The sequence below is a fragment of the Collinsella sp. LCP19S3_B6 genome, assembly GCF_052121815.1.
Lineage (GTDB): Bacteria > Actinomycetota > Coriobacteriia > Coriobacteriales > Coriobacteriaceae > Collinsella.
Genome location: NZ_JBQKDN010000013.1, coordinates 1 through 54901 on the forward strand (window position 1 = coordinate 1; position 54901 = coordinate 54901).

The 54901-nt window shown below is 53.0% G+C and carries 33 protein-coding genes, 3 tRNA genes and 2 pseudogenes; 23 read left to right on the forward strand and 15 right to left on the reverse strand.

Translation table 11 applies throughout. The features are described from left to right. Positions 1–195: 195 nt before the first annotated feature. Positions 196–1086, reverse strand: coding sequence for an ROK family protein (locus tag ACTQWD_RS05990; protein ID WP_441559514.1), 891 nt, complete (start codon positions 1084–1086; stop codon positions 196–198). 140 nt (positions 1087–1226) lie between these two features. Continuing rightward, positions 1227–2408, reverse strand: coding sequence for a pyridoxal phosphate-dependent aminotransferase (locus tag ACTQWD_RS05995; protein ID WP_441559515.1), 1182 nt, complete (start codon positions 2406–2408; stop codon positions 1227–1229). 165 nt (positions 2409–2573) lie between these two features. Here ACTQWD_RS05995 and ACTQWD_RS06000 point away from each other — a divergent pair. The 3 genes from ACTQWD_RS06000 (at position 2574) to ACTQWD_RS06010 (ending at position 2867) form a co-directional block, all read left to right on the forward strand. Further along, positions 2574–2650: transfer RNA gene (locus ACTQWD_RS06000), tRNA-His, on the forward strand. A 22-nt stretch (positions 2651–2672) separates the two neighbouring features. Continuing rightward, positions 2673–2748 (forward strand) — tRNA-Lys (locus ACTQWD_RS06005). 43 nt (positions 2749–2791) lie between these two features. Beyond that, a tRNA-Lys gene (locus ACTQWD_RS06010) sits at positions 2792–2867 on the forward strand. A gap of 391 nt (positions 2868–3258) precedes the next feature. Here the strand turns inward: ACTQWD_RS06010 and ACTQWD_RS06015 are convergent. The 3 genes from ACTQWD_RS06015 to ACTQWD_RS06025 all read right to left on the reverse strand — a co-directional run bounded on the left by ACTQWD_RS06015 (position 3259) and on the right by ACTQWD_RS06025 (position 7034). Further along, complete coding sequence (locus ACTQWD_RS06015; RefSeq protein WP_441559516.1) at positions 3259–4785, reverse strand: FAD-dependent oxidoreductase; 1527 nt, start codon at positions 4783–4785, stop codon at positions 3259–3261. Positions 4786–5276: 491 nt separating this feature from the next. Further along, positions 5277–6281: a GGGtGRT protein gene (locus ACTQWD_RS06020; protein ID WP_154518278.1), complete on the reverse strand. Its 1005-nt coding sequence runs from the start codon at positions 6279–6281 to the stop codon at positions 5277–5279. Positions 6282–6299: 18 nt separating this feature from the next. Further along, positions 6300–7034, reverse strand: coding sequence for an iron-sulfur cluster assembly scaffold protein (locus tag ACTQWD_RS06025; RefSeq protein WP_006235554.1), 735 nt, complete (start codon positions 7032–7034; stop codon positions 6300–6302). A gap of 403 nt (positions 7035–7437) precedes the next feature. On the opposite strand from ACTQWD_RS06025, the gene ACTQWD_RS06030 reads away from it, so the two are divergent. Beyond that, positions 7438–8250, forward strand: coding sequence for a transposase (locus ACTQWD_RS06030; protein WP_441559517.1), 813 nt, complete (start codon positions 7438–7440; stop codon positions 8248–8250). A gap of 633 nt (positions 8251–8883) precedes the next feature. Here the strand turns inward: ACTQWD_RS06030 and sufU are convergent. The 5 genes from sufU to sufC are packed head-to-tail and all read right to left on the reverse strand — an operon-like array spanning position 8884 to position 14237. Further along, positions 8884–9318 carry a Fe-S cluster assembly sulfur transfer protein SufU gene (gene sufU / locus ACTQWD_RS06035; protein ID WP_427718807.1) on the reverse strand — a complete coding sequence of 145 codons (435 nt, stop codon included), beginning with the start codon at positions 9316–9318 and terminating at the stop codon, positions 8884–8886. Next, positions 9311–10636 carry an aminotransferase class V-fold PLP-dependent enzyme gene (locus ACTQWD_RS06040; protein WP_441559518.1) on the reverse strand — a complete coding sequence of 442 codons (1326 nt, stop codon included), beginning with the start codon at positions 10634–10636 and terminating at the stop codon, positions 9311–9313. Before ACTQWD_RS06040 ends, sufU begins: the two co-directional genes overlap by 8 nt. Continuing rightward, positions 10633–12012 carry a SufB/SufD family protein gene (locus ACTQWD_RS06045; RefSeq protein WP_441559519.1) on the reverse strand — a complete coding sequence of 460 codons (1380 nt, stop codon included), beginning with the start codon at positions 12010–12012 and terminating at the stop codon, positions 10633–10635. The genes ACTQWD_RS06040 and ACTQWD_RS06045 overlap by 4 nt, the downstream gene beginning before the upstream one ends. Continuing rightward, on the reverse strand, positions 12012–13424 hold the full coding sequence (gene sufB, locus ACTQWD_RS06050) for a Fe-S cluster assembly protein SufB (protein ID WP_427794570.1): 1413 nt from the start codon (positions 13422–13424) through the stop codon (positions 12012–12014). The genes ACTQWD_RS06045 and sufB overlap by 1 nt, the downstream gene beginning before the upstream one ends. 12 nt (positions 13425–13436) lie before the next feature. After that, on the reverse strand, positions 13437–14237 hold the full coding sequence (sufC, locus tag ACTQWD_RS06055) for a Fe-S cluster assembly ATPase SufC (RefSeq protein WP_441559520.1): 801 nt from the start codon (positions 14235–14237) through the stop codon (positions 13437–13439). A gap of 223 nt (positions 14238–14460) precedes the next feature. Between sufC and ACTQWD_RS06060 the strand changes: the two genes are divergently transcribed. The 3 genes from ACTQWD_RS06060 (at position 14461) to ACTQWD_RS06070 (ending at position 18680) form a co-directional block, all read left to right on the forward strand. Beyond that, positions 14461–14892, forward strand: coding sequence for an RrF2 family transcriptional regulator (locus ACTQWD_RS06060; RefSeq protein WP_154518293.1), 432 nt, complete (start codon positions 14461–14463; stop codon positions 14890–14892). Between the two features lie 138 nt (positions 14893–15030). Beyond that, positions 15031–16680: a hypothetical protein gene (locus ACTQWD_RS06065; protein WP_441559521.1), complete on the forward strand. Its 1650-nt coding sequence runs from the start codon at positions 15031–15033 to the stop codon at positions 16678–16680. A gap of 203 nt (positions 16681–16883) precedes the next feature. Continuing rightward, positions 16884–18680 (forward strand): AAA family ATPase, encoded by a 1797-nt coding sequence (locus ACTQWD_RS06070; RefSeq protein WP_441559522.1) that lies wholly within the window; start codon positions 16884–16886, stop codon positions 18678–18680. A gap of 11 nt (positions 18681–18691) precedes the next feature. Here ACTQWD_RS06070 and ACTQWD_RS06075 read toward each other — a convergent pair whose 3' ends face one another. The 3 genes from ACTQWD_RS06075 to ACTQWD_RS06085 form a co-directional block, all read right to left on the reverse strand. Continuing rightward, a complete protein-coding gene (locus ACTQWD_RS06075) occupies positions 18692–19711 on the reverse strand; it encodes a glycosyltransferase (RefSeq protein ID WP_441559523.1) in 1020 nt (339 codons plus the stop codon). A gap of 170 nt (positions 19712–19881) precedes the next feature. Continuing rightward, positions 19882–21012, reverse strand: coding sequence for an acyltransferase family protein (locus ACTQWD_RS06080; RefSeq protein ID WP_441559524.1), 1131 nt, complete (start codon positions 21010–21012; stop codon positions 19882–19884). 4 nt (positions 21013–21016) lie between these two features. Continuing rightward, complete coding sequence (locus ACTQWD_RS06085; protein WP_441559525.1) at positions 21017–22117, reverse strand: glycosyltransferase family 2 protein; 1101 nt, start codon at positions 22115–22117, stop codon at positions 21017–21019. A gap of 155 nt (positions 22118–22272) precedes the next feature. Here ACTQWD_RS06085 and rfbB point away from each other — a divergent pair, with 155 nt between their 5' ends. The 6 genes from rfbB (at position 22273) to ACTQWD_RS06115 (ending at position 40699) form a co-directional block, all read left to right on the forward strand. Next, positions 22273–23235, forward strand: coding sequence for a dTDP-glucose 4,6-dehydratase (rfbB, locus tag ACTQWD_RS06090; protein WP_441559540.1), 963 nt, complete (start codon positions 22273–22275; stop codon positions 23233–23235). A gap of 100 nt (positions 23236–23335) precedes the next feature. Beyond that, positions 23336–26734 carry an RICIN domain-containing protein gene (locus ACTQWD_RS06095; protein ID WP_441559526.1) on the forward strand — a complete coding sequence of 1133 codons (3399 nt, stop codon included), beginning with the start codon at positions 23336–23338 and terminating at the stop codon, positions 26732–26734. Between the two features lie 208 nt (positions 26735–26942). Beyond that, complete coding sequence (locus ACTQWD_RS06100; RefSeq protein WP_441559527.1) at positions 26943–30506, forward strand: RICIN domain-containing protein; 3564 nt, start codon at positions 26943–26945, stop codon at positions 30504–30506. 71 nt (positions 30507–30577) lie between these two features. Beyond that, complete coding sequence (locus tag ACTQWD_RS06105; protein WP_441559528.1) at positions 30578–34102, forward strand: RICIN domain-containing protein; 3525 nt, start codon at positions 30578–30580, stop codon at positions 34100–34102. Positions 34103–34132: 30 nt separating this feature from the next. Then, positions 34133–36583, forward strand: a complete 2451-nt coding sequence (locus tag ACTQWD_RS06110) for an RICIN domain-containing protein (RefSeq protein ID WP_441559529.1) — start codon at positions 34133–34135, stop codon at positions 36581–36583. A 21-nt stretch (positions 36584–36604) separates the two neighbouring features. Continuing rightward, positions 36605–40699 carry an RICIN domain-containing protein gene (locus ACTQWD_RS06115; protein WP_441559530.1) on the forward strand — a complete coding sequence of 1365 codons (4095 nt, stop codon included), beginning with the start codon at positions 36605–36607 and terminating at the stop codon, positions 40697–40699. Between the two features lie 124 nt (positions 40700–40823). On the opposite strand, the gene ACTQWD_RS06120 is transcribed toward ACTQWD_RS06115, so the two are convergent. Further along, entirely contained in the window at positions 40824–41987 is a 1164-nt protein-coding gene (locus tag ACTQWD_RS06120; protein ID WP_441559531.1) for a glycosyltransferase family 4 protein, read from the reverse strand. Positions 41988–42078: 91 nt separating this feature from the next. Here ACTQWD_RS06120 and ACTQWD_RS06125 point away from each other — a divergent pair, with 91 nt between their 5' ends. The 10 genes and pseudogenes from ACTQWD_RS06125 to ACTQWD_RS06170 all read left to right on the forward strand — a co-directional run. Beyond that, positions 42079–43233 carry a glycosyltransferase family 1 protein gene (locus ACTQWD_RS06125; protein ID WP_441559532.1) on the forward strand — a complete coding sequence of 385 codons (1155 nt, stop codon included), beginning with the start codon at positions 42079–42081 and terminating at the stop codon, positions 43231–43233. A 13-nt stretch (positions 43234–43246) separates the two neighbouring features. Beyond that, the gene (locus ACTQWD_RS06130; protein WP_441559533.1) at positions 43247–44395 is read left to right on the forward strand and encodes a glycosyltransferase; all 1149 of its coding nucleotides are present in this window, start codon (positions 43247–43249) and stop codon (positions 44393–44395) included. Then, positions 44388–45629, forward strand: coding sequence for a lipopolysaccharide biosynthesis protein (locus tag ACTQWD_RS06135; RefSeq protein WP_441559534.1), 1242 nt, complete (start codon positions 44388–44390; stop codon positions 45627–45629). The genes ACTQWD_RS06130 and ACTQWD_RS06135 overlap by 8 nt, the downstream gene beginning before the upstream one ends. A 10-nt stretch (positions 45630–45639) precedes the next feature. Then, positions 45640–46521 (forward strand): glycosyltransferase family 2 protein, encoded by an 882-nt coding sequence (locus ACTQWD_RS06140; RefSeq protein WP_441559535.1) that lies wholly within the window; start codon positions 45640–45642, stop codon positions 46519–46521. A gap of 215 nt (positions 46522–46736) precedes the next feature. After that, on the forward strand, positions 46737–47429 hold the full coding sequence (locus tag ACTQWD_RS06145; protein WP_441559536.1) for a glycosyltransferase family 2 protein: 693 nt from the start codon (positions 46737–46739) through the stop codon (positions 47427–47429). Positions 47430–47435: 6 nt separating this feature from the next. Continuing rightward, entirely contained in the window at positions 47436–47774 is a 339-nt protein-coding gene (locus ACTQWD_RS06150; RefSeq protein WP_441547794.1) for a DUF2304 family protein, read from the forward strand. 83 nt (positions 47775–47857) lie between these two features. Then, positions 47858–49993: a DUF6541 family protein gene (locus tag ACTQWD_RS06155; RefSeq protein WP_441559537.1), complete on the forward strand. Its 2136-nt coding sequence runs from the start codon at positions 47858–47860 to the stop codon at positions 49991–49993. Between the two features lie 149 nt (positions 49994–50142). Continuing rightward, a complete protein-coding gene (locus ACTQWD_RS06160) occupies positions 50143–51153 on the forward strand; it encodes a hypothetical protein (protein ID WP_441559538.1) in 1011 nt (336 codons plus the stop codon). Between the two features lie 11 nt (positions 51154–51164). Next, positions 51165–53057: a DUF4422 domain-containing protein gene (locus tag ACTQWD_RS06165; protein WP_441559539.1), complete on the forward strand. Its 1893-nt coding sequence runs from the start codon at positions 51165–51167 to the stop codon at positions 53055–53057. Between the two features lie 208 nt (positions 53058–53265). Further along, positions 53266–54360, forward strand: a pseudogene (locus tag ACTQWD_RS06170) (IS256 family transposase); the annotation flags it as partial. Between the two features lie 29 nt (positions 54361–54389). On the opposite strand, the pseudogene ACTQWD_RS06175 reads toward ACTQWD_RS06170, so the two are convergent. Then, positions 54390–54791 (reverse strand): annotated as a pseudogene (locus tag ACTQWD_RS06175) (transposase); the annotation flags it as partial. Positions 54792–54901 lie beyond the last annotated feature (110 nt).

The following is a 54901-nucleotide window of genomic DNA, read 5'->3' on the forward strand; positions in this document are numbered from 1 at the left end:
CGACAGGGCCGTGTGGGAGGACCTCCACCACAGGGACCCGTACCCGTTCTGGCTGGATTAATGGATGGAAACGGATGTTCTATCGGGACACACATTTTGTCCTATAGGCCGTGCGTTTGGGGGCCCTGCAGGGCGCGATAGCGTTGTCTGCGCGTTATACGAGCCCGGCAATACCGTGTGTCGTTGGTGCACCCTTTACTGGAGCGCCTGTGCGCCAAGGGCCAGACAGCCCATGATGCCCTGCTTACCCTCGAGGCTGTTGTTGACAATGTAGGTATCGATGTCGTTGACCTCGGGCGTGACGATATAGCCGTTGAGCATCTCGGCGCACTTTTTGCGGGCGAGCGGCACGATGGGGGTGTGGTCGGCCACGCCGCCGCTGATGATGATCTTTTGCGGCGCATAGCACAGCGTGTAGGTCATGAGCGCCTGTGCCAGGTAGCCTGCGAGCAGGTCCATGGCCTCCGGGTCATCGGCCATGTCTCCGGCGCTTTTGCCATCCCAGCGCTTTTTAATGCCGGGGCCTGCGATGAGGCCCTCGAGGCAGTTGTCGTGGAAAGGACAGCCGCTGTGCTCGCCGATGGTGTCGCGCGGATCGCGTGTGACCAGGATGTGCCCTGCCTCGGGATGCATCATGCCATGAACGAGCTGGTCGCCCGAGAGCACGCCGGCGCCCACACCGGTGCCGATGGTCAGATACATCACGTCGGTGAGGCCCTGGGCGCAACCAAAGGTGACCTCGCCCAGGCAGGCGACGTTGACGTCGGTGTCGTAGCCACAGGGAATATTGAGCTCGTTTTGGATGGTGCCCAGCAGGTCAAAGTAGCGCCATGCCGTCTTGGGCGTCTCCAAGATCTTGCCGTATTGGGGCGAGGCAGGGTTGACTGCGGTGGGGCCAAAGGCGCCGATGCCCAGCGCGGCGATGCCCTTGTTTGCAAACCATGCGTTGACGGCCTCAACGGTCTCCTGCGGGGTCGTGGTTGCGATCTGCTCACGCTCCAGAACCGTACCGTCTGCATAGCCCGTGGCACAGACCATCTTGGTGCCGCCGGCCTCGAGCGCTCCGATAAGCTGCTGCTCTGCCATAGTATTCCTCCCCCTGGGACGAGTTGCTCCGTGACTAAAGTATAGCGCTTTAAACAAATTAAGAAAGCGCTATAAAAAGAAGCCCCGCAACGCGCGTGCGGTGCGGGGCTTCTTTGGGTGCTTTAGTTGCCGGGCCGTCCTTACCCGCGCGGCTTGATTTTATCGCGTAGCGACTTGAGGTTCTCCAGTGCCGCGTTAAGCGTCTCGTCTCGCTTGGCAAAGTGGAGGCGAATCAGATGGTTGACGGGCTCCCGGAAGAAGCTCGATCCGGGCACGGCGCCCACGCCCACCTTAGACGCGAGGTCCTCGCAGAAGTCGAGGTCGCTGTCATAGCCAAACTCAGAGATGTCCATCATGACGTAGTAGGCGCCCTGCGGCACGTTATGCTCAAGACCGATGCTATCGAGCCCCTGACAGAAAAGATCGCGCTTGGCTGTGTAGAGATCGAGGACCTCCTGGTAATAGCTGTCGTCGAAGTTGAGGGCGGTGACGACGGCTTCCTGCAGGGGAGCGGCGGCACCCACGGTGAGGAAGTCGTGGACCTTCTTGATGCGCTCGCTAATCTGGGCCGGGGCGATGGTGTAACCCAGACGCCAGCCGGTGATGGAGTACGTCTTGGATAGCGAACTGCAGCTGATGGTGCGGTCGAACATGCCGGGCAGCGTGGCCATATAGACGTGCTCGTGGGGCGCGTAGACGATGTGCTCGTACACCTCGTCGGTGATGCAGTAGGCGTCGTACTTTTTGCAGAGATCGGCGATAAAGGTGAGCTCATCGCGCGTAAAGACCTTGCCGCAGGGATTGGAAGGGTTGCACAGGACGATGGCCTTGGGGTCGTTGTCGCGGAAGGCCGCCTCGAGTGTCTCGCGGTCAAAGTCGAATGTGGGCGGGTTGAGCGGCACGTAGATGGGCTCGGCACCCGAAAGGATTGTGTCGGCGCCGTAGTTCTCGTAGAACGGCGAGAAGATGACGACCTTGTCGCCGGGGTTGGTGGCCGTCATCATGGCAGCCATCATGGCCTCGGTGGAGCCGCAAGTGACCACGATGTTCTGGTTGGGGTCGATCGGTATGCCCATAAAGTGCTCCTGTTTGGCGGCAAGCGCCTCGCGCATGGCCTGGGAGCCCCAGGTGATGGAGTACTGGTGGTAGAGCGGTTTGGGATCGGTGGCGATGGTGTTCAGGCTCTTGAGCAGCTGCGCTGGGGGATCAAAGTCGGGGAAGCCCTGCGAGAGGTTGACGGCGCCGTACATATCGGAGATGCGCGTCATGCGGCGGATGACCGAATCGGTAAACGTTGCCGTGCGATTGGAGAGTTCTTTCATGCTTGTCCTTTCGAACATCGGGGTGGGGCAAGTTTACTCCTATGGAACCGGTGGGATTTGCTCGAAATGGATCCGAAAAACTCTTTTCAAAATTCTTGAAAATTGGGGCTTGCGTCGCGTGGCGTTCCTTGCAATAATAGTCGAGCGCGAAGCGCACAGGACACGGTGGGTGTAGCTCAGTTGGCTAGAGCGACGGGTTGTGGTCCCGTAGGTCGAGGGTTCGAGTCCCTTTACCCACCCCAGTTCTTGCTTCGTGTTGATATCGGGTCGTTAGCTCAGTTGGTAGAGCAGGGGACTCTTAATCCCAAGGTCCAGGGTTCGACCCCCTGACGGCCCACCACACGATATCTCCACTAAAGTCCGCTACTACGGACTTTAGCTTTGGGTCGTTAGCTCAGTTGGTAGAGCAGGGGACTCTTAATCCCAAGGTCCAGGGTTCGACCCCCTGACGGCCCACCAAAGCATGTTAAAGCGACTGGCTTAGGCTGGTCGCTTTTTTGTTAACCATACATGGGTCGAACCCGAAAGGGCGCGGAGCTGAGGAAATGCGTGAGCATTTACCAGCGCAGCGCGCAAGGCGCGAAGCGCCGCAGCGGCCGCCTGCGCAGCAGGCTGACCCCCTGACGGCCCACCAAAGCATGTTAAGACGGTCAGCGAAAGTTGGCCGTCTTTTTTGTTGACCTCGCATGGGGTCGAACCCGAAAGGGCGCGGAGCTGAGAAATCTCCATTGTGATTCCCTTAGGGAAAACACGGCTAAAGCCCCGTAAGCGTGTTCTCCTTAGGGGAATCATGCTTACGGGGCTCGATACATGTTGAGTAATTGTGATCAAGCTCAAGGTGGGAATCGAATTAGTCCGCTCGATAGTGCGATCCGAGGCTTTCGGCCCGTTTGCGCATGGCTTTGACCATTTCCTGTGCTAGTTGAATCTGCGATTGCAGGCGGGCGAGGGCTGCGATTTCGCTGTCCTGAGCTTTCTGTGTGCTCAAGGTCGTTGCCTCCGTCTTCAAGCCCTCAAGCTCGTGTAGTGCCTTGGATAAGCCCCCTTCGGTGCGGTTGATCATGCAATAGGTACTCATCGTGTGCTTAAGGCCGCGGGTCAGGCGCTCGGCGTCTGTTGTGGCAATGCCATGCTGGGGGAGGGCGACATCCGCCTTTGGGGCCACCTCAGGTGCATTCTGTGCTGCTTGGGCTGCCGAGGCGCCCGCGATGCGCCCAAACACGATGCCGTTGGCGCTTGACAGGCCACCAATGCGATCGGCCCCGTGCATGCCGCCTGTCGCCTCGCCGCAGGCATAGAGGCCCTCAACGCCCGTGTACGCGGTCTTGTCGATTTTGATGCCGCCATTGGCGGCGTGGGCATACATCGCCACACGCATCTCGTCGGTCGGCGCGATGCCGTGCTCGTCTTGTAGCCAGGTGGCAAAGGTCTGCACAAACTCGGGGACGTCCTCGCGGGGGAAGTCGTAGTGGAGCGCCAGACCTTCGGTATCCGCTTGATCGATGGCAAGATCGATGGCGCGGGAGGCCAAGCGCGAGGTGAAAGGACCATATCCGGAGCGTTGCTCAAGTAGATCGTCTAGCTTTTCGTCGGCAATATCGACCGGCTGGTCTACATGTACGTAGCGCCAGGTCTTCTCGTTAAAGACAAGGTTGCGCTTGGGCTCGATGAAGCCCGGCATCATCTGCATGAACTCTATATTAGTGAGCGTTGCGCCGTGTGCCAGCGCGATGGCCTGCGAGGAGCTGAGCACGTCAGCGGAAGTGAGGCTTCGCTCGAACAGGCCACCCGTGCCGCCCGCAGCGATGATGGTGGCCTTGGCTGCCATAGGTACGAGATGCTTGTTTGTGCGGTCGTAGAGTACGGTGCCGATAATCTTTCCGGTCGTGTCCTCAACAAGGTCGATTAGCTCGTGGCGGGGGAGTAGGCGAATGCCGAGAGACTTGATCTGGGCCGTACACGCGTCCTCAAGGGGCTTGCGGGTGAGGCCGCGCCAATTGCGTGTCTTATGGTCAAAGCAGGGGATAAATTGCTTTTGCTGGGCGCTCTCGGCGCTTTGCGGACGCTGGAGCTCAACACCTAGATCCTGCTCGAGCCATTGGATGGCCTGGGGAATGCCGTGGACGAACGTCTGGACGAGCGTAGGGTCGGCGACGCCGCCGCCTACGGTCTGGACGGTGTCGATGAGGTCCTGTTCGTCGTCTTCGTCGATGGGGCCAATAAGGCCAAGGCCCCAGGTGCCCGGGAAGAAGCTCGATCCGCTCATGGTTTTGCCGGCGCTTGCGACGGCAACGGTCGCGCCCGCGCGTGCCGCTTCTATGGCGGCACAAAGGCCCGCAATACCAGATCCTATTACCAGTACATCAGTCGATTCCATCGGATTCCTTTCTCGTCCGGCGCATTGTCGCACGGGTGATCGACTAATGCGATGCAAAGGCCGCGCTATTCGGTAAAGGGCGAATATGGCAGGTGGACGTCATACGCATTCGCTGGCTTCGTCTCCGGGCATCTCGTATTTCGCTTCAACTGATATATCGGACATCTATTTTGGAGTAGTCAATTTGAGACGGGGCTTTACGAGCTGTCCTGCGCCTCGGGTCGATCCGCTCGCCACGAAATGGGCCTATCTACTACGTTTGAGCGGTCACCCCCAACCATACCGAGAATTACAAAATTAAAACCGCAGGTAGACGGCTTATTGATTTTCAAAAAACCCGGCTATGGTCGAGCTGCGCGGGTTAAACGTAGTAGATGGGCCGTTTTCGTGGAGCAATCCAAAGCGATTGGCTGTTTTGGAATAAAAAAGAGCCGCTACCCGGGTGGATAGCGGCTCCGAAGCTCAACTATATGAGCATCGCGCGGGCGCGATTAGGCCTTGAGGGCCTCCTCGACGGCGACAGCGCAGGCGACGGTGGCACCGACCATGGGGTTGTTGCCCATGCCGATGAGACCCATCATGTCGACGTGCGCAGGCACGGAGGAAGAACCGGCGAACTGGGCGTCGGAGTGCATACGGCCCATGGTGTCGGTCATGCCGTAGGAGGCAGGGCCGGCGCCCATGTTGTCCGGGTGCAGGGTACGGCCAGTGCCGCCACCAGAGGCGACGGAGAAGTACTTCTTGCCAGCCTCGATGCGCTCCTTCTTGTAGGTGCCAGCGACGGGGTGCTGGAAGCGCGTGGGGTTGGTGGAGTTACCGGTGATCGAGATGTCGACGTTCTCGTGCCACATGATGGCAACGCCTTCACGGACGTCGTCGGAGCCGTAGCAGTTAACGGCAGCACGGGGACCATCGGAGTAGGGGATGGTCTCGACGACCTTGAGCTCGCCCGTGTAGTAGTCGAACTGGGTCTTCACGTAGGTGAAGCCGTTGATGCGGGCGATGATCTGGGCGGCGTCCTTGCCCAGACCGTTGAGGATAACGCGCAGCGGCTTCTTGCGAGCCTTGTTGGCGTTCAGAGCCAGGCCGATAGCGCCCTCAGCGGCAGCGAAGGACTCGTGGCCGGCCAGGAAGGCGAAGCACTCAGTGTCGTCGGAGAGCAGCATAGCGCCCAGGTTGCCGTGGCCCAGACCGACCTTGCGGTCCTCGGCGACGGAGCCGGGAACGGTGAAGGCCTGGATGCCCTCGCCGATGATGGCGGCAGCCTCAGAAGCGTTCTTGGCGCCACGCTTGACAGCGAGAGCGCAGCCGAGGGTGTAGGCCCACTCGGCGTTCTGGAAGGCGATGGACTGGGTGTTGTTGACGATCTCACGCGGGTTGAAGCCCTTGTCGGTGCAGATCTGCAGAGCTTCCTCGAGGGAGGCGATGCCGTTGTCGGCGAGGCACTTGTTGATCTTGTCAGCGCGGCGCTCGTAACCTTCGAACGTAACAGTCATAGTTATTTCCCTCCCTTTCTACTCGTGAACCGGGAACACGCTGGCGACGGAGTGAGTCTCCTCGTCGGTGCGCGGGTCGATGTACTTGGCAGCGTTCTCCCACTGACCATAGTGGCCCATGGCGCCAGCGATGGCCTCCTCGGGGGTCTTGCCGGCCTTGACGGCGTCGGTGAACTTGCCGAGGTTCAGGAACTCGAACGCGATGATCTCGTTCTTGTCGTTGAGAGCCATGCGGGTGACGTAGCCCTGAGCGAGCTCGAGGTAACGAGCGCCCTTGGCCTTGGTGCCGAACATGGTGCCGACCTGAGAGCGAAGGCCCTTGCCGAGGTCGTCGAGGGAGGCGCCCACGGGCAGGCCGCCCTCGGAGAACGCGGTCTGGCTGCGGCCGTAAACGATCTGCAGGAAGATCTCGCGCATAGCAACGTTGATGGCGTCGCAGACGAGGTCGGTGTTGAGGGCCTCGAGGATGGTCTTGCCGGGAAGGATCTCGGAAGCCATGGCAGCAGAGTGGGTCATGCCCGAGCAGCCGATGGTCTCAACGAGGGCCTCCTCGATGATGCCGTCCTTGACGTTCAGCGTGAGCTTGCAGGCGCCCTGCTGAGGTGCGCACCAACCCACACCGTGCGTAAGACCGGAGATGTCGGAAATCTCCTTAGCCTGGACCCACTTGCCCTCCTCGGGGATGGGTGCGGGGCCGTGGTATGCACCCTTGGCAACGGGGCACATGTTCTCCACTTCCTGTGAGTACTGCATGCCTCTCCTCTCTATCGTGTTGGCGTCCCGTCTGGAGGTCGTGGCTGGTGATTGCCGGGCGACCCTTCGAAAGGGACATGACATGCAGCCCCTATAATACCGCGAAATGCACGGAATATTCGGCGAACGGCGCAGTTTTCGTAACGAGAAGCGCGGAACTTTCAATTGAAACGATTTAACAAGCTTGGTTGCGGTTATGCGATACGTTTTAGGGGGTCAGTTCTGGTCAAGTTATTGGTTAGTTCTTGCCCCTGTTGCGGTGTCTAGCCTGTGGTTATGATGCCATTCGCCGTCGGTTTGCCGCCTTTTACCGTCGACGGGTGCCATTTTGCGTGAATGTTTTGATGGCACGTTTCAATCGTGATGTATTGGATGGTAAGCAGGTCCCGGCGAAGGGAGCGTCATGCAGCGTGTTTGGAAAACGATCACCGGTTTTTACCATGTCTGTGCCCGCGGTATGGGCAGTCAGCTGATCTTTGAGAGCGACGAGGACCGGTGGGAGTTTTTGGAGCTGATGCGCGACTGCTGCCGCGATGCCCAGGTAACGATTGTGGCGTGGTGCCTCATGGGCGACCACGTGGATCTGGTACTTTTGGATTATGAGGACAACATGAGTGCAGCCATGCAACGCCTGCTGTTGACGTATGCTCGTCGGTTCAATAAGCGTACCGGGCGATCGGGCTGCCTGTTCCGGGAACGTTTTGAGCGCCGCTCGCTCGATACCGACCGACAGGTGATGGAGGCTGTTCGCTCCGTTCACGCCGATCCGCAGGATGCGGGCATCAACCTAATTGAGCATTATCCCTGGAGCAGCTTTGCGGAGCATCTGCGCGTTTACGACGGTGACGAGGCAGATGCTACGAGGGTATTTTCCGATCCTTCTTGCGTGCTTGAGCTTTTTGGTTCTGCCAAAGCCTTTATTGCCTATTCCCTTTCGACGCCCGACGGCGGCGATTCGGCGATGCGCGATTTAGTAGAGATGGAGTTGGAGCGGCGCGTCTTTGCCGACGAGTTGGCGAAGGGATGCGGGGTTGCGCTCCAGGGGGTTAAAGCGGCGCCGCCGGCGCAGCGCAGTATCGTTATTCTTGGCTTGCACGATGCTGGTTTTACGGTGCGCCAGATTGAGCGGTATACGGGGATAAGCAAAAGTACCGTTTCTCGTATTGTGCGCGCCCGTGCTCGAACGGCGGTGCGGACTGATGACAGCCTGGGATAGGGCTGTCTGCCCACTGGGACCATCATTCTAAATGCTTGGACGTTAGCTACACTTCTAAATATGCATAGAATGATTGCCGTATTGCATAAAACAATAGCTCAGTCCGGTTTTGCCCGTGCCTACCCCCGTCCACGCCGTGCAAAAAGCGGAGTTTTCAGCATCGTAGTGCTGTCGGAACTGCTATAACCTTGCAACTTGCGGGCCCCGAGACAATTATTTGTCTGCCAATACGCCCCGAAGCACGCGTTTGCGTCCCCGTAGACCGTAATGCCTGTTCTAAAACGCAATATATACGCGCCCGAAGGCGCTAATTTATGCTCGTGATTTGTATGCACATAGCTTGGCGTGCTGAATACTCGCAAAAATGCACGCCGCACCCTATGGGACCTGTCTGCGGCAGGCAGGAGGCGAGCCGGAGCCTAGTAGGACGGTGCCTGGCGCTTTGCCCGGCGTGCCCCGTGGCCCTGTGGCAAGCCCTTGGTACTGTGAAAAACGCTTGTGCTTGCGGTTGGCCGTGCGATAAATGACAGATTGGGCGCCGGAAGCGTGGCTGCGCGTGCGCTCGTTATGAAAAAGCCGAGCCGCCCGTATCGGGCGGCTCGGCAATCAAAAACCTTGGATTCGGGGCATCCGTTACTGGTTAGCCTGACCCTCGAGCATGCCGTCGAGGGTGCGCCAGGCGAGCTCGGCGCATTTGACGCGGGCGGGCATGTGTGAGATGTCCTGGAGCTGAGCGGCCTCGTCTAGGTCTTCCAAGTCTTCCTCGGAGAGCTCCTCGCCACGGATCATGGCGAGGAAAAGCCCTGCCAGACGACGAGCCTCCTCGACCGTTTCGCCCGTGATGAGGTCGGCCATGATGTCGGCGCTGGCCTGGCTGATGGCGCAGCCGTGCCCGGTAAAGGAAGCCTCCTCGATTACATCGTTCTCGACACGCAGTTGCAGGGTGAGCTCATCGCCGCAGCTGGGGTTGATGCCGTCGTGCTCGTGCGTGGGGGCATCCATCTCGTACTTGTAGTCGGGGTGGGAGTTGTGCTCCATAAACGTGGTGGAGGTGTACAGATTACCCATTGAACGTGCTCCAAACGTGATACAGGCCGGCGATGAACTTATCGATATCGGCCTTGTCGTTGTAGAAGGCCACGCTGACGCGGCAGCAGGCAAGGTTCTCGACGCCCAGCCAGGTGAGCAGCGGCTGCGCGCAGTGGTGACCGGCACGGATGCAGACGCCGTCCATGTCCATGATGCTCGCGACGTCGTGAGGGTGGATGCCCTTGACGTTAAAGCTGACGACCCCGTGGTGGTTGTCCCAATAGATGGAGCCGATGATCTGGACAAAGTCGAGCTGCATGAGCTCGCCCATCAGGTAGTGGACGAGTGCCTGCTCTCGTGCCTGGATGTTTTCGTAGCCCACCGTATTGACCAGGTAATCAAGCGCCGCGCCCGTGGCGAAGACGCCGGCGGCGTCCTGCGTGCCGGCCTCGAACTTCTCGGGGACGGGCGCCCAGACGGCGTCCTGCTCGGTGACCGAATCGATCATCTCGCCACCGGTAAGCATGGGCGGCATGGCGTTGAGCAGATCCATCTTGCCCCACAGCACGCCGATGCCCATGGGGCCCATGGCCTTGTGCGCGCTAAAGGCAAAGAAGTCGGCTCCCAGATCGGCCACATCGACCGGCATGTGCGGCAGCGACTGCGCGCCGTCGACGACCAGATAGCCGCCGTACTTGTGCACGAGCTTGCCGAGATTCTTGACCGGGTTCTCGACGCCCAGCACGTTAGAGATCTGACCCACGGCCAAGATCTTGGTCTTGGGGCCAACCTTGGCAAGCACTTCCTCGGTCGTGAGCTGACCGGTCTTGGTGGGGTAGAGGTAGACGAGCTTGGCGCCGGTCTCGCGGCAGACCTGCTGCCACGGGATCAGGTTGGAGTGGTGCTCCATGATGGTGATGACGACCTCGTCGCCGGGCTCCAGCACCGTGGGCGCAAAGCTCTTGGCGACCAGGTTGAGCGACTCGCTCGTGTTGCGGGTGAAGACGATCTCATTAGCCTGGGAGGCGCCGATGAGGTCGGCGATCTGCTGGCGCACCTTCGCGATGGCCTCGGTGGCCTCGACGGACAGCGAGTACAGGCCGCGCAGGGGGTTGGCGTTCATACGCTGGTAGAAGTCACGCTCGGCGTCGAGCACGCAGGCGGGGCGCTGCGCGGTGGCGGCGCTATCGAGGAAGGCGATCTCGGGGTGCTGCTGGAACAGCGGGAACTGCGCCTTGTAGGGGTTGGTCTCGATGTCGACGGTAGGCCAGCCGCGCGAGGCCTCGTCGCTGGCGTCGAATTCCATGGGCTCGGGGGCAGTACAGGTATCGCATTTAACGTGCTCGGTGTCGATCATGCGAGCTCCTCCTCAAAGTTATCGATCAGGTTGTTGCCCAAGCGGACGACGGCGGCGCGGATGCGCTCGTCGGCGGCGGAAAGTGCGGCGTCCTCCAGCTTGGCGCGGATGAACAGGTCCTCGGCTGCATTTTGGTCAAGGCCGCGGCAGGCGAGGTAGAACAGCTGCTCGTCGCGGACGTGGCCGATGGTGGCGCCATGGTTGCCGGCGACGTCGTCCTCGTCGCAGAGGATGACGGGAACGGTCTTGTTGTCGACGCCCTTGTTGGCCAAGAGCACCGTCTCGCGCTCGGTGCCGACGGCACCCTTGCAGCCGTGCACGAGGTCGATGGTGCCGCGGTAGACCTTCTTGGACGTGCCGGTCAGCACGCCGTTGGTGTCGATCTCGCACTCGGTCTTGCGACCGCGGTGGCGCAGCTCGTAGTTAAAGTCGCGCACCTGCTGGCGGGCACCCAGGTAATCGGTATCGATGGTCACCTTGGCGGTATCGCCCAGCAGGTCGCCGGCAAGGCCGGTGGCGCTGGCGCCGGCACCCAGTACGGTGTGCTGCACGTTGACGCGCGCGCCCTCGTCCAGGAACAGGCCGGTGTCGTCGAGCGCGATCCAGCTGTCGTCGAGCGTCTGCGTGCAGGTCACGTTTACGGTGGCGTACTCGTGAGCACACACGCGCAGCACGGAGCCCACGACGCCCTCGCCGGTAACGGGGGAGTCCAGGGCGATCTGCAGGTCGAGCGTTGCTTGCGGACGGGCGACGACATCGATGGCGGCGATGGCAGCGGCGGCATCGACGCCGCTCACGCGCACGGTGACCGTGGCACGGCCGTATGCGGGCACGTCGATGACGATGCGCTTGGTGGCGTGGTCGGCCAGATAGGTGTAGGCGGCCTCGCCCATGCCGGTCTCGAAGGCCTCGGCGGGGGAGAGCTCCTCCTCGAGCTTGATGGCACCGGCCTGGCAGACGGAAGTGGCGGGCACGTCGAGCTCGGTCTCGGGTGTGATGCGGGCGCGGTCGGCGGCGTCGCCGGGGGCTGAGGCGCGGCGCTCGGGGAAGCGCTCGGCCATGGCGTCCATGGCGGCGTCGAAGGCGTCGGCCGCACCATGGATCTGCTCGTCCAGGCCCTCGACCTCAACGGCCTCGGCGGGAGCGGCGGCAAGTTCGTCCGAAAGCTCGAGCTTGGTTTGGTTCATCTTGAGCCAACCCCATGTGGCAGCCGGCATCGCGTTGACGCCCCCGATCTCCTGCAGCACGCCGTCTCGGGGCTCCGACCCTCCTCGCGTACCTTTAGTACGCGTCGTCGGGCTCGTCGCTCCCGATACGTCGCACTGCAGAAGCTCGGATGACGTAAATGCGTTCGGCGTGTTGGTGGTCTGTTTCATTATCCGATCGCTCCTTCCATCTCGAGCTTGATCAGGTTGTTCATCTCGACGGCGTACTCAAGCGGCAGCTCCTTGGAGACCGGGTTGGCAAAGCCGTTGACGATCATGGTGCGGGCCTCTTCCTCCGAGATGCCGCGGCTCATCAGGTAGAACACCTTGTCGTCGCCGATGCGGCCGATGGTGGCCTCGTGGCCGATGTCGACGTTCTTGGCGCGGATGTCCATGGCGGGGATGGTATCGGAGCGGCTTTGGTCGTCGAGCATCAGCGACTGGCAGCTCACGGTTGCCTTGGAGCCCTCGGCCTTAGGCGTGGCCACGATGGAGCTGCGGAAGGTCTGGATGCCACCGCTCTTGGAGATGCCCTTGGTCTCGACGGTCGCCGAGGTCTCGGGCGCGTTGAGTACGACTTTGCAGCCGGTATCGAGGTTCTGGCCGGCGCCGGCAAAGGTGATGCCGGTAAAGCTCGAGCGGGCGCGGCGGCCGTTGAGCACGCTCATGGGGTAGAGGTAGCCCACATGGCTGCCGAAGGAGCCGCTGATCCACTCGATGTCGCCGTCCTCGTCCACGCGCGCACGCTTGGTGTTGAGGTTGTACATGTTCTTGGACCAGTTCTCGATGGTCGAATAGCGCAGGTGCGCGCGCTTGCCCACAAAGAGCTCCACAGCGCCGGCGTGGAGGTTTGCCACGTTGTACTTGGGCGCGGAGCAACCCTCGATAAAGTGCAGGTCGGCGTCGTCCTCGACGATGATGAGCGTGTGCTCAAACTGGCCGGCGCCCTTGGCGTTGAGGCGGAAGTAGCTCTGCAGCGGAAAATCGAGCTTGGTGCCCTTGGGCACGTAGACAAACGAGCCGCCCGACCATACGGCGCCATGCAGGGCCGCAAACTTGTGGTCGGTGGGCGGGATGAGCGTCATAAACTTCTCGTGGATGAGCGGCTCCCACCGCGGGTCGTGCAGGGCCTCCTCGATGCCGGAGTAGACGATGCCCATTTTGGACGCCGTGTCCTGCATGTTGTGGTAGACGAGCTCGGAGTCGTACTGCGCGCCGACGCCCGCCAGGTAGCTGCGCTCGGCCTCGGGGATGCCCAGGCGCTCAAAGGTGTTCTTGATGTCGTCGGGCACCGACTCCCAGTCGTGCTTTTGGTCGGTGTTGGGCTTGACGTAGGTGACGATGTTGTCCATGTCCAGGCCCTCGATGGAGGGGCCCCACGTCGGGTCGGGAAAACGGTTGAAGATCTCGAGGGACTTGAGGCGCAGGTCGAGCATCCACTGCGGCTCGTCCTTTTTGGCGCTGATCTCGCGCACGATGTCGGGCGTGATGCCGGCATCGAGGCGCTCGAATCCCTCCTCGCCATAGGTGAAGTCGTAGAGGCTGCGGTCGATGTCCGCGACCTCGGTGCGGTTCTTGGTCATTGCGTCGCCCCTTTACGCCTGCTGCTCGGCAGCGACGGCCTCGGCCTGGGCGCGCTGCTCGGCGGCCTCGCGCTCGAAGGCCTCAAAGCCGTTCTTGTCGATCCAGGGGATCAGCGAGGCGTCGTCCTCGCGCACGATGTGGCCCTTGACCATAACGTGGACGCGGTCGACATCCAGGTGCTCCAGGATGCGCGTGTTGTGCGTGATGATGAGCATGGAACCGTTGCAGCTCTTGCGGTAGGCGTCCATGCCGTGGCTGACGGTGGACAGGGCGTCGACGTCCAGGCCGGAGTCGGTCTCGTCCAGGATGGCGAGTTTGGGCTGCAGCAGCAGAAGCTGGAGCATCTCGACCTTCTTTTTCTCGCCGCCCGAGAAGCCTACGCCCAGCTCGCGGTTGAGGTAAGCGGTATCCATGTTGAGCTCGGCCGCGAGTTCCTTGACGCGACGGCGGAATTCCTTGCCCTTCATCTCCAGGCCGGGGCGGCCGGCGATGCTGGCGCGCAAAAAGCTCGACAGCGGCACGCCCGGGATCTCGACCGGAGCCTGGAAGCTCAGGAACAGGCCGGCGCGCGAACGCTTGTCAGCGGTGAGCTCGGTGATGTCCTGGCCGTCAAAGACGATGCGGCCGTTCTGCACGGTGTAGACGGGATCGCCCATGACCAGGTGGCCGAGGGTGGACTTGCCGGCGCCGTTGGGCCCCATCAGCACATGGGTCTCGCCGGCGGCGACGTTGAGGTTGACGTTGTGGAGGATGGTCTTCTCGTCCACGGAGGCGGTCAGACCTTCGATGGAAAGCAGCGGATTTGCGCTCATGCTGTCCCTCTCTGTTTATGGTGTACTCATAGGTGTACTAAACCCTAGGAATCTTCTCGGAATAAAGTTACTATGGGTTCGGCGTTAGTCAAGGGAAAACCCGACTAATCCACTCGACTTTTCAGATGTGGGACATAATAGTCGGGATCGTCTGTCCCATACGCTTGGCATCTGGGGCAAACTCTGCTGATGATTTTGTCTCAAGCGCACCGGGAGGGTAGGTATGCTCATTTCTTCTAAGGGCCGCTATGCCCTCCGTTTGATGATTTATATCGCGGCGCTCGGTGACGCCGAGGGCAAAATCGCCCTGCGCGAGATTGCCGACCGTGAGCATATTTCGCAAAAGTATTTGGAGCAGCTGGTCCGTCCGCTTATGAAGGCGGGCCTGCTCAAGAGTGTGCGCGGCAAGGGCGGCGGCTACATGATGGCCGTGGACCCGGCCGAGGTGCGAGCCGGCGATATATTGCGTGCTGTCGAGGGCAGCACGGCGCCCGTCGCATGCGATGGCATCGATAACAACTGCACTCGCAGCGATCTGTGCTCTACTGTGAAGTTCTGGCGCGGTCTGGACGACGTGATTGAAAAGTACGTCGACGGCGTGACATTGGCCGACTTGGCGGCCGTGCCCGAGATTAACTTCGATATCAAGCTGTAACTCGAGCGCAATTCCTCAAGATTTCGCGGAGGGTGTTACCGTTTGTCGAGTTGTTGTTGTACGAGATCGGTCTTGCTGCGATACTTAAATCTATCTTTGCAAACTGCACTTTAACTACACCAATGCAAGGAGGATCTTATGCAGCCCAAGCATTCCGCGATTGTCGCGGGCCTGACGTTGGCTCTTTCGTTTGGCGCCGTTGCCGCGCCCGCGCCCGCTGCTGCGGATGAGCCCACGCCGGGCGTTGCCTCGGATGCTACCGATATCGATAAGGGCCTTTATACCCAGCAGTCTTTCTCGGGCGTGCTGAGGTCGGTCCAAGGTGTCTCGTTTGTCAATGTGACCAGCGAGATGAAGTACTTTACCAAGTATGAGAGCCACGGCAACTATAACCAGGGCTTTTCGTACGGCGATGGTTACAACGCGCTCGGTTACTACCAGTTCGATCGACGCTGGTCGCTTGTTCCGTTTATGAAGCAGGTCTATAACTACAATCCTGCCAAGTACGGCATGCTTAAGTCTGCAATTGACCGCGGGGGCGATATCTCCAACGCAAGCAACCCCATGTATTCGAACGGTCAGCTGACGGAGCTGGGCCGCATTGCACAGGAGGCCTTCCAGGGCGCCTATAACGCCGATCCGGCTGAGTTTTCGGCGCTGCAAGATTCATATGCATACAACTCCTATTACGCGGTGACCGAGGCCTGGCTCAAGAGCGCGCTTGGTATTGATATCTCTGGCCGCGCCGATTGCGTCAAGGGTATGGTGTGGAGCATCACCAACATGTGTGGCACCTATGGCTGCCAGGACTTTTTCCGCTGGGCAAATCTTACAAACGATATGACCGACCGTGAATTTGTGACGGCGCTTTCCAGCAGCGTGGTCAATAACGTTGCCCGTAAGTACTCGAGCCAGCCGCAATATCATGAGGGCTGGAAGAACCGTTACAAGAACGAGCTTAAGGATTGCCTGGTCTATATTACCGAGGACGAGGCCGCGGCGACGCCGCCGGTCGAGCCTCAACCTGAGCCTGAGCCCGAGCCCGTGACTCCGGCGCCCAGCCAGGCGCCCGCCGCTCCCGTTGCTCCCTCTGGGCCTAGTGCCGATACCAATGGTGCTGACGAGGATACCGTCGATGCTCCTTCGAACGATGCCGGAGCAAGCGATGGAAATGGCGATGTCGGTTCGGCCGGCAGCGCGGGGTCTGCCTCGCCTTCGAATTCCGCAGATGCTGCGGCAGGGTCTGGTTCTTCCGCCGGTGGATCGACTGCCGGCTCGAGCGACTCGTCGACGAATGACAAACCCTCTGCGTGCGAACAGCTTGGCTCCATGTTTGGCTCCTCGCTGATGGTTGGCATCAACAACGGCTCGTCTTCCGAGAAGGATGGCTCCGACCAGGGCGCTACGGAAAAGACCGAGAACGCTAAGGGCGATTCGAAGGACGAGGGTTCTAAGGAGTCTGATTCCGACAGGGGCACGGAAGTCGACGGTGCGGAATCGAAGGATTCCCGCCTTGATAAGGATGGCAAGCACGCGGACGACAATGGGTCCAAGGGCCTGGCTGATGATGGCGCCGACCAGAACCAGGGTAAGACCAAGGTTGCGACTGCCTCAGCCACGACGACTGAGTCCTCTAAGGGCAGCATGCCCAAGACGGGTGACTTGATTTTGATGGCGAGCCTTGCCAGCGCGAGCTTGGCCACATTGGGCGCTACGTCTATTGTGAGCGGTAAGCATAAACTTGATCAGCAAAACAAAGACGCTGCGGAGAAAGACGCCCAAAAGTAGGCTCTCAGCGAGCGTTTTGCCTTAGCGATTGAAATAGGGGCCCGATGCGATAGCACCGGGCCCCTATTTGTTGCGAATCGTTTTGTTATGCCCCCCTTTATGGAGCCATTTCTACCGTTACCCGAATCATTTGTTGAACAATAAAATTGTTACCAAGATGGTCGCTAAAATGGCATCGTTATTCTAAAAGGGGAGATAAAACGGTGTCTGAACAGGCAATGTATGATATTGATAACACCTTTGACGTGAAGTTGCTCAATCCCGGCGGAAATGCTGTTCTGCCGATTGATATTCATGATTTTGCCGACGCCGCCGATCATTGTGTTTTAGTTGATAAGACCATGTTTATTGCCGATATCTTAGATTGCGAATCGACTGTGGCGCTCTGTTGTCGGCCTCATGGTTTTGGCAAGAGTGTGAACCTCTCCATGCTCAAATGTTATCTGGAGCGTCCTGTGCCCGGCTCGTCTAACGTCAATCTCTTCATCGGTAGCAAAATATGGGACGCAGAAGATGGCGTCTATCGTGATGAGTATGCACGCTATCCGGTCATTGCTTTGGATTTTTCTGCTTCCTCCTATCGAGGCGCCGATGCCGAGGCCGCCATGCGCGATGCCGTCGCTCGTGAGTGCGCTCGTCTGTTGCCGCTGCTGGACGTTCCCGATTTAGCGCGCAGCGACGTGCGCCATATCGAGCGCGTAGCGCGCGGTGTTGCCGGTTCTGATGAGATCGATTCGGCTCTTGGCGTGTTAATCGAGCTCCTCCGTATGGCATGTGATGAACAGGTTGTGCTGCTGGTTGATGGGTATGACGCGGCGTTTTCGAATCATATGCAGGCGAAGGGCGCCTATGGCTCGTGCTTTGTCGAGTTGCTTGACCGCCTGCTCTTTGACGTCATTGTCTCCTCGATCGATTCTTTGCGGCTGGTTTGTTTGATGGGGGAGCGACCCAGCCCCGCACAGGCGGCACTTGCGCATCGCAACTGCCCGTATTGTTTGGCTTCGCCCTTGTCGAGCTGGTGCGATTGCCGGTTTGGTTTTTCGGATGCCGAAAACAGGGCGCTGCTAGATTACACTGGTCAGAGCGACAGACTGGCTTGCGCGCGCGAATGGTTCGAAGGCTACCGGTTTGGCGGGTTCTATTGTTCGAACCCGGCTCGTGTGGTTGAGTTCTTGGCTCGGGGCTGCCTGCCGCCAACCCGCTTTGATGTATGTTGCTATGCCGATTGTCTGAACGAGACTGTGGGCGCCTGGGATTTAAGATGGCTTGCGGCAATGTTTGATTTGCTTAATCCGTATGGCTGTGTTGAGGCGCCACTGTGCTTGGACGCCGTGAAGCGTGATGCCGGGACAGCGGAAGGTATTTGGACCGATTTGTATTCGAGTGGACTCCTGACGACAGATGCGACTGATCGCCAGGCGGACGGCAATCTGCCCCGCGCCCTGCGCCTTCCCAATAACGAGCTCCGGTATGCGCTGCGTCTTGTGATTATCGAATGGTTCGAGTGCGCTGCCGAGAGTGCCGAGACTATCGATGATTTCCAAGAGGGTCTTTGCCGCGGAGACGAGCGTGCAGTTAGGCGAGCTTTGGACGCAATTATTGATGACTTGGGCGTCGAAGGAGACGAGTCGGATTTGCTACTGGCTTTTCGTTTGGCACTGCAGGGTCTTTGTTTTGGGTTGCCTGGATATGCCGACCCTGCTACAAAACGAGCGCACGGTTCGGAGTTTGGGGGTTTCCAAGTATTTCCGACCGTCAATACCTTTGATGCGGTGGATACACTTGGCATATTGGATAGCCGCCCGCTTATCTCGGTCTGCATGCTGTACGACCCCGATGTCGATGCGTTGGGCTTAGAGCTTCTGTCGGTACAGGCATTGCTCAATATCGAGCGGAGCGGTCTCGACGACATTCGCGTGCCACGTCCTGCCGTGGGCCGCATGCGCTGGGGGTTTGGCTTTGATGGACAGCGAGTTGCCGTCGCGTGTCAGAAGTTATAGGAGGGCCGGCTTTAATCGGTCTCCTTCATGGGCGGCATGGGCTTCCAGTTGGGGTCGCGTACGATCTTGCGGGCATCCTTCATGCCACGGCGCAGCGCCGGAATGCCGGTCTTAAAGCACTTGTCGACGGCGGCAAGGCGGATAAACTCCTTGCAGAAGGTCGCCACATTGCCCAAACGGAACAAAATGGGGTGGTAATCACCGTAGATTTGCATGTAGCGGGCCAAGTAGCCGCGGTTACGCATGATGTAGTAGCGATTGGTGTCACTGGTGGAATTGAGCTGACGCTTACCGGCGATATCCCAGTTGGAGACGGCGCGGGCGCGCTTGAGCACCACATCGGCGACTACGGCAGCGGGGAAATGCTGGCTGGCGACATAGCCATAGCAGGCGTCGTCGCCGTAGATAAAGAAACGAGCGTCGGGCAGGCCGATCTTGTCGACAACACGGCGTGAGAACAGGCCTCCCTCAAAGCACAGCTGGTTCATGGCGCGATAGCCCTCGGGGCCCAGGTCCCACTTAGCGATGGGGTTGGGGATGCCAAGCGAAAGGATAAGCTGGTACTGCCAAAAGAAGGCGCCGCCGTCAAAGTCCAGGCGCGAACCCTGGATGACGTCGTAGCGGTCGGTCCACTTGGCCAGGCGCTCGATGCCCTCCGGGATGACGAGCACGTCGTCGTCCATCACCCAAAACCACTGGGCGCCCAGATCGTAGGCGCATTTGGTGCCGGCGGAAAAGCCGCCCGCGCCGCCGCCGTTTTCGAGCTGCGGGGCGTAGATGACGCGGTCGGTTCCGCCCTGCGCGTCGGGCTGATCGGTGTCGACGCCCCACAGGTTGGCCAGGCGCTCGTTGAACGCCGCGCACATGGCCTCGGTCTCGCGCGAATTCTCGTTGTCGACGATTACGATACGCCACGGCGCGGTCGTGAGCTCGGTCATGGAGTCGAACAGGTTGGCCAGGAGTTCCTGACGCTTATAGGTGACGACGACGATGGCGAGCTTGTCGATGGGGGCGGGGAGGGTAGAAGTCATGGGGAATATATCCTTTCACGCGCGGCGGGCGAGCGCTGCGCGGAAGCTATCGAATGCGTCCGTTGGACGGCACCTATTGTAAAGGGTCGCTGCGCCATGTTGGCAAGGTTTGAATAAAACGCAGGAACCTGCCATGGCTGTAGCGGCTTTAGCGTCTGACGGCAGCGTGTCTATTGTCGCTTGAGCCGGCGAGCGATAAGGCTTCTAGCTGCATCGATGATGAGAAGCGCCAGCGCAAAGACGATGCTAATGACGGTACCCGTGACGATACATATAGCTGCCGGGCTGTTTTGGCTGACCAGTATGTTTGCGAGCAACGTATTGAAGACTGGACGCCACAGGCTACTGGTGAGCGACTGCATCACATAGAAACCGAGCGTGGCGGTCGATAAGGTGACGATGACATTTGAGACACGCGGATGGTCCGAATTGTTGTCGCGGGTTGCTGCAAAGAACAACGAGGTGGCAGCGAGGGCGAACGAGACGACCGAGGTCGACTTATAGGAAAGCATTGCCATTGCCGACAGATTGCCGGTTGCGGAAAGCGCGGCTTCCAGGGCGATCGTGATGATCAAAACTGCTGCAAGCAATCGTTTGGCGACGGTGCGCGCTTTGCGCGGAGTTGTCGTCCCGGTATAGTCGCGGAGCAGTCCTCCCATCAAAAAGGCGACGACGTAGGTGACGGCGCTCATGATCTTCTGCAGCCAAGAAAACTCAGCGCTGCTTGCCAAGCATTGCGTCGCCAGATGGCTATTGACAATAAAAACGAGGACGCCGACGGCGACAACTGCTGCTGTGTGGCTTTTCTTGCCGAGTCGGTTTTTAGCCAGTCCAAACAACGGTGCCATACAGACCGTGGCGGCGTAGACCCAGATAAACTCAAGCCCCAGCGTGTACCAATAGTGCGTGTGAAAGGAGACATCGGGAACTTGGGAGACGACCGTGGACCACGCGAGCGCCGCGAGGCAATAAAACGCGGTGGGCAAGAAGACCTTGCCAAGGCGCTGCATCGTCCGCTGAAGTTGCGACGTCCACGTAGCCCCGTCGCTCCAGGCGCGAGCAGCCGAGGGAATAAGGAAGTATCCCGAGATCATAAAGAAGACCTCGTTGGCCCAGCAGCCCAGCAGGTTGATAAAGCCGAGCGCGCCGGAGTAAGGGAAGACAGCGAGCGGCGCGTATTCCGGTAGGCTGGTGCAGACGGCTTGGAAGGTCCACTGAAACGTGTGGAATATGGCAATCCCAGCGACCGCTACCAAGCGCAGCGCTTCGATGGAGGTGTTTCTGCTTGTTTTGCTGCTCATCCGACTATTTTCCAGCGCGTGCGTTATATGAGCCAAAGTGCGATGTAATCATTTTTAGAGTCTGCTTGGGACCTTTGTTCCATACGTTATACAAGCCCTCACCCACGAGGTCCTTGGCGTATGCACAGCAGCTGATTTTAGGATTGGCGATGCCCATATACTCGGCATAGAGCTTTTTGGCCGCGGGAGTAACGCGGGGGTTGGCAAATACAAGTTCTTGCGGCATGCGTTCGAACATCCTGTGGATGGCCTGCTCGATTTCGGGGTGGCCTTCAATTCCGGTATGTTCAATCATGATGCCCATATAGGTGAAGCCGCGTGTGATTTGCGGTGTCCAAACGGCGGAGTCGGTGACGTTGAGCCGCTCAAGAATATCGACCATGTCGTTCCAGCGATTAAACGGCATCAAGGGGTCACGCTTGGCCAGAGCGGCCGCCTTTTCGGGTGTTTCCTCGCGGTAGCAATAATACGGCTTGGGCCAGTAAGCGATGGCCCTTGCCTGACAGAGCGTTTCGACAAGGAATGGATTATCGGCCCAGCCCGCACCGGGGATTTCCTTAAACCAGATATTGTTTTGCAACAGGAAGTCGCGACGATAGATTGCCGACCAAATGGACGGATGATGGGCCAGCAGGTGTGGAGCGTCGTGAATGGTGAACGGTTGCCGAGGCGGTTTAATGCGACCGCGATATGCGCAATGTAGTTTGACCTCTTGGGGGGTATCGGGGTTGCGAATGATCCAATACGGGGTCTCAATAATATCGAGCTTGTTCGGATCGCCAAATTCGCGCTTGGCAAAGGCAAGCATGTCGGAGTACATTCCGGGCTCGATCCAGTCATCGGGCTCGAGGATGGCAATCCAGTCACCCTTTGCCTCGCGAATGCCCAGATTGCAGGTTGCGCCGTAACCCTGGTTTGCCTTATCGATTACTCGAACGCGCGAGTCGCGCGCAGCGAAATCTTGCATAATGGCGAGCGAGTTGTCGGTGGATCCGTCGTTGATGGCGAGGATTTCCAGCTCAATTTTGTTTTCGCTTAATAGGCTGCCTATAGCCTGAGAAAGATACGGCTCGGCATTGTAAGTAGGCACGATTACGGTCAGCATTCAAACACTTTCTCTAGGCGATTTGGAAGAATTATACCTAATTGCGTTTGCAACGTTTTTAGTTGCGTTTGGGTGAAGGCAACGGTAAGGGTTGCTTCACTCTCTTCAAGCAGATTGTGAGAAAATGGTACAAGCCAGAGCTAAATGGGGGGGCGATGCGCATGGGGCGAAAATACGGCAATATCTTGGTTACGGGCGGCTGTGGTTTTTGCGGTTCGGCGTTTGTCCGCTATGTCGTGAATAATGTTCCGAATGTACGCGTCACCGTCTTGGATAAGCTGACCTATGCTGCTAATCCTGACAGCATTGCTGGGCTTCCGGAGGACAGGATTAAGCTCGTTGTTGGCGACATTTGCGATTCGGATCTGCTTGATCGAGTGGTTCCCGGGCACGATGCAATTATTCACTATGCCGCGGAGTCACATAATGACAATTCGATTGTCGATCCAAGCCCGTTTATAAAAACGAATGTCGAGGGCACATACCAACTCTTGGAAGCTGCTCGTAGACACCATGTCAGGTTTCATCACATTTCGACTGATGAAGTGTTTGGAGACCTGGCGCTTGATGATCCGCGTAGATTTACCGAGGAGTCTCCTTATCGACCGAGTAGCCCCTATTCAAGCTCCAAGGCGGCATCTGACATGCTTGTGAGAGCTTGGATTCGTACCTATGGTCTGCAGGCAACAATTTCTAATTGCTGTAATAACTATGGTCCATATCAGCACACCGAGAAGTTCATTCCGCATTCGATTGCATGCGTCCGGCGCGGGGAGTGTCCTAAATTGTACGGGGACGGTCTAAACGTACGCGATTGGATTCATGTCGATGACCACGCTCGTGCTGTTTGGCTCATTTTGACCAAAGGGAGGATCGGGGAGACCTATCTTGTCGGAGCCAATTGCGAGCGCAGCAATCTCGAAGTCCTCAAGACCATTCTTAAAGCAATGGGCAAAGACGAAGACTTTATCGATTGGGTTAAGGACCGTCCCGGCCATGATCGACGGTACGCCATAGACGCTAGCAAGCTCCGCCGCGAGCTTGGTTGGGCGCCGATCCATGGTGACTTTGCAGCAGAGATTTCGCGATTGTGCTATTGCAACATGCTTTTAACCTGATTGGCCTTTCGGGGTTAAGCTGCTGCTGCTCACGAATCTCTCGACGATGGGGCGCGCTTCTTGGCATAGAGTGTAAGCAACCGTATGAAAGGGGACAGACATGGGCAATCGAAAAGCTATGTTTGCTTCGGTGTTTATCGTGCTTCTGTTGGGAATTTGTCTCGTTCCCGCATTTGCTGAAGACAACGTGGCTACCGGCCAAGATACAAATGCCTCCCTGGCTGCAGACCAGTTGAACGAGTCCGAGCTCGTTACCAACGAAGTTATGTCCGTGGACAGTACGTCCGATTCGAATGCATCGGATTCGACTGATGCTCTGAAACCGGAAAAGCCCAAGTCTGTCTATGATCTCGCTTCCGAGCACGTTGATGACCTTACGGATGGGTTGTACACTTTTGGCTCTTTGGTTAACAGCAATTTTGTACTTGATGTTCCTGGTGGCACGGCATCTGCTGGCAGAAAGCTGCAGCTGTACAGTGAGAACAAGACGAATGCTCAGGTCTGGCGAGTGTCTCATGATCAGAATGGCTTTGTTGTCATTGCTTCTGTCAAGGGTTGCACGCTTGATGTCCCCGGCGGCAGCGCGAGCAATAGAAATCCCGTTCAGCTTTGGTTCGATAACGGCACCCTTGCGCAGCGCTGGATCGCAATTAAAGAAACCGATGGCAGCTACACCTTTATTTCGGCACTCAACCAGTCGTTTGCCATTGACGTGGCGGGTGGAGTTGCCGCAAATGGCTCTGCCGTGCAGTTGTATGAGGCAAATGGTACGGCAGCTCAGCGATGGGTACTAACGCCTGCCAAAACCGAGCAGCAGCAGCTCGATGATCGGGCGGCGGCGCATCTCGCTGACCTTTCTGATGGGACATATGCAATGTTGGCCTCGAATGATTCGTTTGCGCTGATCATAGACGGCGGATCGCTGTCCTTTGACAAGTTCGGATATTCAGGCGTTCAAACGTTCGATGTCTCAACTACGTCGGACGGGTATCGCACCATTGCGATTCATGGTGCCGGGGCGGTTCTGGATGCGGCGGGCGGCAATGACGCCAACGGCACGAAGCTGCAGACCTATGCCGCCAATGGAACCAAGGCCCAAAAGTGGATCATCGAGAAAGACGGCGAGCGCTATCGGATTGTGTCGGGCTTGAACGGACAAAAGGTCGCCGACGTCCCCGGTGGCTCTATTGTGCCCGGCGCAGGACTTCAGCTATACAGTGCAAATGGAACAGCAGCCCAATCCTTCTATTTTGTGGATCCGACGGCTGTACGTTCCGAGCTCGATAAGCTCGCTTCCGTTAACCGGGAAGTCGTCAAAGACGGAGACTATGCGATCGTCGCTGGTCCGGACTTGTCTCGAATGGTTCTCGATGTTGTCGGCGGCTCTGCTTCTAGCGGTGCAAACGTGCAGATCTATCAATCGAATACGACTGCCGCACAGCGTTGGCGTGTTTCGCATGACGATGACGGCTACCTCACAATAGCGAACGTAAAGTCTGGCAAAGTCCTTGATGTTTCCGCGGGTTCAACTTCCCTGGGAACGAACGTCCAGCAGCACGCGGCTTGTGGCGATGCGAACTATGCACAAAAGTGGATTGCGGTACCGAATGGTGATGGAAGCGTTCGACTTCTTTCTGCTGTTTGGCAACAGCGCGCACTTGACGTTGCCGGCGGCTCGCTGAACTCTCAGACAAACGTGCAGTTGTATGCTTCGAATGGAACTGCCGCGCAGCGCTTTACCTTTATTGCCGCGAACCCTGCGTCAGTTGGTCCGTGCGATGACATTTTGAAAGACAAGGGCTGGTTCGTTATTTCACCCTCTTCAAATGGCGCTGTTGCCTTTGACGTTGCCGGTGGCTCATTAAAGAACGGGGGCAACGTTCAGACATATTCCTGCAATGGCACGCTGTCCCAGCTATTTAAGGCTGAGTATCGAGACGGTTACTATGTTCTGCGTAATGCTGGTTCCGGTAAGGTGCTCGATGTTGCGGCTGGTGACGTTGTCCCCGGGACGAATGTCCAGCAGTGGGATGAGAGTCCCAACGACAACCAGCTTTTCAGTGTCATTGCCAATGAGGACGGAAGCTATTCGTTCATCAATAAGGGCACAGGGCTCATGCTCGCTGTGTCCGGTTCAAATCTGGTTGTTGCCACGGCGGGAGATTCTGTCCAGACGTCGTTTGTCTTTGCCGAGCAAGAAGACCTGCTGAGCGAAGGCCTTTATGAGGTCTATCCGTCTGCAAATTCCTCCTATGCACTTGATGTCGCGGGTGCATCCGCTGACTCCGGCGCTAACGTTCAGCTCTATACCGGCAATGGTTCCTTCGCCCAAAAATGGCTGCTTAAAAAGGTGGATGGAGCGAAGAATACCTATACGTTTGAATCTGTTTGCTCAACTAACAGACTTGCTGTTTCCGGTACCAATGTTTGCACGATGGCACCGGCAGATGTGAAGGTGCAGCAATGGGTGGCGCGAATCGATAGCAATGGTATTGAGTTTGTGTCGGCGGATGACCAAGACCTTTCGCTTGATGTGAAGGGCGGTAATTTTGCGTCGACTTCCAATATTCAAGTCCACTCCTCCAATGGCTCCGCTGCGCAGAGATTCCGCCTGCGCGCTACTTCGGCAACCATCGACAATGGTACGTATTTCATCCGAATGGCTTCTCACGCGGGATCGGTTTTAGATGTTTCTGGCGGATCGCACTCGGACGGTGCAAACGTTCAGATTTGGCAGAACAACGATTCGGGTGCTCAAAAATGGAACTTCTCTCGTAACGGTGATGGCTCTTACAACATCGTAAATGCCGCCAGTGGCAAGGCTCTTGACGTAAAAGATGGGGCTGCATCTTCTGGAACCAATATCCAACAATGGTCTAGGAATGGCAGTGCTGCCCAGCGTTGGTTTATCGATTATGTACCCGGTGGATTTAAGCTGTCTTCCGCTCTGAATGGAGCGTTCGTAATCGATGTTTCTGGAGGCAACAGCGCAAACGGAACGAACGTCACTCTGCACGCAAGTAACGATTCAAGGGCGCAGCGGTTTACCTTCAGAGCTACTACGTACGTGCAGCCGCTGCCTGCCGATCAGCAGGCAATGTATAACCGTGCGCAGTGGTATAACAGCAATACGGAATGGCTAATTTTGACTGATACCGTTGGATGCCGTACAGGTATTTTTAGGGGCTCTCGTGGTAATTGGAGGCTCTGGTCCTTCTGGCAGTGTGCTCCAGGCAAAAATGGGTCGCCAACGGTGCTGGGTGAGTTCTCTGTTTACGGAAAGGGCATTTCGTTTGGACACGGATATACCTGCTGGTACTACACGCAGTTTTATGGAGACTATTTATTCCATTCGCAGCCTTGTTATACGGGAACGTTCAAAGTGATGGATCACACGATGGGCCATCGCGCGTCGGCTGGGTGCATTAGGCTTACAACCGATCACGCTAAATGGATCTATGACAACATCCCCTATGGAACGAAGGTAGTTAACTACTAAAACTACTAAGGTAGAAGGCGGCTCGCGTTTGGCGAGCCGCCTTCTTTTGACGCAAAGAGTTGCATATTGCGCTAAACCGCGATTAAATGAAACAAAAGTATAGGCATTTTTTCCACATGTTGGATTGCATGATGCGATGCTTAAGCAATACGAGCTCGTGGGAAATGCACTACGTCGTAGGTGTTGGCGAGACCTTCTGGGGGATGTCATGCGTCATATAAAATGCGCTTGCGCATTATTGCAAGTGGGATGTTTTCTGGGACTGCTTCTGGCGCTGCCCATCGGGCTCAATTCGGGTTCAACGGCATTTGCCGAGACTTCTTCGACTGGGCTTTCCGCCGAGGATGCTGAGCAAACCGAGGATGCCGCCGGCTCTGTTTCAGATTCGCTTTCAAGCGATATTGCCCAGGAGGGTGAGTCGAGCGACGAGAACCTCAACAGTGCATCCGAGGACTCCACTGAGGGCGTTGATCTGACAAAATATGCGACCCTTGACGCGGGCACCTTTTTTCTTACCTCGACTTTGTCGGGGCATCGAGTGCTCGATGTTACGGGCGGATCGGTGAGTGCCGGAACGGCGATTCAACTGTTTGACAGAAATGAGACGGCTGCACAGCAGTTTGTCCTTGTTGATCTTGGCAGCCGTCAATACGCTTTTAAGAATATTAAGTCGGGGTTGTACCTTTGCTACCCAAACGATGTCTCTCATTTCTCGGACCATCCGCGTCTTACGCAGAACATCGGCGATGATGGCACCTGGGGCTTTGCATGGCATGCTCGACAGGTTGGCGGCGGACTCGTCTTTTCGCCTGTCGTCGATGATGCTTTTGCCATCGACATCGCCGGCGCCAGCGATTCCAACGGAACAGAAATCCGTCTCTATCAATCCAATGAATCCGTTGCTCAGACGTTTACGCTCGAGAAGCCCAAGGCTACTATCCTCGCCGAGCTTGCTGCCGCCCACGCCTCCGACCTCGCTGACGGTACCTACTATATTCGCTCGGCAAAAAGTTCCTGGCAGACGCTTGATGTTGCGGGCGGATCTAGGTCATCGGGTGCGAATGTCCAAATATATGCTCTCAACGCCACAGGTGCACAAACGTGGATCGTTTCTCATGATCAAAATGGCTTTGTCACATTAACCAACAGTGGTTCCGGTCTTGTTCTTGATGTTTCTGGCGGAAGCGCTCAATCTGGAACGAACGTCCAGCAATATGCGTCGAATGGTTCTGCGGCGCAAAAATGGATTGCCGTTGAGGATGGGGTCTCCATCAAGCTGGTGTCCGCGCTTGATCCGTCGATCTGCCTTGATATCGCCAACGGTAATACAAGTAGCGGCACGAACGTGCGAACTTGGTCGGATAATGGCACGATTGCTCAACGTTGGACATTTTTCAATTTAGACGCTCAGCGCGAACAACTGGATGCGCTTGCCCAGCAAAATGCTGGCAATATTGCTGATGGGCGCTATGTCTTGGCACTCGGCGTTGAAGGAGCTAAGGTTCTGGACGTGAACGGTGGCTCTAAAGCCAACGGCGGCAATGTTCAGTCGTATGTGTCGAATATGACAGCGGCTCAACAGTGGGACATTTCGCATGATGAACTTGGCTATTTGATTATCAAAAATGTTTCCTCTGGCAAGGTGCTTGATATTGCGGGCGGTTCTTGTAGGTTGGGGACCAATATTCAACAGTATTCATCCAATGGATCGCGTGCCCAGCGCTGGATCGCCGTTCCCTCGGTGCCTGGTGGCTCGTTCCGGTTGCAGTCCGCGGTCCTGCCCGAACTAGTTCTAGATGTTACAGGCGGATCTTCCTCGAATGGTGCCAATATTCAAACATATGCGAGCAACGGTACCGCCGCCCAAAACGTTCGTTTTGTATCGGCCGTTCCCGATGTAGCCCCGTCCGACGATCTTGGTTTGGACGGCTGGTTCACTATTTCTCTGGCATCGGATTCATCTCGTGTGTTTGATATCTCCGGAGGGTCCTCTTCTAACGGGGCAAACGTCCAGACTTATGCTGCTAATGGCACGTTTGCTCAGGTCTTTAAATTTGTATATGAGAATGGCTACTATCGAATCGTGAACGCCCAGTCTGGCAAGGCTCTCGATGTCGATGGTGGCAATGTGTGCCCTGGAACAAATGTCCACCAATGGAGCGGTGACGGCAATAACGCAAATCAGCTGTTTTCCATTGTTCGTAACGATGACGGTTTCTATACGGCAACGAATAAAGCAACCGGATTGGTCTTAAGCGTTGCCAACTCTAATGTGTACGGAGACATCCCGTCTGATTCCGCATCGCAGCGTCTTGCCTTTACAAAGCTGACTTCGCTTTTGCCCGAGGGTTTCTTTATCATTTCGAGCCCTGCTTCCTCCTCTGCGGTTTTGGACGTTGCAGGCGGCTCAGCCAGTGATGGCGCTAACGTTCAGCTCTATGGATGCAACAAGTCGATTGCTCAGAAATGGAAAGTTGCCAAGGTTGCCAACCGAGATAATACGTATACCGTTGAAAGCCTGGTGTCTGGCAAGGTCTTAACGGCAGATGAAGATGGCAACGTCTGCGTCCGATCTTTTGATTATGCCGACGCTCAGCTTTGGACCGCCCAGATTGACACGGGCGGTGTCAACTTCGTTAACGTTGCAACCGGCAAGGTCCTAGGTGCCGCAGGTGGCTCAACAAGCAACGGAACTAATATTAGGACGTATGATTCTAACGGCACCTTGGCACAGTCTTTCAAGTTATCTGCCTGCTCGTTAGTTGATTCGGGTACCTATGTTATTGCCGCTTCTTATAACCGTTCTAAGGTGCTAGACGTGGCGAGCGGCTCTCGTTCCAACGGTGCTAACGTGCAGCTTTGGTCTTCCAATGATTCTGGCGCTCAAAAATGGATCGTCAGCGTTAACTCGGATGGAACCATTTCGATTCAAAACTGCCGAAGCAAAAAATATCTCGATGTCCTGAATGCTCAGGGTGCTTCGGGCGCTAACGTTCAGCAGTGGCAGGGGAATGGAAGCTCCGCTCAGCGCTGGCGTGTTGATTACGTGGGCGGCGGCTCCTTTCTCATTCGTTCTGCGCTTAACGACTCACTCGTTTTGGATGTGAACGGGGGTGCGCTTAATGATGGAGCAAATATTCAGATTTATGCTGCTAATGGCTCTGAGGCCCAGGGATTTTACTTTGCTCAGACGAGCTATACGCCCGAGGCGGTAGATCTGGCTGTCCCAGTTTACAATCAGTACTCCGTTGGTCTTCCCAACGGCTGTGAATCGGCGGCTCTGACCAACGTCCTTAACTATTACGGTTTTGGTGTTGGTCCTTGCGAAATGGCCGATCGATGGATCCCCCGTAGCTCCTGGGACTTTGTCTGGTGCTTCTGGGGAGACCCCCACAGCTATAACAATGGTAACGAGATCTGCGCTCCTGGACTCAATAGGGCTGCCAATAATTTCCTAGCAAGTAGGGGGAGCAGCCTGCGTTCGTACGACGTGTCAGGAACCTCTCTGTATGACCTTTGCAATTACCTTGATGATGGACATCCGGTCATTATTTGGACTACCGTTCATCAGGGTAATGTTGGAAATATCTATGCCCGACAGGGTGGATATTTTGCTTGCGTTAACTCGCATACGGTTGTCCTGAAGGGTTATAACCCTCAAACAAACAAGGTCATGATCTCCGATACCATTGATGGCTATACCACCTATGATCGAGATTGGATTGCTTGGGTCTACCAGCAAAGAGGTGCGCAAGCAGTCGTTATTAAGTAACCAATTGCAACAATATCGCGGCTCGTATCAACTATTATAGATTCGGTGTTAATTTGAATCGGGGGTCTGATATGAGTTGCAGCCGATATACCCGTGGCCTAGCTGCTATTTCGGTAGTGGCTTTGGCTGCGGGTCTTTTTGTTTCCTCCGTTGGAGTATCTCCGTTATTTGCCGAAGAAGTGTCCACGAACGGACCCGACGCTAATCGAGTAATCGAATTGGGTGCAGCCGATGACGGTGACGGTAGCTTAGCTCCGAATAGCTCGACTGTGCTATCTAGCGAGGGGCGATCTGAAGACTCGTCGACATCTGCCGTCGAATCGGCCGATGGTACGACGCCTCAAGATGCTGAGACCGTTGAGGGCTTAGCCGTCAAAAACAAGGGGTCGCTTTCTGACGGTGCGACCTATGTTTTTGCTTGCGGCAATGCCTCGCGCAAGGTGTGGGACGTTGCGGGCGGATCTTCCTCAAATGGCGCTAATGTTCAGATGTACAACTCGAATATGACTAAAGCTCAGCGCTGGTTAGTGCATGAGGACGAGAACGGGTTTTTAACTTTCGAAAACACCGGTTCCGGCTTGGTGCTTGATGTTTCTGGTGGTATAGCCGAGTCTGGTCGTAATGTTCAGCAGTATGTGGCTAACGGTACGCGCGCGCAAAAGTGGATTGCCGTTAAGGACGCCGATGGAGGCTTGACGATACATTCCGTCCTTAACTTTGATTACGTGCTCGATATCGCGGGCGGCAGCTTTGCTGATGGAGCTAATGTTCAGCTATATAAGGCCAATCAGACCGCCGCGCAGCTGTTTTTTGCAATCGACTCCAATCCGGTCGTTGACTCTTTAGGGCAGAACGTCGCCGACGGTGTTTATTATTTTGAATCTGCCGGGTCGGTTCTCGATGTGAAAGGCGCTTCTGCTGAGTCCGGTGCGACTCTTCAGTCGTATGCAAAGAACGATACCGTTGCACAGGCGTTCCGTCTTACGTATGACAGTACATCCGGTTATTACACGATCGCTTCGCTTGTTTCGGGCATGTTGATTGACGCCGATTACGGTAGCGTCGTACCCCGTGGCGCCGCCCATCTCTACGGATCACTTGATGACACCGGTTCATATACAAAGAATCGGTTTTGGATCCTTGAGCCTTCTGGAGAGGGTTTTGCCATTAAAAACGCCGCGAATGGGCTGTATCTTTCGTTTGAAAGCGGCGTCGTCGTCACCTCGACTGATGCCGTCACCTGGACTTTGACGCAGACGAAGGGCTTTACCTGGACGCAGGCTGATATCGATGCCTTTGCTGCTGCACAGGGTTTGCAGATCCCCGATGGAACTTACGCCCTCGGCATGGACTCATCACCGCGAAGTGTTGTCGATGTTTCTGGTGGATCTGCTTCGAATGGCGCTAACATCCAAATCTATGCCTCCAACAACACCGCAGCTCAACGCTGGGTCATTAAGAATACGCTCGACTCAAATGGCCAGCCTACCGGCTATGTGACGATTGCTCATGCAGGAACCTCTTCGGCCCTCGATGTCACGGGTGGAGGCAAAAAGTCCGGCACCAACGTTCAGCAATATGCCGTGAATGGCACTGCCGCGCAGCGATGGATTCCTGTTAAGCAGACAAATGGGTCATTCGTATTTTATTCCGGCCTTGGACGAAATCTTGTTTTAGACGTAAGCGGCGGAAGCGTCTCTAATGGCGCAAATGTTCAAAATTGGACAGCAAATGGCTCTGCAGCGCAGCGTTTTATTGCCATCGATGCTAATCCTCATGTCACGGCGGGCACCCAGTCGGTTGCGGATGGTATGTATCAGATCAATTCCGTTTCCGATTCTTCCAAATGCCTTGACGTGACGGGAGGTTCTGTCTCCAACGGTGCCCGAATTCAAACGTATGCCATAAATGGCACCATGGCTCAGTGTTTTAAGCTTTCGTTCGATTCCGCCACGGGTTTCTACTCGATTCGTTCCGCGAAGTCTACCAAGGGACTTGATCTTGATAGTGGCGATATTTTCCCGGGCGCAAAAGTTCAACAGTGGGATTTCCCCGGCCTTGGCTTAAATCAGCATTGGCGAATTGAGCCCGATGGAGATAGTTTTGTAATCCGTTCCGTTGCGAGCAATCTGGTGTTGGAACGTAAACCCGATGGTTCCGTGACGACTGCCTATGAGTCCGGCAGTGCTGCACAGCATTGGACTTTCGAAGTCTTTACCGTTTCGCTCGATGAAGGCTGCTACTCCATCTGTTCGGATTCTACGGGTAAATATCTCGATGTTACCGATGGCTCCTATGCAGATGGAACCCTGCTGCAGGTCTATCCGGGAAACGGCACCTTGGCTCAGAAGTTCTGGGCTCGTAAGGATGGTCAGGGCTATTACTCGTTCCAATGCGCCAATTCCGCTAAGTACCTTTCGGTACGAGAGTCTGATGGCGCTGTTCTTCAGGCCTCTGATAAAGATGCCGACGAGGCCAAATGGTCGATTGAAATCTGCTTTGGGAAGGGGATTGAGCTTAAGAATAAAAAGACCGGTAAGGTGCTGTCCATTTCTGGTTCTGGCGGATCTGTTGTCTGCGTTGACGAGAACGGGGCCACGTCGCAAGGGTGGAGCATCACGTCCGTCCCCCTTATTTCTGACGGTTTCTATGAGTTTGCTCCCATGCATGCAACTGGACAACGACTTGATGTGACTGGTGGCTCTCGCTCGAATGGCGCAAACGTTCAAATATATGTTTCTAACGGTACGCTAAGCCAGCGTGTTTGGGTCCGTAGCGTCGGTGGCGGCTGGTACTCACTTACGGCTTGTTGTTCTGCTTACCCACTTGATGTTCTCAACTGTTCTGATGCGGATGGCACGAACGTCCAGCAGTGGCAGTGGAATGGTTCGAATGCGCAAAAGTGGCGTTTCGAAATGGGGGAGAGCGGAATCAAGATTGTTTCGGCTTGCGGCAATAAGGTCCTGGAGGCAAGCGACGGGGCTACCGCGAATGGAGCCAATGTCCAGCTTTGGTCTTATACGGGCTCCGCTGCTCAGTCTTGGCGCGCTCTCTCTGCTGAGCGTCCTGCGAAGATCGGTTATCAGAATCCTTCGAACTATCCGCAGGTAAGTAGCTTGACGGTGAAGCTTCCGAACTATTGCACGGGCGAGTTCACCTATGTTACGCCGTCTCGTATTGCGATCGATGCCACGCGAGACGACTGCGTCAATGCCTTTATCCGGCGTGCCTATGAGTATGTTGGCACGAAGTACATCGAGCCCTACTCTACCGCGCCCGGCGGCGCCGTCGATTGCTCGGGCTTTGTGCTGCAGTGCCTCTATGCCACGGGCATGGATATGGGTATCTACAACCCCTATAACCATCGTTGGCTTTCTTGGCAGACGTACAACTCTATGAATTGGTACAATAACGGTACCTTTATGCCGGTAAGCGTCAACAGTATGCAGCGCGGCGACGTTATCTATTACCGCGGGCATATCGCCATCTATTTGGGGGATGGGCGCATGATTGACTCCTGGCCCCGTCAGGGTGTCGGTGTCCATGGTGTCTACGAGCGCGGCAATCCCATTGGTGCTGCACGCCCGTTCGTATAATCCAATTTTGTTTATCGAGGTCCATTAGAGATGAAAAAATCAGTTCTGTTCATGCCTTTGATTCCTGCATGCTTCGCGGTTGCTGCCTTGTGCTCTCCCATTCAGGCGTACTCAATTGAATTGGCTGCCCCAAATGATGAGGTCTTAATTTCTTCGGTAGTGTCGACTGATGATGATTCGATCGAAGCCGATGGTGCTTTTGAAAAGGATTCCGAGAGGTCCACGGAAGATGCCGGTGATATCACTCCTGGCGATGTACAGACTCCTGCAATGGGTGATGACGGGGCTGACACCTCTTCTCCTGCCCTGGCTGCTCCTGTTGAGCCTTCTGCCCTGCCTTCGAATCCGCAGATTTCCGACTTTCCTGAAGCGGACATCGATGAGGGCGTCTATGAGATCTCTAACGCCGGCTCAAATAGGGTCCTCGATGTCTCGGGCGGCTCATGCGATAACGGAGCTAACGTCCAGCAGTATGGTCAAAATGGCACGCCCGCTCAGCGCTGGAGAATCGAGAAGTTTAATGGGCATTATTTGCTCGTAAATGTCGCGAGCGGCAAGGCACTCGATGTGTCTGGCGGTAACGGTGCAAACGGCACGAATGTTCAGCAATATGTTATCAATCACACGAATGCGCAGCTTTGGGACTTTGTTGCCCGTCAAGATGGTGGCTATTATATTAAGTCCTGCCTTGGCGACTATGTGCTCGATATTTCTGGCGGTAGCGTTGCCAATGGGGGAAATGCACAGGTTTATAGCTGGAATGCTACGAATGCGCAGGTCTGGAATCTCATTAAGATCGCTCAGACTATCGATGATGGACTGTATCGACTTGGCTCCATGCTTAACGGTGGTCAGGTTGTCGATGTTACAGGTGGCTCTTTGAGCGATTCGGCGCAAACTCAGCTTTATGGTTCCAATGATACGCTTGCTCAGTATTGGACGTTTACGTATAACAAGTCGACGGGATATTATACGGTCCGCTCTGCGGTGTCGGGTAAGGTTCTTGATTGTCGCGGTGGTGGCGTTTCGAATGGAACTGCGGTCCAACAATATGCCGAAAACGGTACGACTGCTCAATGGTGGCGCGTCGTTGTTAACTCCGACGGCAGCGTGTCTCTTATCTCCGCGAAAAGTGGGTTGGCCCTTGATGTTACAGGGGCTAATTCTGCCAACGGAACTAAGCTGCAGCTCTATTCCCAAAATGGAACGCTCGCGCAAAAATGGACGCTGTCGGTTCCGGCGGTATTTGTGCGTGACGGACTGTACGAGATCTACTCTCGCGTAGACGGCAACCTTCTCATCGATGTCTCTGGTGGATCGAAGGCGGACGACGCTAAATTACAGGTCTGGAATCGTAACGGCACTTTGGCTCAGAAATGGTCGGTTAGTGTTTGCGACGATGGATCAGTTCTTATCAAGGGCGCAAATTCGGGTAAGTACCTTTCGCAAAGCGACGGCAAGCTGATGAGTGCTAAGGAGGCGGTGGAGGGTTCTCACTGGATTCCGCGTGTGTCTCCAATGGGCGGTCTTGTTCTTGTGAATGCAGTCTCGGGTGCTGTGATTGATTTGACAGGTGGCAATGCCACTGTGGGCACCGCGATTCAGATGTACGTCAATAACTTTACGGCTGCTCAGGCATGGCGTTTTGTTGCGGCTTCACTTATTGACGATGGTTATTATGTTGTGGTGAACCAATCGAGCGGTAATCGTGTTCTGGATGTTGCCGGCGGATCCAGCAGTGCCGGGGCACGCGTACAGCTGTATACCGCTAATGGAACGAATGCGCAAAAGTGGTATGTCCGTTCTTTGGGAAACGGTGCCTACAGTCTGACTGCCTTTGTATCTGGGAAGGCGCTCGACGTGCCGAGCGCTAACGCATCTAATGGCGCTTCTGTTCAGCAATGGGACTGGAATGGTTCTGGTGCACAAAAGTGGCTGCTTCGCCTTGCCGATTGTGGCGGTATCGCAATTTATTCGATGCTTGCTGACGGTTCTTTTGCGTTGATGGACAGCGACAACGGTCTTATTCTTGGTAACGGTGGCGGTGACTCATGGCGCTTCGATACTACGATTGTTTCTGAGCAGCCTTACGCTGACGCTAACGGTGCGCAAAGGCGACTCGTCGACATTGCTTATTCCACTCCTACCCCTGGTGCCAATCTTTGCTCCGAGTGGATTTCGAGGGTGTTTAATGCAGCCGGTTATGGCTATGCATACGGCGATGCCTGCGACATGTTTTGGTCTTATTGCCACGACAGCAACCGTGCTAATTTGAAAGTTGGTATGATTGTCGCTGTTCCGTCCCATTCCCACAATTGGGCGGGCTCTAGGTGGGGCCATATTGCAATCTATATTGGTGATGGCAAAGTTATTGAGAATATTGGTCGAGTTAACGTTCGCGGACTTAATGACTGGGTCAATTATTATGGAACCACGTATACGCCGCTTTGGGGTTGGTATCGCAATATCGCCCTATGTTAGTTTGGATTTAGGTTGATGGTTATGCGCAAGAAAACTTTTCTCGCTTCGTCGCTATTGGTTGCTCTCGGTCTGCTTTGCAGCCTGGGGGCAACCCCTGTTTTTGCCGACGATGGTTCGCTTCCGCTCGATGCATCTCTAGAGGAGCGTCTTGCCTATGGCGAGGCACATCCCGCGGATGATTCCAACGACTATACCGCCGGCAGCTCGATGGATGGTGAACCGCTTGTCGCAGCGCTCGACGATCGTTCTGCAAGCGGGTCTCCCTATTGGGGCGGCACGAATGCTTCTAAAGTGTTCTATAACGGGTATGGCGAGGTTTTTGCGTCTCCGGCGCTAAAGGTCATTGACGTTTCTGAGTGGCAGGGGTCGATTGACTGGAATAAGGTTCAAAATTCTGGCGTTGATGCTGTAATTTTGCGCTTTGGTTATTCGACGACCCATTTTGACAAACAGTTCGAGCGCAATTTGCGTGAGGTTCGCCGCTTGGGAATTCCTTTTGGCGTGTATATCTTTAGTACGGCTCAGAATTCGAATGATGCTACGAGCGAAGCTTATTTTACGCAGCAGATCGTAAGTAAGTACGGTCTGTATGATCTATCGCTGCCGATTTTTTATGACCTTGAATCGTTCTATGACAGCAACGGTAAGGCGATATCGCCTAATAGCGCCTCTGCGTACGAGGGCATCGTGAATGCGTATTTTAATACGCTCTCTGGTTTTGGCATTAACAACGTATCCATTTATTCTGGTCGTTGGTACGCGGATACGTATCTAAAAGCTGCAAGTGTGCGCCCCCGCGTGTCTTGGATTGCGGAATATGGCCCCAAGCTCAGAACTTCGTTTAGTTGCGCCGGACAGTACGGATGGCAGTACACTTCGTCGGAGCGACTTGACGGCATCACCGCCAACACTGTTGACATGAATGCTTTTTCTTCGGCCGATTTTGTTAACGTAGTTAATCTGCCCGATTATGCTCTAGCAGACGGAACTTACTATATCGATTCGATAGCGAAGGATTCCTCGAGCGTTACTGTTGGTGATGACGGGCAGCTTTCTTTGTTCCATGCTCAAGGGTCTTCAAATCAGCGCTTTCGTCTTGAGTCGGCTGGTTCCGGGGCCTATCGAATTAAGAGCGAATCTACTGGACAATATCTATCCGTTGCCGGCGACAATGCACAAAGTGGTTCTTCGGTTATTCAAGCCGCTTATGCTCAAGACAATCGTCAGCTTTGGCATATTCGTGTTGCCGATAGCGGATTTTATATTCAGTCCGCTCTGGGTAACTGGGCGCTCGATCTTTGCAACGGAAGCACTTCGGATGGTACTTCGGTTAGGATTTGGGCTCCGAATAAATCGAATGCCCAGCGTTTTACCTTTGCTTCTTCCTCGACCGTAGAGACCGACAAAGCTTTTGTCATTAAGAGTGCGCTTAACCCGCAGCTGGTCATGGATATCAACGGCGGGTCTTCTGATGATCGTGCACGTCTTCAGATTTACACTGCCAACAACAGCCAGGCGCAGATGTTTACTTTTAAGCAGGTCGGTAATGGCCTGTACGAAATCGTAAACGTTAACTCGGGTAAGCCTTTTGAGGCTCAAGGGGGCTCCGTTTCCAACGGTGGTGCCATCTCTCAATACTCTTCCAACGGCACCAGTGCGCAGCATTGGTCTGTTATCGACTGCGGTAATGGCGTGTATTCATTCATAAACTCTAAGTCCGGCAAAGCCATTGACGTTCCTGGTGCTAATGGCGTGAGTGGGTCCGCGCTGCAAATTTATACCTATAACGGATCTGATGCTCAAAAATGGACGCTTGCTTCGGCGCGCACCGTTCGCCAAGAGCTTGATGATCTTGCTGCTTCCAGCAGAGGGCTTGTAAGGGAGGGCGTCGAATACGCTATTGGTTCCATATCTGAGCGGCAGGTCCTCGATATTTCCAGCGGATCTACGAAGTCCGGTGCAAATCTGCAGGTGTATGCATCTAACGCTACACCGGCTCAGCGCTGGACGTTCTCATATGACAAGAATGGCTATGTAACCATTACCAATGTTGGATCGGGCAAGGTTCTAGACGTCTCCAGCGGTAGCAAGAAAGCTGGCGCAAATGTTCAGCAGTACACGCCTAACGGCTCTTGGGCTCAGAAGTGGATTCTCGTTGATTGCGGAAATGGTTTCGTTAAGATTTGCTCCGCGCTTAAGACCGGCTTTGTCTTGGATCTTGCATCTGGGGCTACTTCCAACGGGACGAATGTCCAGGTCTATGATGATAATGGCACCAATGCCCAGCGTTTCCGCCTGTATACAACCGGAGATGTTTCTAAGGGTCAAACAATTGATTCTCAGTCTGCTATCGTAACGACACCTGATGGCCGTGTTTTTGATGTGACCGGCGGTAGCATGGATAGCGGTGCCGCTATCCAGCTGTATAGCCCTAATGGAACTATTGCGCAGGGATTTGGCTTTGAATACGATGCCGACAAGGGTCTTTACGCAATCAAGTCTGCGAAATCTTATCGCTATTTATATGCCCAGGACGGAGATATAGTTCCCGGTTCTGCTGTTAAGCAGGGGAGTGCCTCGCCCTCGTCTTCTAATTATTACTGGGCTATCGAAGATGCCGGTAGTGGCTCGTATCGTATCGTTAATGCTGGTTCTGGTTGTGCTCTAGGTGTAAACGCCTCCGGTAAGCTGGTCACGGTTTCCAGGGGCGATTCCCGTGAGCTTTCTGTTGCATTTGCACCTTCTGGCTTTAAGTGCTTGCGCTCCGAGCAAGACGCTGAGGCCATGGCGCACGTATCCGATTTGGTAGATGGCGAGTATCTCGTAAGCTCGAGCAAGAACTATTCGTTCGTTTTGGATGTTATTGGCGGCTCGAAAGACAATAGCGCAAATATTCAGCTGTACAGGTCGAATATGACTAATGCGCAACGTTGGGTCGTTTCTCATGACGACAAGGGCTATGTTACGTTTACGAATGCTGGCTCTCATAAGGTGATTGATGTTGCCGGAGGAAACGCTTCCGCAGGAACAAACATTGCCCAGTACGCCTCCAACGGCACGTATGCTCAAAAGTGGATTGCCGCCAAACAGTCTGATGGCACGTATCTCATTGAGAGCGCGCTGAGGCCCGGATTTTATCTTGGATCGAGGGGGTCCGGCGTATCCAATGGTGTAAACGTTGAGCTGAGCTCTAATGAGGGCGCCTCTCACTTTGCCCTGTTGAGCACGTCCCCGTCGGTCGCAAAATGCGACGATATCCTTCCGAAGGGTTATTTCACGCTAAACCCCGCTTGTAGTTCCACTGGTAAGGTCATTGATGTTGCCGGCGGCTCAAGCTCCAATGGGGCAAATGTTCAGCTTTACAACAGCAACGGAACGTTTGCCCAGCTGTTTAGCTTTGAATATTTCGATGGCTACTATGTTATCCGTAATGCAAAGTCCCAAAAGGCGCTCGATGTTGATGGCGGCAATCTTATTCCTGGCACCAATGTTCAGCAGTGGGCCTGCGATTCCGATAATGCCAATACGCTATTTGCTGCGATCGATAATGGCGACGGCACGTACTCTTTTGTGAGCAAGTCAACTGGTTTGGCTTTGGATATTGTTGGAGCTTCTGATTCTGTTCAAGCTAATTTGGATGCATATCTTCCCAATGGAAGTGCCGCTCAAAAGTTCTCGGTTCATCGGGTTAGTGAGTTTTTGGACGAAGGCGCCTTTTCATTCGAGTCGGCCACGAGTTCAAAAGTCCTGGATGTTGCCGGCGGATCTATGGAGGACGGCGCTACGGTTCAGCTCTATACGTCAAATGGTACACTCGCTCAAAAATGGTATGTGAGCAAGGTGGCTGGGCTGGAAAACGAATACGAGATTAAGTGCATCGGCTCAGGAAAAGTGCTCTCTCTGACTGATGGGGGAAAGCTTGTCCAGCTGATATCTAGCGGTGCAGATTCTCAACGGTGGCACAGTACATTGTCTGGCGGCAAGATCGCCCTGCAAAACGTGGCTACAGGCCAGTATCTCTGTGCTTCCGGCTCTTCCGCGTCATTGGGAATGGTTGATTCGCCTGAATTGCCTGGCGTTCGGTTTGACATAAGGAGTGTCGGGGGCTCTTTCTAAAGGGGCGGATTGCATCCAGCTTTTGCATCCAGCTTATGTCGAATTGATTTCAGGTAATTTTTGCGCCCGGTGGATAAGTGACCGCCGGGCGCAATGTTGTCTTAGCGTACAAGCATTCGCTTTATTATTTAGCGTGTTCCATAGCAGATATCGCTTCTTTTGCGGTTTCACTCCATGTAAATTTATTTTCAACGCGCGTTTTAACATTCTTGCCCATTTGTTTTAGTCCAATTTCTGAACAACAAGCTGCTTGAATGCCGTTAGCTATATCCATGGGCCGCATTGAGCTAATTAGGATTCCAAACTGGTTATTGGGTGCAATTTCTTGCATTCCGCCAACGTCCGTCGCAATAGGGGGAGTACCGCAAGCTGCAGCTTCTAGTAAGACTGTGGAAAAGCCCTCAGACCGCGAAGGGAGGCAGCATGCATCAGATTGCAGCATTAAAGAAGCTAAGTCTTCTCTGGATAGCCCCCCAAGTAAGATCGTATTATCGGGTTTAATCTTTTCTGACTTTGAAAAAAGCGGGCCAGTACCCGCGATTGCAATTGTAAGCTTACCGCCGCAAACTGCCGGGTTTTCTTCGAGCAACCTGGCAGCTTCGATAAGCTCCAAAACTCCCTTTTCCGGAACAAGCCGTCCCGCAAATGAAATTAAAACTGAATCACTACCGATTTCAAATTCTTCTCTGAAATTCCGGCCACTGGATTTGCTGCGAAACTGGACATGATCTATCGCGTTATGTATTTCTCCTTCGGCTGTGATTTCAAACTGAGAAAGCCATTCACTTGCTTTTTTCGAAATGCCATAAAAGCAGGGATCGTATTTTTTAATCCGATTGATAAGTATATTTTCCACTCGATGAATAAACGGGTCGATGACATGGTTTCCGAGAGTTAAATACGCAGAGCCATGTTCGATAACTATGGGCCGAACCCCCGCATTCGATGCAAATCGAGCAGCCTCAATGCTTAGAGGATAAAATCGAGTGTTAATAATAACGCGCTCGATATTAAGGGACTCGAGCGTTTTCCAAGCTTTGCGGTAATCAGCGTTCATTTTTGGGAATGGATATCTGCCTTTAAGCAAGTTGTAGCAAGGGAGTCTTAGAATCTTAATAGAATCAATTACATCCTCTGACGAAGCAGATTCGGTATTCATCGTAACTACGATGACTTTATTCCCCTTCTTTGCGAGCGCAGTTGCTAGACCTTTTGTGTAAGTTTCAACTCCACCGACATGCGGTTCAAATAGTGCCGAGAAAATGCAAATGTAGGAATTGTCGCCCATATAATGAAACAGCTCCATAAATTGATTGTTCGGTTAGTTACCTCGACTATTAGTATAATCAGTGCAAAACATTCATTCGGAGGGAAATCTCTTGATCGTTAAAAGCATGGATCCTGTTAATAGCGATTGTCCTCGCAGGGTTCTTCATGTGATAGGCGCCATGGATAGAGGCGGCGCCGAAACGTTGATTATGAATGTGTATCGAAATATCAATAGGTCCATTTTGCAATTTGATTTTCTTGTCCACGAAACTAGAGAGTGTGATTTCGATTCTGAAATTCGCGCTTTGGGTGGGTCGATTTTTTTTATCGATCGTCTGAATGGGATTAACACCGTTTCGTATATAAAACAGTGCCGTGATTTTTTCCGCACGCATCATAACTACTGTGCGGTGCATGTGCATATTGGCTCATCCGCCTGCTTTGTAATAAAAGAAGCAAAAAAATTTGGATTATTCTGTATTGCACATAGCCATAATACAAATCCAAGCCTTTCGCTTCTTGAAATTGGTTTCCGTTTATTCTCATACCCCACACGTTATATTGCCGACTACTATTTAGCTTGCTCTCGCGAGGCGGGTGTGGACCGCTTTGGCAATTCGGTTGTTACGAGCAATCGTTTCTCCGTATTAAATAACGGGATCGATGTTAAGCGCTACAAGTTTTCATCTAAAACAAGATCTTCCATGAGGCGTGATCTTGGCATAGCTCCTGAACAGAAAGCTATTTGCCATATTGGGCGTTTTTCAGATGAAAAAAATCACGAATTCTTGTTGAAGGCTTTTTCAAAGTGCGGCGGCGGTGATTTTGATGGGCGTTTGTTTCTTATCGGCAGGGGTCCTCTTCGTAATGACACGGAACAGCTTGCAGCTGAATTAAATATTCGCGACAAAGTTGTATTTCTGGGTGTGCGGTCGGATATTCCTGATTTGTTGATGGCCATGGACCTGTTTGTTTTTCCGTCAAAGTGGGAAGGTCTTGGAATAGCTGCTATTGAGGCTCAGGCCTCTGGACTTCCTTGTATCCTGTCACCTGCTCTGCCCGATATGGCGGTTTGCAGCCCTTACGCTTATAAGATGGATAGTCTAAACAGCACGTCTGCGTGGGCTGAGAGAATGGTCGATGAGCCAATTCGTGCAGACTCGGATCGAATCGATGGAGTTAATTATGTGGGGGAATCCGGTTTCGATATTACGTGTGCCGCTGGCTTCCTTACTGCGCTGTATTTAGATCACGTAGCAATCTGATTGGATGTATTAAATGCGTGTCCTTGTTTTCGGGTTGAGTTCCTTGATGGGCGGAGTCGAGTCTTTTATTCTCAGCTATGCTCGAGAAATTCATCGTCAAGATAAATCAATTATTTTTGATTTTCTCGTTATCGATAAAGTGCCACCATTTCTGGGTTCTTCATTTATCAATGAAATGGACTATGAGGTTAATTGCTTTGTTGTCCCCAGCCGTTTGAAGAATCCCTTTGGATATAGAAGTGCGCTAAAAGAACTGTTTGAGCACAATGCGTTTGACTGTTTCTGGTTCAATGTTTGCACTCTGAGTGATATAACCCCCGTGATCGAGGCAAATCGTTGTTCTGTTCCAACTGTTTTGCATGCCCATAACTCTCAAAATATGGGAAATGCCATCAATGGCGTCTTGCATTTTTTGCATAAAAGACGAGTTCTGCGGTATGCATCATCCCTGGTTGCATGTTCTGAAGAGGCTGGATCATTCATGTTCCCAGCGAAGAGTGGCTTTGTGAATGATGTCGCTATTATTCCAAACGCTATTGATACCAATAATTATCTTTTTGACTCAAATACACGTATTCAAATCCGAAAAAAACTTGGGATTGAGAACGACGAGACGGTGTTTGGACACGTAGGGAGATTCCATCCACAGAAGAATCATAGGTTTTTGATTGACGTTTTTGCTGAGATTCATAAAGAAATGGGCGATCAGAAATCTAAGCTCCTGCTGGTCGGTAATGGAAAAGGCCTTAAATCTGTACAGGATTACGTAAGAGATCTTGGATTGTCAGAATCAGTACTATTTACCGGTCAGTCTCTTGAGACGAATAGATTGTATTGTGCTATGGATTGTTTTTTGTTTCCGTCGCTTTTTGAGGGTTTTGGTTTGGCGGCCCTGGAGGCTCAGGCGTCTGGGCTTCCTTGCGTGATTACTGAGAATTCTCCTCAAATGGTGTCGGCTATGCCTTATTGTCGACGCCTTTCAGTTTCTGACGATCCTAAAGTTTGGGCACACACTGCCATTGGTCTTTTGGAGTTTACTCCAAAAAATAGGGAGCTTTGCGCCCAAGAGGTTGCTGATTGTGGTTTTGGAATAGGTCAATCGGCAACCTTGATTAGAAACGTTTTGATTAGTTGTATGAGCAAGGATTCCGTTTGTGATTAATCAGTCAAATTATGAACCTTTATCGATTCGCACTAACATGGCCTGGAATGCTATAGGATCTATAGTTAATCTTGGATGTCAGTGGCTAATATCCATTCTTGTTGTACGTCTTTCTACAGGCTTTGATGATGCTGGTCTTTACTCTCTGGCTGTTGCTATATTTGGCGTGTTTTCTCCTATTAGCCAGTATCGTATGTATACGATCCAAATTAGTGATACAACCGGTGAAAATTCTCTCGGGGAATATCTGTCATTTCGGCTTCTTACTAATGCAATTGCTTTTGTCTTACTCATTGTGTATGCGGTGATGACTGTATCGCCTTATGCGGTTTTGATTACAATTGTTTATTCCATTTACAGGTTATTAGCTCTGACGATAGATGTTTTTCACGCTTGTGATCAAAGCAATCATCGAATGGATTTTATTGGAAAGTCTCTAATTCTTCAGGGTCTTCTCTCTGTGATCGGATTTTCAACCTTTTATTATTTCAGCCATAATCTTGTTGTCACATTCATACTCCTGGCATTTTTGATGGCCGCCATCGGCGTATTTTTTGATTATCCGCGCACTACCGCGTTTGAACATTTGAAGCTAGGGATCTCGTGGTCAAAGGCGCGCCATCTATTGATTTGTTATTTCCCTATTGTTATCGCCGCGGTTGCAGCAAGTTCTGCCGCTTCTCTGCCGCGTCAAATTTTGGCATCTCATTTTGGGGATTCGTATTTAGGAATCTACGCATCCGCTGCTGCTCCCGTTGCGATAATTCAGATGGGAGCTTCATATATCTACAATCCTTTGTTGTCTTATTTTGCTGAAAGTTATAATGACAAAAATGATCAGATGTTTAGAAGCCTTATGTTTCGTTGTATAGCAGGAATGACGTGCGTTTGTTTCGTTTCAATGCTAGGAGTTACCTGTTTCGGCGAAAAGGTGTTGGTCTTGCTCTACGGTACGCAAATGCACGACTACGTGTACCTGCTGTACCCCTTGATTGTTCTCGCGGTCCTTACGGGCTTCATGTGGTTTATGAATGACTTACTCATTTCGATTCGCGTATTCAGAGGTGCATTTTGTGGTAGCGTCATTGCTATTATTGCCTCTGTTGTTGCATTCCCATTAATTTTGGTTTTTGATATGAATGGCGTTACGTTTGTTTGCATTGCATCCGCTTTGGCAAGCGTTGCGGGGATGGCTGTTTTTCTTCTTGTGGCTTTGAGAAGCCATTTTGTTTGAGAGAGGTTCTATGCCTTATATATGTGTATTTACCCCAACATACAATCGTTCTGGCTATTTGAGACGTATTTTCGATTGTCTTACGAGACAGTCTTTCGATGATTTTGAATGGCTGATTGTTGATGATGGCTCAACAGACGATACGAAGGAAGTTGTAGAGAATTTATCAGATATAGCTTCATTTCCCATACGATATTTTTTTCAGGAAAATGGCGGAAAACAAAGAGCGACGAATTTAGCCTTAGATCATTGCGATTGTCCTATCTTTTTTGGCTTGGACTCTGATGACTGGCTTGTTGAAAATGCTCTTGAAGTCGTCGCGCATTACTTTAGATCTATTTGGAATGATGACGATATCGCTGGAGTTATCGCTTTGCGTGGGTCAGCGGTCGATTCGCCTCTTGGAACTTGGATGCCCAGTGGCCTTTCAGAGGTTAATGTTTGGGATTTATACTATGAATATGGGTTCAAAGGTGATGCGGCGCAAATATATAAAACTAATTTATTAAAGCGATATCCATATCCAGTAGTTGAAGGCGAGAAATTTATTTCCGAAGGAATCGTCTCCTATACAATTGCCCAACATTATAAAATGAGTCTCGTTAATCAAGTTTTAGTTTTAGGCACTTACCAAGAAGGTGGTCTCACTGATAATTCATATTCCTTAATTAGACAAAATCCATTGGGTTACATTCTTGTTAAAGAGTTAAGCCTGAATATGTCTAAGCATTTCATTCAAAAATGCTATCAAATGACTTTATTATTGGCGGCCTATCGCATAGCTTATAGAAAGAGAAGTTATAGGAATAGTGATCACAAACTTCTTGCTATTTTATGTTATTTGCCTTCTTGGATAGCATATTACATGTTAATGGAGGATGGTAAACGTTGAGACTTGTCTTTCAGCTAATAAATCAAACTATTTTCTAACATGCTGGGTCAATGTTCCTTTTAAGGTATATTGCAGCTTGTTAAGTGCCATTGGCGTCCCGATCGTGTAATTGGCTGAAGCAATGAAAATATAAAACAGCACGACATGGTTGTTAATAAGATTTATAGAATGAATGTTCAGGTCCTACTTATTTGTCATGAGAGAATGGTGCTCGGTTGTCTTTTAAATCGAACGTGCTTATTGCGATTCCTGCATATAATGAAGAAGAGTGCATCGAAGGCACAGTAACAGAGCTCCGTTCGGTTGCTCCAGAGGTTGACTTCATTATCATCAATGATGGTTCGTCCGATCGTACGGGTGAAATATGCAAATCGTTAGATTGCAAGGTCATTAACATGCCGATTAACTGCGGCCTTACTGTTGGTTTTCAAACTGCAGCTCGATTTGCCGTTGATCATGGATACGACTATATGATTCAGTTTGATGCTGACGGACAACATCGCCCGGAGTATTTGGCTTCTCTTGTTGAGAAAGCGGAACGCGCTGGATCAGATATCGTTATCGGTTCCAGGTTTCTTACTATTCGCAAAGATAAATCGATGCGCATGCTTGGCTCGCGCATGATTACAGTGCTAATCAAGATGCTGACTGGGCATCGCATCAGCGATCCGACCTCGGGCTTAAGATTATTTAGCCGTCCCGTGCTTGAAAGATACTATTACGACAACACTCTCAATCCTGAACCCGAATCAATCGCTTTGTTTTTAAAACAAGGGTATTCGGTCTCTGAAGTTCAGGTATCAATGCGTGAACGCCAAGGCGGCGTGAGCTACTTAAATCCTGTAAAGTCAATGCAGTATATGCTTAGAGTGTTTGCTACGCTGCTAATTGTTCAATGGTTTAGGTGATTGTAAATGACTTTTACGTTGCGTGCATTACTCATTATATTTGCTGCTCTTGTTTTCTTCTTCGTTATTCATAAATTGAAGAGATCTCAGATGCAGGTTCTCGATTCCATGTTTTGGATCTTGTTTAGCTTGAGTTTTGTATTGTTGGGCCTATTTCCCGAAATAGCTTTAATTATTTCTTCAGAACTTGGCTTTGTGTCCGCCTCTAATTTTGTTTTTCTTTACGTTATCGCCGTTCTCGTAGTGAGGGATTTCTCAAATTCCTTGCGACTTTCGAAGCAGGAGGAGCGTATTAATGGGTTGGCTCAGTCGATTGCGCTTAGCGATATTGATAAAGCCAAATGATCGACTGATCCTGAACACGTTCTTTTTCAACATTTGCTTTTCTTCTGTACATGCTTTGTTGTAAATAACAAGATTTATTGTGCGTGTTAATTCATGCTTGTATTTCATTTTTAATGCCTGTGCATTTCAGCAATGTACCTGAACCTAGGTTGGTTAATTCTATGTGGGCCGCTTTCTTCATTTCTTCGCTTTTTCTATTGTTCCTCTTGGAGATTCCTGGATTTGCTTTTTCACGTTTGATGTGTTTTAGCAGGATTGATTCACTTTTAGCTGCACCGTTGTTTTCAATTGCATTGCTTGAAATAATAAGCATTATTTACTCTAAGCTTGGATTTTATGCTTCATGGGTAAGTCTGAGTCTCCCCTGTCTACTCCTTGCTTTGATACTTTTACTGATTGCATCATTTAGTCGCTCACGCAATACTGATGTAGCAAAGCCATCCTCGGGTCGTTCAAACTGGTTAATACTATTTCTGTACATTGGCATTGCCTTTGTTATTGCAACTAAAACGTATGTGCTTCCTTTAGATGGGCCGTCTTCTTTCATACAGGATTCGGATAATTCTTTTCATCTTGCTGTTATTAGATCTTTTATTGACAGCGGTGATTATTCGACAGTTAATGTCGGCATTTATCATGATGTGATGTCTAGTTCGATTATTTCAGTTGCTAGCGGCTTTTATCCTGCGGCTTGGCATTTGCTTGCAGCCCTTGTTGCGAGCTTCTCTGGACAAGATGTTGCGTTTGCGACAAACGTTACAAATTATGTAATGCTATTATTTGTCTTACCGTCTAGCGTATTTCTGTTTTTAAAAACAGTATTCAAGGAAGAACGCGGTGTGGTAATTGCTGGGGCGCTAGTATTATTCGCTTTTAATAGTTTTCCCTGGGGCACTTTAATTTCAGTGTCAGGTCCTTTGTTCCCTAATACTTTGGGTCTTATGCTTGTGCCAGCTTGTGCCGCTATTTTTATTAATACGATCGGTGCGTGCGCAAAGCGGTTCAGCCTGAACTACATTGCTGCATTTTTATTAGGCGTTCTATCGCTCTGTTTTTCTCACCCAAATGCAATATTTACGATGGCTGTCCTTCTTGCGCCTTTTGTTGTTTTGCGCTTTTCGCGTTGGTATGTTGTGAAACAAAAATATGTAGATTCTGACATGCCTCTATCAGTGAGATTAACTTCCCTCGCGATTCCCGCTTTATTGATTCTAGTTATTTGGATTGTTTGCTTTATTAATCCAGCTTTAAGTAATACTGTTTCTTTCACCTGGGGTGTAACCGCCTCGCATTTACAGGCTATTATTAATGTATTGGCTCTGTCTTTTCGGCTCCCGGCAGGCAATTATCTCCTTGCTTTGTTCGTTGCAATTGGCTTCTTTGCCTTGCTTCGCAATAAAGAGTCTTCATGGTTGTGTTTCTCGTATATGTTCGCTGCCATCATATATATAATCGGGGCATCATCATCCGGGTTTTTAAAGCATTTTCTTGCGGGTTTTTGGTATACCGATCCGTATCGTCTGGGTGCATGTGCCAGCCTCATGGCAATTCCCTTGGCTGCTGTTGGTTTAGAGGCTGTCTATTCGCTTGCTTTGAGGATATTCAACAGACTTGGATATGAACCTTGGGCAAAGATATCAGCTTGTTTTGTATGTTTGATTATTACTATGTGTGCCCTATATGTTAACGATTTCAACTTGCCTGGATTTGGACGGGTTTACACGGGTTTGGGTGATTACCAGAACTGTTCAACGCTTGCGAATGATTCGAAGCGTGACAACTTGTTTGACCCTAAAGAGCGGGTTTTTTGTAAGCGCGTAGCCGAGTTTCTCGAAAAAGATGATAGTTTGATATATAACAACGCAGATGACGGTAGCGCTTTCGCATACCCCTTATATGGCTTAAACCTTCTATACCGCCGATCTGCTGCAGAGATGCTCGGTAATGAGACAAGTGATAATCAAACGCTAAGATTGCATCTCGACAAGCTTGCTACAAACGAAGATGTCCAACGCATCCTTAAAGAAAATGGTATTAAGTACATTCTTGATCTGGACTATGGTGGTGAGGTCAACGACGAGCGCTGCTACTATGGTTACTATACTTGGGACAAATGGCAAGGCATTAATTCGATCGAAGATTCGACTCCGGGACTCAAGCTTCTTATGTCGGAAGATGATATGCGACTTTATGAGATAGACTATTCTGCGTTCAATTAATTATTCTTTCTGTTGTTATCAAAGCACCTTATGAATAATCTTTAAGGCTAAGTTCCATTTCTATTCATTTTTAGTGCTTCGCGATAAGCCACTCGTCGACAAGCGGGTGGCTTATTATTTTTCATGTCACTGATTCGTAGGAGTATTTCATGTCTCTTAAAAACACTGTTTATGATGCCATTAACTCAAATAAGTTTGGAAAGGCTTTCTTAAAGGCTCGTCGTGATATTCGGGGCGACGAGGCCGTACGGGCTATCCAATCCGGAACTCATGACTTTATCGATCGTAGCAAGGGCAGTGATAAACTCTGTATTATTCTCGCTGGATATAAGCCGACATTATGGGAAGACGTTTTTGGCCGTATTGCGGCATATGTGCCTTCCGATGTTGATGTGTGCGTAATGACCAGCGGGCTTGTGAACGAAGAGCTTAAGCAAATTGCCGCTGAGCATGGTTGGTCCTATCTTTCGACTTCTGTTAATCATCTATCTGTTGTTCAGAATATTGCGATTGAATGCCATCCCAGGGCTAAGTGGATTTATAAGCTCGATGAGGATATGTTTTTGACCAAGGGCTTCTTTGAGGCGATGCTTGATACCTATGAGGAACTTGAGTCTAACACCCTGTATAAGCCTGCGTTTGTCTCTCCTCTAATTAATGTCAGTTGCTATGGGCATCTTCGCTTGCTAGATAAGTTGAATCTCTTGGATGATTTCAGGAATACCGGTCTCACGGATATGAAATATTCGGATGGTTTGCATCACAATCGACAGGTCATTTCCGAACCTAAGGTCGCTCGCTATATGTGGGGCGAGTCTCAGCCTGTTTTGCGCGATATCGATGCGCTTACGGAGCGCTTCTCAATTGAAAATGAAGGTTTCCAGTATTCAATTTGCCCGATTCGCTATAGTATCGGTGCCATTCTGTTCACACGCGATGCATGGAATGAGTTTGGGCATTTCCCGTTGACCTTTGTCGGAGGTCCATATGGCCTTGGAGACGACGAGGAGCATATTTGCAACTATGCATGCTTTACTGGGCGAGTGATGGTTGTAAATGAAAATATTGTTGTGGGCCATCTTGGTTACGGTGGCGCGCAAACAAAGACGATGGTTGAGTTCCACGCCAATCATCGTGATCAATTTAAGCTTAAGGCGTAGCCGGGGGATATATGTCTAAACCCAACATCAAGATTCTAGTTTCGTGTCATAAGCCCGTCTGCATTCCTCGCTCCGACCTGTATCTACCTGTTCATGTAGGCTCTTTGGGCAAGGAGACTATTCCTGGATGCCAGCGCGATGATTGCGGCGAGAATATCTCCGATCGGAATTTCACTTTTTGTGAAATGAGCGGTCAGTATTGGGCCTGGAAAAACTTAGAGGCAGATTATGTTGGCCAATGCCATTACCGCCGTTTTTTCAATTTTGATGAGAAGAAATATGAGTCGAACGATCATGCTCAGATTGAGGATGAATGTTTGTCTCCACTGTCAATTAAAAAGTATCAGCTAGCAAACGAGGCTTTGATTAGGGACTGTGTCGAGAAGGTCGACCTTGTACGCGCTCCTTATTGGGACGTGAGGGGAGTTCCCACTCCTTGCGGCCCTAAAAAAACTATAAGGGACCATATGTGTGCTTATGGCCTTGTTACTCAAGCGGAGCTAGACCATATGGTTGATATTTGCAAGATTGTTCAGCCTGATTATGTAGACGAGCTTGTCGCATATCTTAACGGTTCCAAGTATCTGGGCTACAACTGCTTCGTGATGAAGAAGGCCCTCTTCGACGAACTCTGTGCATTTGAGTTTTCGATTCTTCAGCAGTTTGACTCTGAATATGACTATGAGAACAAAACGACTACTCACAAACGTATTTGTGGCTATTTGGGCGAGATCCTATACAGCGTATTCGTTTCTCATATCTCTAAGAGGGGGATTAAAATCTCGGAGCGCCCGCTTGTATTTTTTGAAGAGACGCCTGCACCGTTTAATGCTGCTGCCGTCGATAACCAAACGGTTGATATCGTATGGCGCTATGTGGAATTGGCGCCTATTAAATTTGCCGTCGCGCTTGAGAGCTTAATTCGTCAGCTTGACGCGAGAAGAAAGTATCGTTTGCTTTTAATTCATAATTGTCAGTTTAACTTTTCCAATTGCCTTAATATAATCGAGGCTATTCCGGAGAATCTGGAAATCAGACAAGCAACTTTCCCGGTAGTTGGACCCAGCGACCTCTTTGGTTCTATGGATGCTGCCGAAGCGCATATTGTTCTGCCTTTTATGCTCCCTCGCATGATGAATGTCGATTTGATTGGTCGCCATCGAGTTCTTTGGGTTGAGGGGTGTGCTTTCTTTAAAAAAGACCCAGCCGAGATTATTAATGGCGTAGAAGATTCACTCGCTGCCGTAAAGAGCGTTTTCCTCGAGAAAGAGCTTAATAAGCCAGCTTCGTCTCGTTTACGTGACACATATCTTGCCGCTTCAGGTGATTGGGAGATGAGCGAGGCGTCCGCTCTTATTGTTGATTTGTCTCAGCTTTCTACTGTCTGTCCTGAGCCATATGAGTTGTACTGTGCCTGTGCATCTGAGCTGGGCATCGATCCAAGAGGCGAGTTGGCTAAAGAGTTTCAAAAGTATCAGTCGCATAAAAAGAAACCGGGCAGCGCTAAAGATGCTTTCTGCTTCCCGCTAAGTGTATTTGCGGTTCGAAGCCTTATGATGCGCAAACTAAATTTCAGCCTTATCCCGTATTCGAGCAGTATGCCCGTGGCTTCCTTTGAAGAGGTTGGTATGTGGGCCAACGAGTGCACGGTAAAGGAGTATAAGGCCTCCGATGAGAGCGGATTGTTGCTCTATTCATCGGATACGACTCCATTCTCTGAACCAGCGAATGCACTTTGCCGTGATTATTGGCGTTTGGCCAGGTGTATGGATGCGTATGAGTCACTTTTAGTTATGCTTGCGGAATACCGACCGCTTGGATTAAAACAGACTTTATTTCCAGTTGGGACAAAGCGACATAAAGTTATATTTAAGATGGTTTCTCTGATTAGGCGTTTTTGTTAGTGGAGGTAACTTGTCCGCGTTCTGTTCGTTGAGTTTCTGGTGATTAAGATTGAGCCGCGTTATTGGGTTGTCTAATAGCGCGGCTGTGATCGCGTCGAAAATGTTGGTGTAAGGGTGACACCCTAGCGCCCGTTTAACGAAGAACGGCCTTCGTCCTAGAATCTGAAATCACCACAACAACAGGTTCTAGGAAAGGACGAAGACCGCTATGGGAATCTTATCAGACCCGACGCCGGACATGCTCGCCATGCCCCGTTTCGACGACGGCGCCATCGATATGCAGGAGCTGCTTCGCAGACTCGCCGAGCAGGTCGTGAACGCCGTGATGGACGCCGAGGCCGACCAGCTCTGCGGTGGCGGGGCGAACAGCCGAAACGGCTACCGCGAGAGGTCGCTCGCCACCTGCGTCGGCACGCTGACGCTGCGCATCCCCAAGCTGCGCTCCGGCAGCTTCTTCCCGGAGGACGTGCTCGAGCGCTACCAGCGCGTCGACCGCGCCCTCGTTGCCGCCGTCGCCGAGATGTACGCCACGGGCACGAGCACCCGCAAGGTGCAGAGGGTGGCCGAGAAGATGGGCGTCTCCAGGCTCTCGAAGGACCAGGTGAGCGCAATCGCCTCGAGCCTGGACGCAGACATCGAGGATCTGTGCGGAAGGCCGCTCGACGGCTCGCCGGTGCCCTATGTCTGGCTCGACGCGACCTACGTCAAGTGCCGCCGCGAGGGGCGCGTCGCCTCCACCGCCGTGGTCACCGCCATCGGCTGCGATGCGGGCGGCTGGAGGCGCGTCCTTGGTGTCGACGTGGTTGACACCGAGTCTTACGACTCGTGGCTCGCCTTCCTGCGGGCTATCCGCTCGCGCGGGGCGGTGGGCGTGCGGCTCGTCGTCTCGGACGCCCACCCGGGGCTCGTCCGGGCGCTCGGCGAGGTCTTCCAGGGCGCCGCGTGGCAGCGCTGCGCGGTCCACCTCATGCGCGACTGCATGCGCGAGGCCGGCTCCTGGCAGCTCAGGCGCCGCGTGGGCAGGATCGTGTCGCAGGTGTTCCGCGGGCGCGACGCCGCCACCGTGACGGCCATGTACCACGCGGCGTGCGACATGCTGGCGGGGTGCTGCCCCAGGGCGGCGGCGGTGCTGGAGGAGGCCGAGCCCGACGCGCTGGCCTACCTCGACTTCCCGCCGACCCACTGGAAGCGCCTGCGCACCAACAACGTGCAGGAGAGGACCAACCGAGAGATAAAGCGCAGGTCGCGCGTCGTGCAGGTGTTCCCCTCCACGGGCGGTACCGTCAAGATTCTTTCGCAAATTGATTTAGCCGTCCTCGGCCCCGTCCTCTTCTAGCCCTCCGCCTTTCCCCTCAGCTCGTCCATCTCCTCCAGCTTCGACATGTCCAGGTACCTCCTCTTGCCCCACTCGTGCTCCACTATGTACTTCAGCCTCGCCGTCACCAGCATGAGGGCCGAATTGCCGTCCGGGAAGGTCCCGACGACCCTAGTCCTCCTCCTGATCTCGCGGTTGATGCGCTCGATCCCGTTGTTCGTCCTGATCCGGCGCCAGTGCTCAGGCGGGAATTCCGTGTAGGCAAGCGTCTCGGCGAACCCGTCGCGCACCGTCCTCGCGGCCGCCCCGAGCCGCATCGACTCCAGCTTCTCCGCCACCTCCTCGGCCTTTCTGGCGCATGCCTCGCGCGATTCCTGCGCGTGGATCGCCTTCAGCATGCGCGCCGCGGCCTTCCGCCTGGGGTGACGCATAATTTCTTTCGCAAATTGACAACCGCATAGCGGAACACGGCCCGCGCCCCGTCATATGATTTCTAGCGACTAAACAACAAATCACCAACGAAGGGGGC

Bases quoted from the DNA above. Each gene is read 5' to 3' on its own strand.
- ACTQWD_RS06160 (WP_441559538.1), top strand. From the start codon at position 50,143: ATGTCTCTTAAAAACACTGTTTATGATGCCATTAACTCAAATAAGTTT.
- ACTQWD_RS06140 (WP_441559535.1), top strand. From the start codon at position 45,640: ATGCCTTATATATGTGTATTTACCCCAACATACAATCGTTCTGGCTAT.
- ACTQWD_RS06100 (WP_441559527.1), top strand. From the start codon at position 26,943: ATGCGTCATATAAAATGCGCTTGCGCATTATTGCAAGTGGGATGTTTT.
- ACTQWD_RS05995 (WP_441559515.1), bottom strand. From the start codon at position 2,408: ATGAAAGAACTCTCCAATCGCACGGCAACGTTTACCGATTCGGTCATC.
- ACTQWD_RS06020 (WP_154518278.1), bottom strand. From the start codon at position 6,281: ATGACTGTTACGTTCGAAGGTTACGAGCGCCGCGCTGACAAGATCAAC.
- ACTQWD_RS06075 (WP_441559523.1), bottom strand. From the start codon at position 19,711: ATGACTTCTACCCTCCCCGCCCCCATCGACAAGCTCGCCATCGTCGTC.
- ACTQWD_RS05990 (WP_441559514.1), bottom strand. From the start codon at position 1,086: ATGGCAGAGCAGCAGCTTATCGGAGCGCTCGAGGCCGGCGGCACCAAG.
- ACTQWD_RS06040 (WP_441559518.1), bottom strand. From the start codon at position 10,636: ATGATCGACACCGAGCACGTTAAATGCGATACCTGTACTGCCCCCGAG.
- ACTQWD_RS06110 (WP_441559529.1), top strand. From the start codon at position 34,133: ATGAAAAAATCAGTTCTGTTCATGCCTTTGATTCCTGCATGCTTCGCG.
- sufU (WP_427718807.1), bottom strand. From the start codon at position 9,318: ATGGGTAATCTGTACACCTCCACCACGTTTATGGAGCACAACTCCCAC.
- sufC (WP_441559520.1), bottom strand. From the start codon at position 14,237: ATGAGCGCAAATCCGCTGCTTTCCATCGAAGGTCTGACCGCCTCCGTG.
- rfbB (WP_441559540.1), top strand. From the start codon at position 22,273: ATGCGCATGGGGCGAAAATACGGCAATATCTTGGTTACGGGCGGCTGT.
- sufB (WP_427794570.1), bottom strand. From the start codon at position 13,424: ATGACCAAGAACCGCACCGAGGTCGCGGACATCGACCGCAGCCTCTAC.
- ACTQWD_RS06025 (WP_006235554.1), bottom strand. From the start codon at position 7,034: ATGCAGTACTCACAGGAAGTGGAGAACATGTGCCCCGTTGCCAAGGGT.
- ACTQWD_RS06150 (WP_441547794.1), top strand. From the start codon at position 47,436: ATGACTTTTACGTTGCGTGCATTACTCATTATATTTGCTGCTCTTGTT.
- ACTQWD_RS06045 (WP_441559519.1), bottom strand. From the start codon at position 12,012: ATGAAACAGACCACCAACACGCCGAACGCATTTACGTCATCCGAGCTT.
- ACTQWD_RS06015 (WP_441559516.1), bottom strand. From the start codon at position 4,785: ATGGAATCGACTGATGTACTGGTAATAGGATCTGGTATTGCGGGCCTT.
- ACTQWD_RS06105 (WP_441559528.1), top strand. From the start codon at position 30,578: ATGAGTTGCAGCCGATATACCCGTGGCCTAGCTGCTATTTCGGTAGTG.
- ACTQWD_RS06095 (WP_441559526.1), top strand. From the start codon at position 23,336: ATGGGCAATCGAAAAGCTATGTTTGCTTCGGTGTTTATCGTGCTTCTG.
- ACTQWD_RS06085 (WP_441559525.1), bottom strand. From the start codon at position 22,117: ATGCTGACCGTAATCGTGCCTACTTACAATGCCGAGCCGTATCTTTCT.
- ACTQWD_RS06130 (WP_441559533.1), top strand. From the start codon at position 43,247: ATGCGTGTCCTTGTTTTCGGGTTGAGTTCCTTGATGGGCGGAGTCGAG.
- ACTQWD_RS06120 (WP_441559531.1), bottom strand. From the start codon at position 41,987: ATGGGCGACAATTCCTACATTTGCATTTTCTCGGCACTATTTGAACCG.
- ACTQWD_RS06165 (WP_441559539.1), top strand. From the start codon at position 51,165: ATGTCTAAACCCAACATCAAGATTCTAGTTTCGTGTCATAAGCCCGTC.
- ACTQWD_RS06030 (WP_441559517.1), top strand. From the start codon at position 7,438: ATGCAGCGTGTTTGGAAAACGATCACCGGTTTTTACCATGTCTGTGCC.
- ACTQWD_RS06080 (WP_441559524.1), bottom strand. From the start codon at position 21,012: ATGAGCAGCAAAACAAGCAGAAACACCTCCATCGAAGCGCTGCGCTTG.
- ACTQWD_RS06115 (WP_441559530.1), top strand. From the start codon at position 36,605: ATGCGCAAGAAAACTTTTCTCGCTTCGTCGCTATTGGTTGCTCTCGGT.
- ACTQWD_RS06060 (WP_154518293.1), top strand. From the start codon at position 14,461: ATGCTCATTTCTTCTAAGGGCCGCTATGCCCTCCGTTTGATGATTTAT.
- ACTQWD_RS06065 (WP_441559521.1), top strand. From the start codon at position 15,031: ATGCAGCCCAAGCATTCCGCGATTGTCGCGGGCCTGACGTTGGCTCTT.